Here is a 57671-nt window from a genome sequence, read left to right as displayed (position 1 = left end):
GCGCGACCGTCGCAATCAGCACGGTGCCGGGGAGCCGTTGGAATTTGAGCATAGTCTTCACCTTTCTGGGTCTCTCTTATTGGGAGCCGGTTGGCCCTGTTGTTCTAAAAGATGACAGATCGTCGACGTTCAGCGATGTCGGGCGATTGGGGCGAGCATTGTGGAGGGGCCGCCTAGGGGGGACGACCTAACCCACCAGTGGCGTAACCACTGGTGGGCTTTGGCCGGGTTGATTTTGTTGCTCGGTCTCTTGGCTTTATTGGGCGGGAGTACCAGCCTGTGCCTTGATAACCGAGGTGGTTCTGAGCTTGACCGATAGTGCTCGGGGCCCCGAACCAGAGGAGTTTAGGCTCTCACACCTATTCTGTTTTAATCCTTTGCGTTGCTTCTAAACGTAATGGCTTCATTACTTATTACTTTGTTTACTCCTTTAATCACTCCTCTCTTGCTTTCTCCACTTGTCTCCCTCTTGCCTCTTTAGCGTCTTTTTGTAAGAGGCTCGAGCGCCCTTAAATGTCATTGTCGGGTTGCTCGATACCGCTGGCTCAGTGCCTCGGAAAGCCTGTGCCGATGCAGTGGTTTCATTCTGGTATGCCTCGATGGGAAAATCAAGCGTGAAGAACAATTTTTTTCCTGTAATCGAGCCTATATTAGTTCAGGGGTTTCGGTTTTGTGTGTGTAACCGGTTTCATATAATTTTGTTTCTTTGAGTAATCCATTACATTTTGCGCAAATTTCGTTTTTGTTTCGGTACGGGAGTAAAAACACGGAAAAAACTGCATTTTTTTACAAGATGACCTTTCTCCTACCGTACCGGGAATGACAGCGGTGTCATTTGCGGCGCAGGGGAGTTTGTTTGAAATGACACCGCTGTCATTGCAAACTTGAGCAAAGTCGCTGGAGTTTGCTTTGAAATTGGCGCATTTAAATGGTTGCGGCAGGGGCGGTGACGGTGCTAAATTTGATCCCGGTATTGACCGAATACCATTGCCGATTTTTCAGGCGCCGCAAGGCGCCTGTTTTTTTTCTACCCCAGAAAAAGTGGCCCTGATAAAAACGACGGCCAGGGGACTTCGGCGAGCCGGCAAGCAGACGAGGCTGACGGTTTTTCCTCCGAAACAATTTTCCAGTGGTTAGGTGTCTACGGGTCGGGTGCTCGTGGGGCAAGTGCCCCGGTTCAGGTGTGCCTGGCTCAGGCGAGAGTAACTTGGAAAGCTCCAATCTTGGGTGATTATTATTGTGGCAACCATCATTCATCTTCACGCACGTGACAACGTCGGCGTTTGTAAGGCCGCTCTGCCCGCGAATACCGCGTTGCTTCAGCCAGAGCTGACTCTGATTGACGATATTCCCGCCATGCACAAGGTGGCGTTGACGGATATACCGCAAGGGCAGCCCATTCTCAAATATGGCCAGATCATCGGCTTCGCCTCTCGGGCGATTCGCCCCGGCGAACATGTGCACAGCCACAACTGTAAAATGGGCGCGGCGGAGAAAGACTACGGGTTTTGCCGAAACGCTCGCCCTACCGACTATGTGCCCGAAGGCGAACGCGCTACCTTTCAGGGGTATCGGCGGGCCAACGGCAAAGTGGGCACCCGCAATTATATTGGTATTTTGACCACGGTGAACTGTTCGGCCACGGTGGCGAAAGCCATTGCTCAGCACTTTACGTTCTCCGGCGAACTGGACGACTACCCCCATATTGACGGCGTGGTGGCATTTACCCACGAGACCGGTTGCGGTATGCGCGCCGATGGCGAGGGCTATGACACCTTGCGCCGAACCTTCGACGGTTACGCCCGCCACCCCAACTTCGGGGGCGTACTCATGGTTGGCCTGGGTTGTGAAACCATGCAGGTTCGCCGGGTGATGGCGGAGAGCGGTTTGGGGGACACCGACACCTTTCAGGCCTACACCATTCAGGAGGTGGGCGGTACCCGTAAAGCCATTGAGCGAGGCATAGAAGTGCTGCGCGGTATGCTAACCGGGGTAAATCGGCATACCCGGGAAACCGTTCCGGCCAGCGAGCTGACCCTGGCGGTTCAGTGCGGCGGCTCCGATGCCTTTTCGGGGATTACCGCCAATCCGGCACTGGGCGCGGCGGGCGATATCCTGATTCGCCATGGCGGCACCGTGATCTATTCGGAAACTCCCGAAATTTTTGGTGCTGAGCACCTGTTGACCCAGCGCTCAAAAACTCCTGAAATTGCTCGGAAGTTGCTCGATCGGATCGAATGGTGGCAGGATTACACCGCGCGCAACGATTTTGAGCTGGACAACAATCCCTCTCCGGGTAACAAAGCCGGCGGCTTGACCACTATTATGGAGAAGTCCCTCGGGGCGCAAGCGAAAAGCGGCTCCACCGAAATGGTGGGAGTTTATCTCTATGGTGAAGAGGTGAAAGAGAAAGGGTTGGTGTTTATGGACAGTCCCGGGTTCGATCCGGTGTCGGTGACCGGCCAGGTGGCTTCCGGCGCGAATGTGGTATGTTTTACCACCGGGCGCGGCTCGGCCTTCGGGTTCAAACCAGCCCCCAGCCTGAAGCTGGCAAGCAGTTCCGATCTCTTCAGCCGTATGGAAGAAGATATTGATATAAACTGTGGCGGTATTCTGGATGGGGAGATGACTCAGCAGGAATCCGCCCAAGCCATTTTTGAGCAAATACTGGCTACCGCCTCCGGAGAGCCGACCAAGAGCGAACAGCTCGGCTACGGAGATAATGAGTTCAACCCCTGGAAGATCGGAGCGGTTGTCTAGTCTCGCGCGCCTTGCCTGGAGCGCTTGTGTGGCGGCTGAGTGTTGCGACATTATCCTCGCGGCCCACGAGCCGACGGTGAAATGAAACGCTAAGAACCAAAACCGAAAAATGCAGTAATAAGGGAGCTGAGCCCCACGCTGGGGCGACGGCCCCTATCAGTGGACCAATGGGCGGCACGGCGCCGGGAGGTGAGAGACCCGGCAACGCGCCCGCTGTGAATCAGTTCAAAAAAACGCTGATCACGGCACCCCATTGACTCCATACAACAAGAAGTGAGGTGCCGGTAACCCCGGATGCCTCACCTGTTAGGACATCCTGCCTCGCTGATTCCGCCAAAGTCGGAAATAGCGACTATGGTTAATGGTGTCCATCACTTGAGGGAGACAATTCATGAAAATTGCGATACCCAAAGAGCGTCGCGAGCACGAGCGGCGCGTGGCCGCAACGCCCGAGACGGTCAAGAAACTAATCGCCCTCGGGGCCGAGGTGGCGGTAGAGGCGGGCGCCGGCCTGTCTAGCCGCATTACCGATGAGGCCTATGAGGTCGCTGGTGCCACTGTCGTTAATGATTTAAACGCCTTGCTCGGCGATGCCGACGTGGTGCTCAAAGTCCAGCGCCCGCTGTTGGGCGAAGACAACCAGCCCGATGAGCTTGCCCCCATGAAGAAGGGCGCGCTTCTGATTGCCGGGCTTTCCCCCTATGCCGAACCCGACGCGATCAAACGCTATGCCCAAGCCGGTGTAACGGCCGTGGCCATGGAGTTTGTACCCCGCATTACCCGTGCCCAAAGCATGGATATCCTCAGCTCCCAGAGCAACTTGGCCGGCTACCGGTCAGTGTTGGAAGCGGCTTACATCTACGATCGGGTCATGCCCATGATGATGACCGCCGCCGGCACGGTTGCCCCCGCCCGGGTGATGGTTCTGGGGGCGGGCGTGGCCGGCTTGCAAGCCATTGCCACCGCCAAACGCCTGGGGGCCATTGTCTCGGCCACGGACGTTCGCCCCGCCGCCAAAGAGCAGGTGGAGAGCCTGGGCGGCAAGTTCGTAATGGTCGAAAGCGAAGAGACCAAAGAGGCCGAAACCGCCGGTGGCTACGCCAAGGAAATGAGCGAAGACTACAAGCGCAAACAGGCCGAGCTAGTGGCGGAAACCGTGAAGAAGCAGGACATCGTCATCTGTACCGCCCTGATTCCAGGCCGCAAAGCCCCCACCCTGATCAACGATGAGATGGTGCACAGCATGCGCCAGGGTTCGGTGATCGTGGACCTGGCGGCGGAGCAGGGGGGCAACTGCACCCTGTCCCGGCCCGGCGAAGTGGTGGATGTAAACGGAGTGTCCATTATTGGCCACTACAACATCCCCAGCCGGTTGTCCGCCGATGCCAGTGCGTTGTTCGCCAAGAACCTGCTCAATTACCTGACTCCGTTGGTCGATGCCGAGAGCAAAGCGCTCAAGGTCGACTGGGAGGACGAAATTGTCGCCGCCTCGGTACTTACGCGCGACGGCCAGGTAGTTCATTCCGCTTTCCAGACCGAACAATAAGGGGGCCGTCATGGAAGCCAATTTCATTCAGCAGTTATCCATTTTTGTGCTGGCGATTTTCGTCGGCTACTACGTCGTTTGGAGTGTCACCCCGGCGCTTCACACACCGCTGATGGCCGTTACCAACGCCATCTCCAGTGTGATTATCGTGGGCGCGTTGATCGCCGCCGGCCCCGAGAGCATGAGCCTGTCCAAAGCCCTGGGCTTTGTGGCCATGACGCTGGCCGCGATCAATATCTTCGGTGGCTTTACCGTCACCCAACGCATGCTCGCCATGTACAAGAAGAAAAAATAACCGGGGGAACTTATGACTGAACTACACGCGAATCTGACCTCGCTGGCCTATTTGGTGGCGGCGGTTCTGTTTATCATGGCCCTGCGCGGGCTGTCCTCACCCGAAACCTCCCGCACCGGCAATATCTGCGGGATGCTCGGTATGCTCATCGCCGTGGTCACCACCGTCTTTAGTCCGGAAGTACAATCCTACGGGTGGATTATCGCCGCTCTGATCCTGGGCGCCGTGATCGGCATAACCATCGCCAAACGCATTGCCATGACCGCCATGCCGCAATTGGTGGCCGCCTTCCACAGTCTGGTGGGCATGGCGGCGGTGCTGGTCGCCGGCGCGGCCTTTACCAACCCGGGGGCCTTCGGCCTGGTCGGCCCGGCGGGGGATATCTTTGTCGCCAGCCGCATTGAAATGGCTCTGGGTGCGGTGATCGGCGCCATCACTTTCTCCGGCTCGATCATTGCCTTCACCAAGCTGCAAGGGCTGGTCTCCGGTGCGCCGGTTTCCTTCGGTGGGCAACATTACCTCAATGCCCTGTTCGGCTTGGTAATCCTTGGTTTGCTGGTGTACTTTTGCATCGACCAGCAGCCCTGGATCTTCTGGAGCATGACCGCCCTGGCGTTCATCATCGGGGTGCTGATCATCATCCCCATTGGCGGCGCCGACATGCCGGTGGTGGTTTCGATGCTCAACTCCTACTCCGGTTGGGCCGCGGCGGGCATCGGCTTCACACTGAAGAACGATGCATTGATCGTGACCGGTGCACTGGTGGGTTCTTCCGGTGCCATCCTGTCGTACATCATGTGCAAGGGCATGAACCGCTCCTTCTTCAGCGTGATCCTGGGTGGCTTTGGCGGCGACACTTCCGCGGGCCCAGCCGGCGCGGCGGACGACCGGCCGGTGAAGCAGGGCAGCGCGGAAGATGCGGCCTTTATTATGAAGAACGCCGGTTCGGTCATCATCATTCCCGGTTACGGAATGGCGGTGGCTCAGGCTCAGCACGCTTTACGTGAAATGTGCGATGAACTGAAGCAGGCGGGCGTCACCGTAAAGTATGCGATTCATCCGGTGGCGGGCCGCATGCCCGGCCATATGAATGTGCTGTTGGCGGAGGCAAACGTGCCTTACGATGAGGTGTTTGAGCTGGAGGATATTAACAGTGAGTTCCAGACGACGGATGTGGCGTTTGTCATCGGCGCGAACGATGTAACCAACCCGTCGGCGAAGAGTGACCCGGCGAGCCCGATTTACGGTATGCCGATTTTGGATGTGGAGAAGGCCAAGACGGTGTTGTTTGTGAAGCGTGGTATGTCTCCGGGTTATGCGGGCGTGCAAAATGAGTTGTTCTACCGGGACAATACGATGATGCTTTTCGGGGACGCCAAGAAAATGGTTGAGACGATTCTTCGTAACCTCGATTAGCGATTGGTGGTCTCTCCGCTTCGGGAGCGGGTGCGGGGCATACCGGTTCAAGACACGCCGTAAAACCATGACGTGAAGGGATTCACTAATGCCGCGATGGCATGGATGCCAAGGAGCGGCCCCTGGGGGCTCGAATCGCGAGTCCCTCGCTCCACGGTCGTGAACCGGTATGCCCCGCACCCTCTGGCCGTATGGTAGAGGTAACACGAGATGCGCTAGCGTTGGCCTTTAGAGAGGCTGAACGCTTTTTGCCAAGCGTAGGATGGATAAGGGACACAGTCCCGCATCCACCAATTGTACTTTTACAGGGCGCAGAGACGTATGTGGCAAAGAAAGATGTCTGCGGAAATCCAGGACTTTGGTTTTCATAGAACCTGCGGGTTGAATTAGCGTGAAGCTTGCACCGAACTAGGGGCGGCACGGGGTATAGGGTGGCTGGACCGTGGAGCGCGGGATTCGCGATTCGAGCCCCCAGGGACGGGTTAACGGCGTGTCCAGCCACCCTATACCCCGTGCCGACCCGGAGCTTACGGAGCTCCAACAAAAAACCTTCCGTTGAGAGAGCGAAAGGCAAGCTGTAGGATAGTCAACACGACAATAAGTGAGACAGTTCTTATGTATAAGATACGACATAATAAACCGTACAGCGGGAAAGTTTGGCAACGACTACTCGCCGGAGCGGCGGTTGTGGCCCTGCTTGTGGGTTGTGACGCCGTCGTCGACGACACCGTCTACATGAAAATGGGGCACGACCTCGACCGCACTACACCGGTACACAAAGCCATGGTCCACATGGCCGAGCGGCTCGACGAACTCTCCGACGGCACCGTCCAGCTCGACGTCTACTCCAACGGCCAACTCGGCTCCGAACGAGAGCTCATCGAACTACTCCAAATCGGCAGCCTGGCCATGACCAAAGTCTCCGCCAGCCCCATGGAAAGCTTCGTGCCGGAAATGAAAATCTTCAGCATTCCCTACGTCTTCCGTGATCACGAGCACTTCTGGGAGTTTCTCAATAGCGAGGCTGGCACCGGCATGCTCCAGTCCGGCGCCAGTGTCGGGCTACGCGGGTTGGGGTACTACGACGCCGGGAGCCGCAGCTTTTACACCGTCAACCGGCAAGTCGAAACCCCCGAAGACCTAAAAGGAATGAAAATTCGCGTGCAGCAGAGCCAAACCTCCATGAAAATGGTGCGCGCGCTGGGGGGCTCACCCACCCCCGTCTCCTGGGGCGAACTGTACACCGCCCTCTCTCAAGGGGTGGTCGACGGTGCCGAGAATAACCCGCCCAGCTTCTTTATCTCCAAGCACTACGAAGTGGCCAAGTTCTACTCACTCAACGAACACACCTACGTGCCCGACGTGGTACTGATCAGCAACTACGTGTGGAACAGCTTGAATGAGCAGCAGCAGGCCTGGCTGCAACAGGCCATGGATGAGTCCGTCACGTACCAGAAAAAACTCTGGGCCGAAGCGACCGAGCACGCCCTGGAAGAAGTGCAAAAGGCCGGTGTCGAAGTGGTTTATCCGGACAAAGAGCCGTTTATGAAACGAGTAGAACCCATGCACGAAGAGCTGCGCGGTGACCCCGTGTACGAGCTTCTGCAACAGATTAAATCCATGTGAGCGTGGGAGTTGACCGATGACGACTGTAATGAGAATAATTGATCGCGCCCTCGCCCGGGTGCTGATGGTTCTGATGGCGCTAATGGTGATCGACGTCACCTGGCAGGTGATTACCCGTTTTATTTTATCCGAGCCCAGTTCCCTAACCGAAGAGCTTGCCCGCTTCCTGCTGGTGTGGATCGGGCTTCTGGGCGCGGCCTACGCCTTTCGGGTACGGGCGCACTTGGGGCTGGACATTGTGACCTCTAACCTGTCGCGTAAAGCGCAGGTCAAAACCGAAATACTGATTAACCTTCTGTGTTTTGCCTTCGCCGCCAGTGTCATGGTCGTGGGTGGTTTTAAGCTCATGATGCTGACGCTTGAGCTGAATCAACTCTCCCCGGCATTGCAAATCCCCATGGGCTACATCTACAGCGTGGTCCCCATCAGTGGGGTTCTGATTTGCCTCTTCGCCATTGATCATATTCGATTGCGCGAAATTCCGGGCGCCAACGAAGACCTCCCCGTCGATTAACGCTGAAATAGAGAACAAATAAGAGAGGCAAAACCCCTATGGAACTGTCTATTGTCGTGTTGGTGCTCAGCTTCGTTGTGTTGCTGTTTCTCAATGTGCCCATCGCCATCAGCATTGGTATAGCCACCTTGCTGACCATGCTATTTACCATTGACTTTATGCCCGCGGTCATGACCTTGGCGCAACGCATGGCGGGGGGCATTAACAGCTTTGCGCTGCTGGCCATCCCCTTCTTTATCTTATCCGGCATTCTTATGGGGCAGGGGGGGATCGCCCACCGCTTGATAGAGTTTGCCAAGGTCTTCTTCGGCATGTTGCCGGGGGGGCTGGCGTTTGTGAACGTCATCAGTTGTACCCTGTTCGGCGCCATTTCCGGCTCAGCGGTGGCGGCTACCTCAGCGGTCGGCGGTTTTATGGTGCCGGCCATGACCAAAGAGGGCTACGACCGGGGTTTCAGCGGCGCGGTCACCGTGACCGCTTCCACCACCGGCCTGCTCATTCCACCGAGCAACGTATTGATTGTTTATTCCCTGGCCAGTGGCGGCGTCTCCATTGCGGCCTTGTTTATTGCCGGGTACATTCCCGGTCTGCTGCTTATGGCCGGGTTAATGACCGTCTGCGCAGTCTGGGCGAAGTTGAAGGGTTACCCGGTGGGCGACCGAATTCCGCTGCGCGATGCCGTGCGCAAAACCATTGATGCCATTCCCAGCTTGCTGCTGATTATTATCGTCATTGGCGGGATTGTAGCGGGCTTCTTTACCGCCACCGAGGCGAGCGTTATTGCGGTGCTCTATGCTCTGGTTTTGTCGATGCTTGTCTATAGGGAGGTTAAGGTCAAAGAGCTTCCCGCTATACTGGTGAAGTCGGTGGAAACCACGGCGATTGTGATGTTGCTTATCGGCACCTCCACCGCTATGTCTTGGGTAATGTCCTATGAGAATATCCCCCAGACCATTAGCGATGCGTTGATTGCGTTGAGCGACAACCCGTATGTGATACTTCTGACTATTAACTTCATTCTGCTGGTGGTCGGTATCTTTATGGATATGACACCGGCGGTGCTGATCTTTACCCCGATTTTCCTGCCGGTGGTGACTGAGCTGGGCATGTCACCGCTTCACTTCGGGATTATGATTGTACTGAACTTGTGTATTGGCCTCTGTACCCCTCCGGTGGGCAGCGTGCTATTTGTCGGTTGTGGTATCGCGAAAACCACGATCTCCAAGATGTTCAAGCCATTGCTGCCCCTTTATGCAGCGATGTTTGTGGTCTTGCTGCTGGTCACTTATGTGCCGGCGCTGAGTGAGGCTCTGCCGCGCTTCTTTGGGTTGTATGAATGAGGGGGAATGAATAAAAAGGCGGCCTAAAGGCCGCCTTTTGAGTAGCAAGAGCAAGTAGCAGTCTAGGTGGGCTCGCAGCCAAGCAAGGTGTTAGCGGTCGAGGTGTTGTTCAAACAGCGCTTTTTCAATAACGCCGCCGCGATGCTGAATGACGATACGCGCACAGCGGGTACCGTTCGCCGCGGAGTCTTCCGGGGATGCCCCTTCCAAGCGGGCGGCCAGGTAGCCGGCGTTAAAGGTGTCACCCGCGCCGGTGGTATCGACGACGTTGTCCACCTTGGGAACCGGAACGCGACTCTCGTGGCCGTCGACAATCAGTATGGTTTCTTCGGCGCCGCGCTTAAGCACCAGTTCTGGCACTTCGGCGCAGCGCTTCTTGCAACCTTCGACGGAGCCATCGCCCCACAGTAGCTGCTCGTCGTCCAGCGTCAACAAGGCGATGTCGGTCAGCGTCAACATGGTGCGCATGGCTTTCTGAGCTTGTTTTGCTTCGCTCCAGAGGCGGGGGCGATAATTGCTGTCGAAAACGATCTTAACGCCCTTTTGGCGTAGGTTCTTTAAGGCATCGAACAGGCTGGAGCGGGCGGCCTCGCTCATAATCGCCAAGGTGATACCGCTCAGGTACACCGCATCGAAGGCTTGCAGCTGCTGATACAATTGCACGCTGTCATTGGGGTCGGAGAAGAGCTCCCGTGCGGGCGCTTCCCCGCGCCAGTAAAAAAATTCGCGCTCGCCATCCGGTGTGTTGCGAATAATATAGAGCCCGGGGGCACGGCCGGGGACGCGGGTGATCATTCCGGTGCCGATGCTTTCTTCCTGCATCCGCTGAATGATCTGATCGCTGTAGGGGTCGTCACCCAGGCGGGTAACGTAGTCGGTCTGCAGACCCAGACGAGCCATGTAAACCGAGGTGTTGTAGGTATCGCCGGCAAAGGAGAGCGCCTTGATTTCGCGAGTCTCTTCCTGAGCCGTGGGGTAGGGCGACAGTTCCACCATCACTTCGCCGACTGCTGCTATACGTGCCATAAGAACGTGCCTGTGGGTCGATATCGAGTGTTAGAAACGAGAAAGCCGCGCTGGGCTCGTATAATGGTTATTAGGCGGCTTATAAAAGTAGTGAACAGAAAATATACCACCGTGAGGGAGTGATTGCCAATTGAGAGTCCGCCGTCCAAAGCCGGCAAGTCGACCGGTGGTGGGCGTGAAACCTGTGAGTATCAACCGAGAAAAAAAGAGTGATGTTATGAAACGTTTAAGCAATGAAACCCTGAGTCAGCTGCCGAGCAAGGTGCAAACGCCGCGTTACGATCGGTCGACCTTGAAAGCTGGCATTGTGCACCTGGGTATTGGTGCCTTCCATCGCGCCCACCAAGCCTTCTATACCGAGGCCGTGCTCAATCAGTTCGGTGGGGATTGGGGTATTGTCGGCTGTAGCCTGCGTTCTGCCGGCGTGCGCGATCAGTTGGCTCCCCAGGACGGCCTCTACACTCTGGTGGAGCGCTCCAGTGACAGCGAAAAATTTCAGGTTATTGGGGCCGTGCGCAATGTAATGGTCGGGCCCGAAGACCCGGCCGCGTTGGTAGCGACCATGGCCGATCCGGACATCAAGATAGTCTCCCTGACCGTGACCGAAAAGGGCTACTGCCATGACCCGGCGACGGGGGATTTGAACCTGGACAACCCGGACATCCGCCACGACTTGGAGAACCTGCACGCGCCCAAGTCCGCCATTGGCTACTTGGCGGCCGCCTTGAAGGCGAGAATGGACGCCGGTGTGCCCAGCTTCACGGCGTTAAGCTGTGACAACCTGCCGAATAACGGCCAGGTACTGGAGAAAGCGCTGCACCAGTTTGCCGAAAAGGTCGCCCCCGACTTTGCCCAGTGGGTGAAAACCAACACGACCTTTCCCTGCACCATGATCGATCGCATTGTGCCGGCGACCACCGATGAAGATCGCGCTCATGTGGAGAGCGTTCTGGGCGTGAGGGACGAGGGCACGGTGCTCACCGAGCCGTTTACCCAATGGGTGATCGAAGACAAGTTTGCCAACGGCCGGCCCCAGTGGGAAGAGGTGGGAGCCCAGTTGGTGGATGAGGTGGAAGTGTTTGAGAAAATCAAACTTCGCCTTCTCAACGGAGCGCACTCCACCATTGCTTATGCGGGTTACCTGGCGGGCTTCGAGTACGTGAGCGAAGTGATGGCCGAGCCGGCGTTCGTTAAGATGGTGGAAACCTACCACGCCAGGGAAGCGGGGGAAACCGTTGCGGCTCCAGAAGGCTTTGATATCGAGTTCTATAAAGAGCAGCTGCGCGACCGCTTTCGCAACAAGTCGCTAAAACATCGCACGTGGCAGATTGCCATGGACGGTTCTCAGAAGCTGCCTCAGCGGCTGTTGCATACCTTGCGTGAACAGCTGGATGGCCCCGGGCACATTGATATTATTACTTTAGGCGTTGCGGCGTGGATTCGTTATGTTTCTGGCGTGGATGAAAAGGGCCAGCCGATTGATGTATCGGACCCCCTGGCACAAACCCTGCGCGAAGCCTGCGACTCTGCTAAGGGCAATCCCGCGGCCATGGTCAAGGCAGTGGTCGGTATCAAAGAAGTGTTTGGCTATGATCTCTTCTCTGAGCCTCGCTTTGTCGAGTCCACTGTTGCCTGGCTTGAAGCCTTTTATGAGAAGGGCGTGCTGGCCACAATTCGGGAGCACTTTGGGGCGTAGCGGGCATGGCCGGAGCGAACCTGTCGCTCGTTCCGGCCAACGACAACCGCAAGGCGCTCTCCTTAGAAGGCCGGGCCTGAGTAAGCCCGGCCCACTAGCCGGCTGCTTTTAGAGACCCGCTAGGCGATGGTGATATCCCGGTTCAAGTACACATCCTGAACGGCATGCAGCAGCTCAACTCCCTCCTTCATCGGTCGCTGGAAGGCTTTGCGCCCGGATATTAACCCCATGCCCCCGGCGCGCTTGTTAATCACCGCGGCTCGCACCGCTTGCGAAAGGTCATCCGAGCCGTTGGAGGGGCCTCCCGAGTTGATTAAACCGATGCGGCCCATGTAACAGTTGGCGACTTGGTAGCGCACTAGGTCAATAGGGTGGGCGCTGCAAAGGTCACTGTAGACTTTTGAGTGAGTCTTGCCCACCTTGATAGCGTTAAAGCCGCCGTTATTTTCCGCCACCTTTTGTTTGATAATGTCTGCCTTGATCGTCACGCCCAAATGGTTCGCCTGGCCAGTTAGGTCCGCAGCGGTGTGGTAATCCACCCCCTCCTGTTTGAAGTCACTGTTGCGCAAGTAGGTCCACAAGATGGTGGTCATCCCCAGCTCGTGAGCTTGCTCAAAGGCGACGCTGATTTCCCGCAGTTGGCGGCGCGATTCCTCCGAGCCGAAATAGATGGTAGCGCCAATGGCGACGGCGCCCATGTCGTGAGCCTGTTTAACCTGCCCGAACAATGTTTGGTCGTGGCGGGAAGGGAAGACCAGCGCGTCGTTGTGATTGAGCTTTACCACGAACGGAATCCTGTGGGCGTACTGTCGGGCGATTGAGCTTAAGGCCCCCATGGTCGACACAATGGCATTGCAGCCGCCCTCCATTGCGAGCTGGACAATGTTTTCGGGGTCGAAGTAAGCGGGATTGTGGGCAAATGACGCTCCCGCTGAATGCTCGATGCCTTGATCCACTGGCAGAATGGACAGGTAGCCAGTGTGTCCAAGGCGGCCATGATTGAGTAGCTGTTGATAACTTCGCAGGACCGGGATGGGACGATCGGTTTGGCCCAGGGTGGTGCTGACGTAGTCGGCTCCGGGTAGCGTGAGTTGTTCGGTGGTTATTTTTTCGCAACGATGAGTTAGCAGACTGTCCGCTTCCTCACCGAGCAGTTGGGCGATATCTTTCATACTTCTGGTCTCTCGGTTGGTTGATGATGCGCATTGAAATGCGTCTATCGTGTTGGCCGCCTTCGGTTGGGATGCTCTCACCCACCCCGTTTAAAACTGAATGCGGCCAGCATGGCTGGAAATTACAGGTGGTTGAACTCAGGACACTTTTTGGGAATGATGGCCTTCTCCAGCAATCGGTATTCTGGAAGGCCATCGCGGTAGGGGGGATACGCCTCCCCCTTGATTAGGGGCAACAGGTAGCGGCGCGCGCTGTCGGTAATTTCAAAACCGTTGTCACTGATGTAGTGTCGAGGCAGGGTACGCTCAATGTTGGCAACCTGGGCGAGCGGCGTCCGGCCTATGTGCCAGCGGTAAGGGTTATCGGATTCGCGTACGATCACCGGCATTACCGCATTTTCCCCGTTTACGGCCAGGCGAACGGCCGCCCGGCCGAGTTCGAAGGCTTGGTCAACATCGGTTTTCGAGGCGATATGACGGGCCGAGCGCTGCAGGTAATCACATACCGCCCAGTGGCACTTATAGCCCCTGTATTCTCTAATTTTGCGGGCGATGATGGGGGCTACGCCGCCCAATTGGGCATGACCGAACGCGTCGGTGCTTCCTGTAACGGAGAGAAACTTGCCCTCCGCATCCTTGGCCCCTTCGGAAACGGCAATCATACAGAAACCTCGCTCCTTAACGGTGTGCTCGACTTCGGCCAGAAAGCGGGTTTCGTCCAGAGGGATTTCGGGAAAGAGAATAATGTCAGGCCCGAGCCCACGCTCATCGCGAGCGAGGCCCGCCGAAGCCGCCACCCAACCGGCGTGCCGCCCCATCACCTCCATGACAAACACCTTGGTGGAAGTCCGATGCATTGAGGCCACATCGAAGGAGGCCTCCAGCATGGAGACGGCGGTGTACTTGGCCACGGAGCCAAAACCGGGGCAGCAGTCGGTGACCGGGAGGTCGTTGTCCATGGTTTTGGGTACACCGATGCAGGTGATGGGAAAGCCCAGCTCTGCGGACAGTTGGGAGACTTTGTGTGCGGTGTCCTGGGAGTCGCCCCCACCGTTGTAAAAAAAGTAACGAATGTCATGAGCCCTGAATACTTCGACAAGTCGCTCGTACTGCCGGCGGTGCTCCTTCAGGGATTTAAGTTTGTAACGGCAGGACCCAAACGCGCCGGCAGGCGTGTACCGCAAGGCCTTGAGGTTCTCTGGCGACTCTGCGCTGATATCAATCAGCTCTTCGGTGAGGGCCCCCAGAATGCCGTCGCGTCCGGCATAGAGCCTGCCGATGGTTTTGGGGTGGGCGTTGGCTTCGGCAATCACACCGGCCGCCGAGGCGTTGATCACGGCGGTGACGCCGCCGGACTGAGCATAGAATGCGTTGTGTGGCATGGTTTATTCCTTTGGTTGATAAACGGCCGGATAGGGGCCGTGGTCTCTCGTCTCTCATTTCTTTAATCGGGCTCGGTTCTTTGGTGCGTTTCTAAACGCATTGGTATGACAGAATGTCGCGGCGTCTTTATGCGCCTTGAGGCATTCTTAAGCAGCCCTGATCGCTGGTATTGAACCCGCTTTGGTTGGGTTTGAATCACATTGCCGATGAGGTGATCGTTTTTTGAAGGGAGAGTTTTTGTTGTTAGGGAAAGAAATCTTAGCACAGGCCAGCGTCCTTGCAATGGCTGTTTTAAGCGTAACCGTTACCATGGTTTGGCACGAAATCGGTGGCTTGGATGAGTACCGTTTACAGTTGTACGATAATATCTAGGCGCATTACTCCGCCTCTTCGACACCGTTCATGTCGAGCTCTTTGAGTTTGCGCGTTAAGGTGTTGCGCCCCCAGCCGAGTAGGTTGGCCGCATCGCGTTTGCGACCGGCGGTGTATTTCAAGGCGGTTTCGATGAGTGCGCGTTCGAAGGTGGGCACCGCTTCGCTCAGCAACTGGTGGTGGCCTCGGGCGAGCGCCTGGTCCGCCCAGTGGCGCAGGGCTTTTTCCCAGTCATCGGCCGGAGCGCGGTCTTCTTTGTCGCTGAGCAGCTCCGGCGGTAAATCTTCAATGTGAACCTCCCTTCCAGAGGCCATAACGGTAATCCAGCGGCAGGTGTTTTCCAACTGGCGAACATTGCCGGGCCAGGACATCGAGCAGAAAAACTCTTCGGTTTCCGGCAGCAGGATCTTGGTGTCTACATCGAGTTCGCCCGCCGCTTTTTGCAGAAAAAATTTCGCCAGTTTGGGAATATCTTCACGGCGGTCCGCCAGTTTCGGGATGTGAATTCGGATCACGTTCAGTCGGTGAAATAAGTCTTCACGGAAACGGCCGTCGGTCACTAGGGATTCCAGGTTTTGATGGGTGGCGGCGATAATACGCACGTCTACCTTAACGGGGGTGTGGCCGCCGACCCGGTAGAATTCTCCGTCCGCCAGCACCCGCAGCAGCCGGGTTTGGGTTTCGGCGGGCATGTCCCCGATTTCATCCAGGAACAGAGTGCCGCCATTGGCTTGTTCAAACCGGCCGTGACGCTGGGCGGCCGCTCCGGTAAAGGCCCCCTTTTCGTGCCCGAACAGCTCGGACTCCATTAAATCTTTCGGAATGGCGGCCATGTTCAGGGCGATAAAAGGCTCCTCCCGCCGGGGGCTGTGCCGGTGCAGGGCATGGGCCACCAGTTCCTTACCGGTACCGGACTGGCCGTTAATCAGTACCGTGATGTTGGATTGCGAGAGTCGGCCAATGGCCCGGAAAACCTCCTGCATCGCCGGGGCTTCACCAATAATTTCGGTGTTGACCTCTACCTTTTCCGCGGCATCGCCCTCGCTTCTTTGTTCCTGGGCGTGAGCCAGGGCCCGCTGTGTGACCGCGACGGCCTCATCTACGTCGAAGGGTTTGGGTAGATACTCAAAGGCCCCGCCCTGGTAAGCGGCCACGGCGCTGTCGAGATCGGAGTGGGCGGTCATGATGATAATGGGAATGTCCGGGTACTGCGCGTGCAGGTCTTTAAGCAGAGCCAGTCCGTCGATACCGGGCATCCGAATATCGCTGATAATGGCATCCGGGGTTTCGCGCCCGAGTTGGCTGACGGCACTGTCGCCGGACTCAAACGTGCGGGCTTCGATACCGGCCCCTTGCAAGGCTTTCTCAAGCACCCAACGGATGGATCGGTCGTCGTCGATTATCCAGACTCGGTTAGGCTTGTGCATGTTGTGCTTCCATTGGTAGATAAAGTGAAAAGCGGGTTTGCCCCGACTCACTGTCGCATTCGATCAGCCCCTGATGTTGATGGATCAGGTGCTGGGAGATGGTCAGACCGAGGCCAGTGCCATCGGCTCGACCGGAAATCATGGGGTAGAAAATATTTTGGACAATGTCCTCGGGAATGCCCGGGCCGTTGTCGATGATGTCGATTCGGCACACCAAAGGGTGATGTCGCCGCCCGATGGTGTAGCGGCGTTGAATCCGCGTGATCAGACGAAGCTCCGGATCGGCGGTGTTGTGCTCCAGGAGCGCCTGCATGGCATTGCGGGCGATGTTCAGGAACGCCTGAATCAGTTGCTCCTTGTCGGCCTCCAGGTCCGGAATGCTTGGGTCGTAGTCCCGGCATATTCGAATGCTGCCGCGGCTTTCCGCCTTAATAATGGTCGCGACGCGTTCCAGCACTTCGTGAATATTCAATGCTTGGCGCTGGGGCAGCTGGTTGGGCCCCAGCATCCGATCGACCAGATTGCGCAGGCGGTCCGCCTCGTCAATGATCACCCCGGTGTACTCTTGCAGGTCGCTGCCCGGGAGCTCCCGCGCCAGCAACTGGGCGGCACCCCGAATGCCACCGAGGGGGTTTTTAATTTCGTGAGCCATGCCGCGGACCAGGTTGCGGGTGGTTTCCTGGGAGGAGGTCAGCATTTCCTCGCGGCTGATTTTAAGCAGGCGGTCGATGGGTTGGATTTCAATGACCAGACCGCCCTCGTCCCCAAAGGGGGTGACGGTGTAGTCCACCGTAATCTGCCCCCCGGTCAATAGCTGCCACTCGGCGTGGCGCTTGGTGTAATGGTTGGCCTGCTCGGCGGCGGTCCGTAGTTGCTCGGGCGTATCGGTGGATTCATAGAAAAACTGCGTGAAGGGCTCTCCCATGGTGCGCTCGGAACTGACCGCCAACAGCGCCTCGGCAGCGGGGTTCATGTGCCGCAACCGCAGTTCACTGTCCACCAGTATGATGGCGGTGCTCAGGCTGTCGAGCAGCGGTTTGTGGAGTTCTCCGTTGTTCACTCAGTGGGGCTCCCAATTCAACGTGAATGAAGGGGGGCAGCGATCCGCCATGGTGCACTGCCTTGAAATACGCCCTTACAGGTTTGGTTTATGCAAAAAGCAATCCAACTAGAGAAGGCGCGGAACGCCCATTATTGGGCGCTTTCAGAGGGGAGTGTAGGGGAGATAGTCCGGCAACGCACCAAAATGGTGCTTATGGCGTCATCCGCCGCGTCCGGCGCCTTCTATCGGTGCGCCATGGTGGGATTTGCCGCCGGTCAATTCAGGATGGAAGGGCGGTGCACATAAATGGTGATGGTTTCGGTTTCCCGCAGCACATCGCCATTCTGATCGACAATTTCTGCGCGAATTTGGTGGGCTCCGCGAAATATCTCCTCCACCACGTATTCGTTGGATTGGGTTTCTGCCAGCAGTTCACCGTCCATATAGAACGCAAAGGCGTGGCCTGCCGCGAGGCCCGGGCTGGCATTGAGCACAATGGGAAGGTCCCGCTGACCGGGTGGGACGCTGGCTTCCGGGGCCGGACTGGCCAGGCTCAGCGAGTACTCGATGGTCTCCCTATCCTCTTGCCCGCTAGCGCGCCTCTGGTTGGCGGTGCGATTGCTGGGGCGCTGTTCGGGGAGGGTATTCACCGGTGGCAGGGTTTCGGCCTCCTCCGAGCGAGCGTCTTCGGGGGGCTGGTCCGAGTAGGATACGTTGCCCTCTTCATCCACGCTCTTGTAGATGGCCTGCCCCAGCGCTGGTGAGGCAAGCGACAACAGCAGGGTACCGATAGCAATAGGGTTCATAGTCGCTTCTCAAAAGGGTTCACCCAAAGTGTAATCCCTACATTGGATAAAACAAAAGCCCGCTCGGTTCCCCGAGCGGGCTTTTGGTCGGTGGCCGGTCAAGACCGGCCACCTCTAGCGCTTAAAGTGCCTACCGCGTTCATAACGCTAGCGACTACGGTACAGCGGCCTTTAGCCGCTAGCGCCTGCGGCGGTTTTTAGCAACTAGCGCCCGCGGCGATGTTAACAACTATAGTACAGCTCAAACTCGACCGGGTGCGGGGTCATGTTCAGACGCTCGATCTCTTCGCGCTTCAACTCGATGAAGGCGTCGATCACATCGTCAGTGAACACACCACCGGCTTTCAAGAAGTCGCGGTCTTCGTCCAGGGCGTCCAGAGCCTGCTCCAGGCTGGAAGCCACGGTCGGGATCGCCTTGCCTTCTTCCGGCGGCAGGTCGTACAGGTTCTTATCGGCGGGGTCGCCGGGGTGAATCTTGTTCTGTACACCGTCCAGGCCGGCCATCAGCAGGGCGGCAAACGACAGGTAGGGGTTGGCGGTCGGATCGGGGAAGCGAGTCTCGATACGACGGGCCTTATCGCTGTTCACGTACGGAATACGGATAGAGGCGGAGCGGTTGCGGGCCGAGTAAGCCAGCATGACCGGCGCTTCAAAACCCGGCACCAAACGCTTGTAAGAGTTGGTGGAGGAGTTGCAGAAGGCGTTCAGGGCACGGGCGTGCTTGATGATGCCGCCGATGTAGTACAGAGCGGTTTCGCTCATGCCGGCATAACCGTCACCGGCGAACTGGTTCTTGCCGTCTTTGGAGAAAGACTGGTGTACGTGCATGCCGGAACCGTTGTCCCCGATGAGCGGCTTGGGCATGAAAGTGGCGGTTTGGCCGAAGGCGTGAGCCACGTTGTGAACACAGTACTTCAGAATCTGAACTTCGTCCGCTTTCTTCACCAGGGTGTTGGCGCCGACGCCGATTTCACACTGGCCGGCCGTGGCCACTTCGTGGTGGTGAACTTCAATGGTCAGGCCCATGGCTTCCATGGCGTCGCACATGGCGCCGCGCAGGTCGTTCAGGGAGTCGACCGGAGGTACCGGGAAGTAGCCGCCCTTCACGCCCGGACGGTGACCGGTGTTGCTGCCTTCGTAGCTCTCGCTGGAAGACCAGGCCGCTTCTTCGGAGTTGATCTTGTAGAAGGCGCCGCCCATGGTGGCGTTCCACTGTACGCTGTCAAAAACGAAGAACTCGGGCTCCGGGCCAAACAGCGCGGTGTCGCCCAGACCGGTGGACTTCAGATATTCTTCGGCGCGCAGCCCGATGGAGCGCGGGTCGCGGTCGTAGCCCTGCATGGTGGTGGGCTCGACGATGTTACAGCGAATGATCACGGTGGGGCTGTCGGAGAACGGGTCCATAATCGCGGTTTCGTCATCCGGCATCAAAATCATGTCGGAATCGTTGATGCCTTTCCAGCCATTGATGGATGAGCCGTCAAACATCTTGCCTTCTTCAAAGAAGTCTTCGTCCAGGTCGTGAGCCGGGATGGTAACGTGCTGCTCTTTACCGCGAGTGTCGGTGAAGCGCATGTCGACCCAGCGTGCTTCGTGCTCTTTGATCAGGTCCAGTGTTTTTTTAGACATTGAATGCCTCCAATTGGTAATAGCCCGAGGGCTACGGATAAGAAAACCGGTGCATTAAACCTTGTTTTAACGCCGTCGGCTACATCGGCATCGGCTTATGCGCGTGTCGCCAGCGTTTGTGTGCAAAAAGAGGGCAAGATGTATGCCATTTTGTGCAGAAGCCGCCAGCCGCTGCTCTAAAGGGCGCCAAGGTGAGGGAGGTGCACCAAGTTGGCCATGTCCTCGCTCTAAAGTGGTGCATGTAAAGTGGGGTTTGCACTGATTTGGTGCATCCCTGTTTTTGTTTGCGACCGCCGCTTGTTTTATACTGCGCGCCTTTTCTCGCAAGCCGAACCCGTTAACAGTAGGCGCTCATGCATTTTATCGTCAAGGTCTTTCCCGAAATCATCATCAAAAGCCCGCCGGTGCGCAAACGCTTTATCAAGCAGTTGCGCGATAATCTGCGTCGGCTTCTGCAACCCCTCTCCGACGAGATTCACGTCAAGCGCGACTGGGAAAAGGTCGAAGTGCAGGCTCCTCCGGGCGATGAGGCGCTGAGCCGGCAGGTGGCGGACGTGCTGGCACGAACCCCCGGCATCGACGCCTATGCGCTGGTTCAGGCCTACCCGCTGGGCGATCTCGATGACATATTGGCCAAGGCCAGGGCGCACTGGGCCGAGGCGCTGGCCGGCAAGACGTTCTGTGTTCGGGTCAAGCGAAGCGGCAATCACGACTTCAGCTCCACGGAAGTGGAGCGCTATGTCGGTGGTGGCCTGCTAAAGCAAACCGAGGCGGCCGGCGTGAACCTGCACACACCGGATATTACCGTGAAGCTGGAGGTCAAGCGCAAGTGGCTGTACGTGGTGACTCACCAGGAACGAGGGCTGGGAGGTTACCCCCTGGGCGCCCAGAGCGATGCGGTGCTCTCGCTGGTTTCCGGTGGCTTTGACTCCATTGTGGCAAGTTACCTGACCATGAAGCGGGGCATGCGCACTCATTTCTGCTTCTTCAGTCTGGGTGGGCGCGCCCATGAGATGGCGGTGAAAGAGGTGTCCTACTACCTATGGCAAAAGTACGGGGCCTCCCATAACGTCCAGTTCGTGACGGTGCCCTTCGAGGGCGTGGTGGCCGAGATTCTGGAGAAGGTGAACAACGCCTACATGGGGGTAATCCTCAAGCGGATGATGCTGAGAGCGGCGAGCCGTGTGGCCGAGGAGCTCAACCTGCACGCGCTGGTGACCGGGGAGAGCGTGGCTCAGGTCTCCAGTCAGACCATTCCCAACCTCAGTGCCATCGACCGGGCCACGGACACCCTGGTGCTTCGGCCGCTGGTGACCATGGACAAGCGGGACATCATCCAGCTTTCCCGCCAAATTGGCACTGAAACCTACTCCGCCAATGTCCCCGAGTACTGTGGGGTGATTTCGGTCAAGCCCACTACGGCCGCCAGGCTGTACCGGGTGGAAGCCGAAGAGGAACGGTTTGATTCGAGCGTCCTTGAGCAGGCGATCGCCGAACGACAAGTGACGCCCATCCACCAGCTGGTGGATGCCGGCGAGGAAGAGCCAGAGGTGCCGATAGAAGCCGAGGTAGGGGAAGGCGCGGTGGTGATTGATATCCGCCACCCGGACGAAATCGCGCTCAAGCCGCTGGCGTTGCCTGAGGAAAGTCTGCTACAAATACCCTTTTTCCGGTTGAATGCCCAGTACCCGAGCCTTGATGACTCCCGGCGCTATTTGCTGTACTGCGAAAAGGGTGTGATGAGCCAGCTGCACGCGGCTCACCTGAGCGATGCCGGGTACCGTAATGTTGGTGTCTACCGACCGGCTTGATGCCGATGTGAAGGAGAAGGTCATGTCCCGCGAACCCTCCTCTGGCCAGAAATGGGGGCTGGTTGGTATCTCTTTATTGGTGGTGCTGTTGTCGGTCGGCTCCACCTTGTACCTTACGGGTACGCCCAAGGGGTTCTGGGGCGACGACGGCCCGCCGCGGGAGGCGCGCTACAAGCACATCACCCTGACTGATGCCGAAATGGCCTGTACCAAGCACGCTCGGGAGGTGTTCGGAGAACGATTGACCCACCTGCGGGTGGACCGCTTCTCCAGCCGGTTTGATAAAGCCGAGGGCCTGTTCAAGGTATTTATGGAGGCGGATATCTACCCCAGCGAGGCTCGAGAGCGCGTGGCTCGCGATACCTTCATTAACTGCTTCACCGCCACTGACGCGCCCGAGATCAAGCTCTTTCAATATGCCAAGGATGGGGGTCAATTCATCGCCCCGGGAGAGGAGGAAAAGGGCATGTTCGGGTTGTAATACCGGCCAGGCGAATGCTCGAAAGTGGGGCGTTACCACCTGAAAAGCCAACCCTGGGCATTTCGTTGCGTTTTTTTGCACTTTATTTGCGGTTTTGCGGTTATTTCCCGCATTTATCATTTCTGTGTAGCCCTTAGGCGGGTATAATGCCCGCCTTTTTCCAGAGTCCTCCCCCCTGAGAGTTTTCATGACAGACCAATCCGCTATTCAGAATTTGCGTAACATCGCTATTATCGCCCACGTCGACCACGGCAAGACCACGCTGGTCGACAAACTGCTGTCCCAATCCGGCACTTTGGACCGACGCAGTGAGGGTGCCGAGCGCGTTATGGACTCCAACGACCAGGAGAAAGAGCGCGGCATTACCATTTTGGCAAAAAATACCGCGATCAAGTGGGGGGAATACCGCATCAACATCGTGGACACCCCCGGACACGCCGACTTCGGTGGTGAAGTAGAGCGGGTCCTGTCCATGGTGGACTCGGTGCTGCTGCTGGTGGATGCCGTGGACGGCCCCATGCCCCAGACCCGCTTTGTGACCAGCAAGGCTTTCGAGAAAGGCCTGCACCCGATTGTGGTGATCAATAAGGTTGACCGCCCCGGTGCCCGTCCGGACTGGGTGGTGGACCAGGTGTTTGACCTGTTTGACACCCTGGGTGCCACCGACGAGCAGCTCGACTTCCCGATAATTTACGCCTCGGCCCTGAATGGGGTTTCCGGGATGGAGGCGGACGATCTGGCGGAGGACATGACCCCGCTGTTCCAGATGATCGTGGATAACGTTAAGGCGCCGGATGTGGACATCGAGGGCGACTTCCAGATGCAGGTTTCCGCTCTGGACTTCAACAGCTATGTGGGGGTGATCGGTATCGGCCGCATCACTCGCGGTAGCCTTTCCCCCAACCAGCAAGTCATAGTGGCTCGGCCCGACGGGAAAACCCGCAAGGCTAAAGTCCTACAGGTGATGGGTTATCACGGCCTGGACCGGGTGGACACCAATCGTGCCACCGCCGGCGACATTGTTTGTATTACCGGTATCGACGGCCTGGATATCTCCGACACCCTGTGCAGCCCGGAAAATGTTGACCCGCTGCCCGCGCTGAGCGTGGACGAGCCCACCGTGAGCATGACCTTCCAGGTCAATGATTCGCCCTTCGCCGGTAAGGAAGGCAAGTACGTCACCTCGCGCAACATCCGCGAGCGCCTGGACCAGGAGCTGATTCACAACGTGGCCCTGCGGGTGCGCCAGGGCGACAGCCCGGACAAGTTCGTGGTCTCCGGTCGCGGCGAGCTGCACTTGTCGGTTTTGATTGAGAACATGCGTCGCGAGGGCTTTGAGCTGGGCGTCTCCCGCCCGGAGGTCATCCAGCGCGAAGTGGACGGCAAGATTGAAGAGCCGTACGAGCAGGTGGTGATTGATGTGGAAGAGCAGCACCAGGGCTCGGTGATGGAAGAGTTGGGTCTGCGCAAGGCGGAAATGACGAATATGGAGCCGGACGGCAAGGGTCGGGTGAAGTTGGAGTTCATGGTGCCTTCGCGCGGTCTGATCGGTTTCCGGGGGCAGTTTCTGACGCTCACGTCCGGTTCGGGCATCATGACGAGTGTTTTTGATCACTACGGTCCGGTGAAGGCTGGCGAGGATCACAAGCGCCAGAATGGTGTGCTGGTGTCGATGGTCAAGGGGAAGACCTTGGCTTATGGCTTGTTCCCGTTGCAGGACCGTGGCCGTCTGTTTGTCGATTCGGGTGTTGAGGTCTATGAAGGCCAGATCGTGGGTTTGCATTCGCGCAATAATGACTTGGTGGTAAACCCGACCAAGGCGAAGCAGCTGACGAACGTGCGGGCTTCGGGTACGGATGAGAATTTGAATCTGTCTCCACCCGTTCGTCACACGCTGGAGCAGGCGCTGGAGTTTATTGAGGATGATGAGCTGGTGGAAGTCACCCCCCAGAGCATCCGCCTGCGCAAAAAGCACCTAACCGAAAACGAGCGTAAGCGGGCTAAAAAGTAAGGTCCGTTGCTGGTTTAAGTTCGGCGCGAGCAGGGCTTACCGGTTGGGGACCCGTCGTGAACCCGTCCCTGGGGGCTTCTCATCGGCATCCATGCCTCAGAGAGTCCCCAACCGGTAAGCCCTGCTCACGTCTACGTGCCAGCGAATCAACTGTCCCTCTTTCGTAGGGTACGGTAAGGCGCTAGCCGCCACCTACCAAAAATACCCGTGAATTTCCCGCATCGTCATCCGCCGCCATGGTGGGTGCGCTTCGCTTACCGCACCCTACGTTCATAGATACAAAAGGCGCTTCGCTGGCACTTAGGGCGGGAGTGGGGTATAGCCATGGGAGACTCTCTGACGCCTACATGGATGTAGGTGTTAGGGCGGCGACGCAGGATGCCAAAGCCGAGGCATGGATGCCGATGAGAAGCCTACAGGGATGTATTTACGGCGGGTCTCCCATGGATACATTCACTCCCGGCCGGACCTTCCAAAGAACGAACACCCAGCGCCCACCTTTGAATCTCCCCCTACACCCGATATAGTTCCCGCACAGAGGCCATCTTTCGTGGTCAACCGTATATGAACCCTACCGGAGCAATAGACGAATGGACCTGTGGTGGCTATCGGCATTTGTTTTACTGGGCGCCGTGACCGGCCTGGTCGCTGGCCTATTCGGCATCGGTGGGGGCGGGCTCATGGTGCCGGTGCTGACCCTACTGTTCGCCGCCAACACCTTCCCCGACAACCACCTCGTCCACCTCGCCCTGGGCACCTCCATGGCAGCCATCGTACCCACCGCCATCGCCAGCTTGCGGGCCCACCACGGCCACAAAGCCGTACTCTGGCCCGTGGTGGCACGGCTCGCCCCCGGCGTCCTCCTCGGCACCTTTGCGGCGACCTTCCTGGCCTCCTCCCTATCCTCCGAACCCCTGGCCATCTTCTTCTCAGTCTTTATGGCCTACGTCGCTCTGCAAATGATCCTGAACCGAAAACCCAAACCCTCCCGGCAATTGCCGAGCACCCCCGCACTGATCGCCACCGGCACGGGTATCGGCGGCGTCTCTGCTTTGGTGGCCATTGGGGGCGGCACGCTCACCGTGCCGTTTCTGACCTGGTGTAACGTGCGCCTCCCCGTCGCCATCGGTACCTCGGCGGCGGTGGGGCTGCCCATCGCTCTGGCCGGGGCAGTGGGCTACGTGGTTAACGGTTGGGGCGCGCCCGGCCTGCCCGGCTATACGCTCGGTTATGTCTACTGGCCGGCGGTGTTGGCGATTGCCAGTACGAGTTACTTCACCGCGCCGGTGGGGGCACGCTTGGCGCACCGCCTTCCGGTGGCGTGGCTCAAGCGCTTGTTCGCAGTGCTATTGGTGGGCTTGTCGCTGGAGATGCTTCGCACGGTGTTGTGAATGCGGAGGGGTTAAGCGTTCCCTACTTGGGGCTGCGATAGCGTGGGTCGGCGGGCGGAATCATATCGCCATCGTCGTCCATATCCGGAAACGGTAGTTTGTGTTTCTCGCAGTAGCGCACCATTTGGGGGTGCATCCAGCGGAACAGGATCTCTCTGATCTCGGGGTCGTTCTCGTCGATTTCCCGGTCATACTGGCCATTCTGCTGCCGTTGATGCAACGCTTCCTGCAGAATAATCGCCGCCGCCACACTGACGTTGTAGCTCTCCACCATACCAATAATCGGAATGGTGACATGAGCGTCGGCGTGCTCGGCGGCGTAGTCACTCAGCCCTTCTTTCTCGGCCCCCATGATTAGCGCAAACGGCTGGGTGTAATCCACGTCGCGGTAGTGAACGGCCCGCTCGGACCAGTGGGCGGCCACAAGTTTCAAACCGCGCTGGCGCAATACGTTCATGCCGGTCTGGATATCGGGGTGTACGGCTGTACCGGTGAACCGGCCGCTGCCGCCGGCGGTGTGGTGGTAGACGAGCCGACCGCGATGAGGCTGGACCATGTGGATTTCGGGCATGCCCACGGCGTCGGCGGTGCGCAACATGGCGGAGATATTTTGCGCTTTGTGTACTTCGTCGGTCAGCAGGGTCATGTCGTGCTGACGCTGACGAAGCACTTGTTTGAATTTTTCGAATCGGGCGCGAGACATAATTAAAAATAGGCATCGGTTAACGGCCGGGCATTATAGCAGCACGCTTAAACCCAGGGGCCGATTCTGCGGTGCTACAAATCCGATGCGGCCGCTTCGAGAGTCTTAACCGCTTGACCGAAGCGGGGGTGCTCCGGGGCCAGGGCCTGGGCCTCGGCACTGGCTCGCCGGGCCTGTTCAATTTCACCGAGGTGTAGCAGCGCCCAGGCGAGGTTGTAGTGGGCGGCGGGTAGTTGGGGAGCCACCTTCACCGCTTGGCGAAACTGGGCCGCGGCCTCAATGTAATCTTCAGTTTGGAAGGCGATATTGCCCAGCCCCAAGTAGCTGGCGGGGTTGTCGGGCCAGCGTTTCGCGGCGGTCCTATACCCCTTGGCGGCGGGGTGCCAGCGCTCTTGTTGCTCCAGGGGGACGACGGCTTGCAGGTAGCGGGGGGCCGTGGCGGTAGCGGGGGTTTCCCCCGGGGGCGTTACCACTAGGGCCCAGTAGTCGCCCATTTGCCAAGTGCGCTCAAACCGGTGCCAGGAGAGTGTCTGCCGCTGCTCTTTGCCCGAACGCAGAAAAATGTTTTTGTTATGGGTATCGAAACCAATGACCACTGCGTAATGCCATTGGGGCCAGCGCGGCAGTTTTAGGTTTTGCAGTACCAGCACCGGGTTGCCAGCCCGAAGCTCGCGAAACAAGTGCTCCATTCGGGGTTCGAGCACATAGGGGACTCGACCGGCGCGGCGCGTGGCGGCCACTAACTCGGTTTGCAAGCTACCCCGTCGACCGGGGAGGTAAATTTGTTCAGCCAACCTGTCGGGCGTGGCCTGGGCCACGCCGCTGGTTTGCAGCACGGTGGCTAACGCCGCAGGACCGCACTGGTAGGCGGTTTGAGGGTAGAAGGGCGTGTCGGAGAGGACCACTTGGCGAGCTTCGCCGTCCTTGGGGGGCTCCAGCTCGGGGTACTGGAGCGGCGCTGTGGCGCAACCGGTGCCCAGTAGCACCGTCAGCGCCAGCAGCCAAAGCCAGCGGCAACTCCGAGCGGGCATTAGGTCAGAAGAATGATAATAATCAGAACCAGCAGCAGAGTCGTTACGCCGCCGTCACCCCCGGCAATGGCTTGGTCCAGGCCGGTCTGCAGCTCCAGCACTTCCGCATCGGTCATGGCGGCGACTCGTTCTTGGGCCTGCTCGGCATCCACTCCGTAGTGTTCCAGTTGAGCTCGCACCTCTTTCCGGTCCAGCGTTTCGAGCAGCTGTTCACGTTCGGCGGCCAGCGTTTGTTCAGAGACCACCTCCTCGGTGCTGACGATGCCCGCCTGCGCATGGAGCGGGGCCACCACGCAGAGAAGCAATGCGAACAGTGAAACAAAGACAGTGCGACGGGGTGAAAAAACGGTGTCCATCAGTAACTCCTTGCAAAGCGTGACAGTCAAATCGTGGTGGTGCGCTGCCGCACCGAAAGCTCAGGCGAAAGCCTATCACGCTTGCCGACTGAGCGGACACTTTGACTGCCAAAAGTGAGAATTGTTTCGGGTTTTATCCCGGTGGTCTCCGTCGCCGTTGGCTGTTTCTTGGGGCCGTGATTACAACTCCCGGCGAAGCACATCCACAATCGCCGCAATATGATCATCCCGGTCATTCAAAGCGGGAATATAGTGATAGTGCTCCCCACCGGCCTCCATAAAGTAATCCCGGTTCTCCACCTCCAGCTCTTCCAATGTCTCCAGACAATCCGCGCTAAAGGCGGGCGAGAGAATGGCGATGTGTTTGACTCCGTCCTTGGGCAGTTGCTTGAGGGTTTCATCGGTGTAGGGCTTGAGCCATTCCTCCCGACCGAAGCGGGACTGAAAAGTCGTCATACACTGGGACTCCTCCAGCCCCAGCTTCTCTCGCACCAGCCGTGTGGTTTTGTGGCAGAGGCAGTGGTACGGGTCCCCGTTGTCGAGGTAACGTTTCGGGGTGCCGTGGTAGGAGAACAAAAACTTCTCCGGCATGCCATGCTGGTTGATATGATCCTGCACACTTTGGGCCAGGGCGCTGATGTACAGTGGGTTGTCCACGTAGCCGTTGATAAAGCTAAGTGATGGCACCCAGCGCCAGGTTTTCAGCTCGTCGGCCAGGGCATCGAAGGTAGAGGCGGTAGTGGGGGCGGCGTACTGCGGGTAGAGGGGCAGCACTACAATGCGCCGCGTGCCCAGCTCCTGAAACTCGCGCATCACCTCGGCGATGGACGGGCTGCCGTAGCGCATGGCCAGTTTTACGACCACCTCATTCCCCAGGGCTTGCTGCACCGCCTCGCGTTGACGCTTACTGATCACCATCAAGGGCGAGCCGTCGTCGGTCCACACCGACGCGTAGGCTTCGGCCGACTTTTTGGGCCGAACCCGCAAAATAACCCCATGCAGGATAAGCTTCCATAGCAAGCGCGGAACTTCGATCACTCGGGGGTCGGAGAGAAACTCTGCCAAATAGCGACGCAGGGCGGGTGGGGTCGGAGCATCCGGTGTGCCCAGGTTGGTCAGCAGCACACCGGTTTTGCGTTGCACCGCGCGGGTCTCTTCCGTGGGGTTGTGGAATCGCTCCTCTACGCGGTCGTTGACGGCTCTATAGCCCTGGCTCATGGGGTCTCCTGATTCATTGACGTCGCTGGTCTTTCAACATACCCACTCAGTACGGATAAATCCACCGGGTGGATGCCTTGATCCAGCCCTTTCTCCGCAGCGTATTGTATTCGGTAGCGAAAGAGGTGTAACCGTGTTTGAACCCAAGACTGCGAATGGCCTCGGGGAGCAACCCGTTGTGGAACTGACTCGACAGCCGGCGATGACCACGCTGTATTACGACGGGCTCTGCCCCCTGTGCCGGAAAGAAATGAAACTGTTGGCTCTCTACAAGAACGAGGGTTTGCGGTTGCTGGATATCCACCGTCAGTGGCAGCGGCCCGCCAGCCAGCGGGAGGCCATGCTTCGCCAGCTGCACTTGAGGCTGCCCGATGGCACCTGGCTCAAGGGTGTGGAGGCCAGTGTTGAGGCGTGGCGTCATACTCGTTTTGGCCGCTGGCTGAGGCTGTTGCGCTGGCGGCCCGTGGCGCCGATGGTGGACAAACTGTATCAACGGTGGGCCGAACGTCGGTTCGAGCGGTTGTACGGCCGAGGTAAGTATCTGTGTCGACTGCCTGAGGAGGCGGACAATGACCCCTGACGGCTCGCTGTGGTATTGAGTTTCGTGGGCAAGGGATGGAGGCGGGAGCAGACCCGCCCGCATCGCCATTGCCGGTTCTACTCGGTCGTCTCCTCGGCCGGCTCCACCTTGAGGATGGCACCGTTGCTGTCGTCGGTGAGCAGATAGAGATTGCCATCCGGCCCCTGAACGATATCGCGAAGGCGTTTGCCGATAGTCTCATCGAACATTCGCTCCTCATGGGTGACCTTGTCGCCATCCAGCTCCAGCCGGGCCACCAGCTCAAACTTCAAGGCCGTGACCAACAAGTTGCCTTTCCACTGGGGAAACTGGTCGCCGGTATAAAATGTCATGCCGGCGTTGGCAATGGAGGGGACCCAATAGTGGATGGGTTGTTCCATGCCTTCCTTGTGAGTCCCGATGCCGATCTCTCCGCCGCCGTACTGCTCCCCGTAGGTGATGACGGGCCAGCCGTAGTTTTTACCGGCGAGGGTAATGTTGATCTCATCGCCCCCCTGGGGGCCGTGTTCGCCGGTCCATAGTTCGCGGGTTTGGGGGTGCAGGTCGGCACCCTGAATGTTGCGGTGGCCATAGGACCATATTTCCGGCAGGGCCCCTTTGGTATCCACGAACGGGTTGTCTTCCGGCACGCTGCCATCGGGATGGATACGGGCCACGGTACCGATATGGCTGTCGAGCTTTTGCGGGTAGTTATCATCAAAGTCCTGCTGGCGATCACCCATGGTAATAAACAGGGTGCCATCGTCCCTAAATACCAGCCGTGACCCGAAGTGGCCGTTACTCTTTACCTTCGGCTTCTGGCTGAAAATAACCTCCACCTCTGACAACTGCTCCATGGCATCCGCCAGCAGCTTGCCGCGGGCGACGGCGGTACTGGTTTTCCCGCCCTTGCCGGGCTCGGAAAAGGCAAAATACACCCAGCGGTTCTCGGAAAAGTTCGGGTCCAGCTTAACGTCCAGCAGCCCACCTTGGCCGCGGCTGATAATCTCCGGCAGGCCTTTTAGGGCGGGCCCTTTTTCGCCTTCCGGGGTAACCACCCGCATTTGGCCGGCGCGCTCGGTGACCAGCATGTCGCCGTTGGGGAGAAAGTCGAGGCCCCAAGGGTTTTTTAGCCCGTCGGTCACGGTGGTGACTTTAAGGTCGGCCTTTTCTGTTTCCACCGAGGTCACGGACTCGTCCGCGAGGCAGGCGCTGGCCGTTAGGCCCAGAGCGGCCGAGGCCAGGAGGGGAGCAAACCGTTTAAGCAGCGAAGCCATTGAGGATCTCCTTCGTTAGCGTGAAGTCATGACCGGTATACGTCACCTGCCCGGCGCGGAACCACCGGGACGGGCGCGTGGTGCTAAAGCGGTCGTGGGATTGTGGCGTAAGCCTAGCACACCCTGTGTGAAGAAAAGTTAAGCGGGGGCCGTTGGCCCCCGGCGGGCCTTAGCGCTTTAAATCGGAAACCGCGAAGTAGGCGGGCTTGGGCTGTAGCTCTCGGTCGAACAGCAAGGGGTAGTTGGTGCGGCCGCCGACCGGGAAATTGTTTTTCCAGGATTCGCCGTCGTGGGTACCCCACAGGGTGATGCGGTCAATCTTGTCCCGATGTTTAAGGAATAGTTTGAACATCTCCACATACCGCTCGGTGAGCTGCTCCTGGACGTCCCCCGGCAAGCCACCGGGATAGGGGTTGAGCTCGTCCGAGTACTCGAAACTGTCGGAAATTTCCGCGCCGGTGTGCTCCCAGGCCACCGGCAGCACGTCCACTTCCAGCTCGGTGCAGTGAATGCGCATGCCTTCGGCGGCGTAGGCTTCGATGCTGGCCTCGAACTCGTCCAGGTCGGGATAGTCGAGCCCCACGTGGCTTTGCAAGCCCACGCCGTGGATGGGTACGCCGCGCTCTTTATAGTCGCGAAGCACCTCGACGAGAAATTTCCGCTTGCCGGGATTGTGCATGTTGTAGTCGTTATACAGAAGCTGAGCGTCCGGCTCCATTTCATGAGCCAGGCGGAAAGCCCGTTCGATGTAGTCGGCGTTGCCCATGGTTTTGTACCACGCGCTTTGCCGCCAGCCCTTGTCTTCATCAATGGCTTCGTTGACCACGTCCCAGATTTTGATCTTGCCCTGGTAGCGGCTCATCAGAGTGCGGATGTGGGTGTCCATGCGCTCAATCAGCTCGGCGCGGTCGATAGGGCTGCCGTCGGGGTAAGTAAAGAAGTCCTTGGGGGTTTGGGAATGCCAGACCAGGGCGTGGCCGACAATGGTCATGTCGTTCTCCACCCCGAAGTTGACGAAGCGGTCCGCCAGCTCCCAGTCCCACTCGCCCTGCTGGGGTTGAACCAGGCCGGACTTCATGCAGTTTTCCGCGGTAATGGCGTTGAACTCGCGCTTGATCAGGGCTTTTAGGTGCTGGTTGTCGTTCTCCAGCGTGGCATTGCTGATGGCCGTGCCCACCAGGAAGTCATCTTGGTATTGCTGGGCCAGACCCGTGCGCTTGGCGGCGGTTTGGATGGCGCAGGCCTTGATGTTAGCCAGGGCGGCCAGTGAGGCGCTGCCCAGTAGGAAGTTACGGCGGGAAATAGAAGTCATAACAACGGCCTTTTTCTGATAGTTGGAGCCCGAAGGGTGCCGGGCTTGTCTTATATTCGTGAGGACCATTAAAGCATGCTTGCCCCCAGTGGAAAAGAGGGATTAGCCGCCTTGGGTCTGCCGAGCGGGGACGCAGACGCGCCTCACCCCCGTGGCGGTAAGAGGGTTTTGACCCTGCTTATGGTGTGTTAGAAAGCATAGCAAACGTGGAGCCCAGCCTCTAAAAATTAGGTTATTTGAAGGTTATTAGGGGCATGGTTCACGCTCCCGGGAAGTCGCCATATGCGATTGGATGCGTTGCGGCGGTAACTCCACTACACTAGGTTATAACGAAGATTCGGCGGGCGAGAATTCGGGGCCGGTTCGCGACCGTTTATTGTCCGCTGACCATTAACTGCACGATGTACGGCGGTGCCACAGCAGCAAAAGGCGATTATGCACATTTACTATCCGGAAATTAAACCGTTTCAGCGCCACCAAGTGCCCGTTGGGGGCGGCCATGAGCTCTACGTGGATGAATCGGGCAGCCCCGACGGTATTCCCATTTTGTTCGTCCATGGCGGCCCCGGAGCTGGGTGCGGCAAGTATGACCGGCGGTATTTTGATCCCGACTCTTACCGCATCATTTTGTTTGACCAGCGTGGTTGTGGCCGCTCGACCCCTCACGCCAGTTTGGAGCAAAACCACACCCAGGCTCTGGTGGAGGATATGGAAGTGATTCGCCAGTACCTGGGGGTGGAAAAGTGGGCCCTGTTCGGGGGCTCCTGGGGCTCGACCCTAAGTTTGGTCTATGCCGAGACCCACCCGGAGCGGGTGTTGGGGATGATTTTGCGGGGGATTTTTCTGGTTCGTCCGCAGGATTTGGAATGGTTTTACCAGGGCGGCGCGGCCCATGTGTTCCCCGATTACTGGCAAGATTTCCTGCACCCCATCGACTCTTCCCGGCGGGATGATTTGCTCAGTGCCTACCACGAGATTTTGACCGGGGATAATGACCTGCTGAAAATGTCCGCCGCCAAAGCCTGGTCCATGTGGGAGGGCCGGTGCGCCACTCTGCGCCCCAGTCACGAGGTGGTGGAATCCTTCTCCAAACCCCATCGGGCGCTGTCGTTGGCCTGCATCGAGGCGCACTATTTTATTAACCAAGCGTTTCTGGAACCGGACCAGATCGTACGCGACGCCCACCGCTTGTCGGGAATTCCGGGCACTATTGTGCACGGGCGCTACGATATGGTCTGCCCGCTGGATAATGCCTTCGCCCTGCAAAAAGCGTGGCCCGAGGCGGAGCTGCAGATTGTTCGGGAGGCCGGGCACTCCGCCTCGGAGCCCGGCACGGTGGATGCGCTGATCCGAGCCACCGACGCGCTGGCCCGCGAGATTCTGCACGAAGAAGACAACCTGGCCTAGGCGCGCGGCATGTTGGGATTGATTCAGCGCGTTACCCAAGCTAGCGTCGTGGTGGATGAACGGGAGGTGGGGGCCATTGGTTCCGGCCTGCTGGTGTTGCTCGGGGTGGAGAAGGACGACACTCCAGCCAAGGCCGATGCCTTGCTGAAAAAGCTTCTGGGGTATCGGGTCTTTGCTGATGAGGCGGGGAAAATGAACCTCAACCTACAGCAGACCGGGGGTGGCTTGCTCATTGTTTCCCAGTTCACCTTGGCGGCGGATACCCGCAAAGGCCTGCGACCGAGTTTTTCCAGTGCCGGGTCACCCGCGTTGGCGGAGGAGCTCTACAACCGCTTCGTGGCGCACGCTCGGGAAAAACATGACCCCGTGGCTACCGGAATTTTCGCCGCCGATATGCAGGTCAATCTGCAAAATGACGGCCCCGTGACCTTTATGTTAAGCGCCTAAAGTGGAGCGAATAGTCGGTAACCCCACCGTTTCGTGAAACGCGGCGCCACCATCTGTTTAGAGTGTGACGCCTGTCATTTTAAACTCCCTTGCGAGCGCAATAATCTCTTCTACACTCTGATGGCCCGCCTAACAACCTGTGAGTAGAGCTGGGCGCCAAACCATTGATTCCCTACGTAAACGGAGGTTGTTATGACTCGATTATCGGTGATTGGGTGTAGTCTGTTGCTGAGTCTTTCTTTTAGCAGTGCTTGGGCTGGCGGCAGCTGCGGCAAGCTGTCCGTGGAGACCTTAACCTCTGGCTTCTACAACCAGTATGTGACGGAGAAGCGGTATGTTCCGGCCCGTACCGAGGCCGAAGTGGAGGAGCTGGAAAAACTGGTGGGCACCAGCTTTGATGTGGACCTCTCGGAGCAGATGGTGCTCGGTGCTTTTATGGGGCAGCGCAACTCCGGGGGTTACTCGATCGAAGTGACCAAAGCCTGGGAGTCTGACGAGGCGCTTCATGTGAAAGTGCTCCTGACTTCCCCCGGGCCGACCTGCCCGGTCACTCTGGCGATTACCTCTCCCTACGAGGTGGTGGCGCTTCCCGCCGTGGATAAAGAGCTCGAAGTACACGAGCGTACCGAAGTGCGTCGCTGTCGCTAGCCCTCCTATTTGTCACTAAGCTCGGCTCTGGCGGGGTGGCGGCGAGCGCCCCCCGCTCAGGGCAGCGTGGTTATTGCTTAGCCAGCGCCGGGCTCTCTCCCAGGTGTTGTTTCAAAAACCGCTCCAGCGCGCGGAGCGTCGCCAGCCGGTCCTCGTTTTGGGTCAAGTAGTGGTTGGCTCCTTCCAGTTCAATATACTCAAACGAGCCGTCCGCGTCCTCAAGGGCTTTGGCCATGTCCTGGCTGTGGCTTACCCGCACTTGTTCGTCCTGCGTGCCGTGCACCAGCATCACGGGCACTTTAATGTCTGAAGCCAGATTCACCGGCGATACGGCTTTGAGCTGCTTGCGGTCGTCGCCGATCTGCAAGTCCACGACATCGGTTTTAGAGTAACGGTTGCTGTACCGCTGCGTTAAAGCCAAAACGTCGCTCACGCCCGCGAAGCTAAAGGCGCAGCGGTAAAAGTCCGGTGTTTTGGCCACACCCATCAGGGCGGCATAACCGCCGTAACTGCCGCCGACGATACAGATTTTTTCCGGGTCGGCGATGCCGTCCTTAATCATTTTCAACGCCCCGTCCTGCACGTCATCCTGCATTTCCTTACCCCAGTTTTTTAAACCGGCCTGCATAAAAGCGGCGCCTTTGCCGGAAGAGCCGCGAAAGTTCATTTGCAAGACGGCGTAGCCGCGGTTGGCCATTAACTGTGTCCAGTAATTGAATCCGTGGGTGGTCTGAGAGATAGGCCCGCCGTGGGGGAACACCACCGTGGGAACGGGCTTGTCGGTATAGCCCTCGGGTAGTGTCAGAAACGCTTCAATTTCCAGCCCGTCGCGCGCTTTGTAATGGTAGGGCTTTTGGGGCTGCATTTTCTCGGGGGGAAGCTGCTGGTAGCGGTAAGCGATCGCATCCAGTGAGCCGGCCTCCCGGTCGCCCAGGAAGTAGGTGCCCGAATCCGTATCGCTGGAGGCCAGCACCAGGTACTTCTGCTCGTCATCACTAAAGTTGATAATGTAGTTCTTGGTATCGGGCAGCACCTTGTTGATGGCAGCTTGAAATTGAGTGTACTCGTCTTTCCAGAAAGTGAAGCCTTGGCCATGGGTGTGAGAAATGCCGATAACCTCACCGGTTTTTGGGGAGTAAAGCAGTCTGCCGTTTACATCGCTTTCAGGGTCCGCGTAGACCAGTTCACGGGTTAAGGGCTCTTCGTCGAGGTCCACTTTGAAAACGGCACGCAACCCCTCATGGTAAGCGGAAATGTATAGAATGTTCGGGTCTTGGCCGAAACCGAGCGGGGAAACGGTTTCCTCGGAGAATACCTGGTACTCCCACAAGGTGCGCCAATCATCCTCTTCGGTATCGCGCACGCGCACACCGACTTGGGTTTCATCATAGGTTTGCGACAGACGCACGCGCTGTTGCTGGTCGGTCATCCAGCTGTAGACATTGTTCTCTGGGGGATGAAACCGGGTGACTTTGCGGTCGTCGAGGTTGACTTTGTAGATCAGTGGGTCGATTGAACGACGGGTGCCCCTGATGCCGGAAACATGACCGGTCATTTGCATGAGGATGTGGTCTTCGTCATTGTGGAGCATGTCGATCACGTGATCTTTGCGAAAGGGCGGGACATCGAACTGACTCAGGAAACGCCCCGACAATGCCGGCTGCACCTTGCCGGTTTTGACGTTGATGGTCATCAACGTGGTTTCCCGGCTGCTGGACCTGAAGCCCGCCTGGGGGCGGTAGCGCACCTCGGGGTACATGGCGCCCACCAATAGGTGCTCGTTGCTCGCCCAGTGCAGCCAGGTAATGGCGTACTTTTCGTTTTTTGCGCTAAGGGGGAAGGTTCTTTCGCCCGTCTCCAGGTCCACAATGTTAACGCTTCGCCCGCTCATTTCTTCCGTTTCCACCCGCACGGTAGACGCCAAGTGGCGCCCGTCGGGAGAGAGCTTCATGTGTTGCACATCGGGAAGGCTGCCAAAGGCTTCCAGGGGCAGGCGCTCGGCGTGGGTGCTTAGGGAGAAGAAACAGAAAAACAGAAGGGTGTAATAAAATGGGCGCACAGAATCGCTCCTTGTCTGTTGATATTAGTATTCAGTTGGTATTAGTCAGATGGCATTAGAAAGTACCGACTTCTTGTCCCTTATTTGGATCCAGCACTTATGGTTAGGCTAACTTTAAGGTTTTAACTTGTCAATCTTTACAAACCGCGGGCCCTGCTCCTGTGGGAAGTGTCGGACGCAATGCATGCCATTCCCTCACCGGCGCAAAATCAGAACCGCTAGCCCCAGAGACAGCAGCGCCCAGCTCTCCGCGGGAATGAGGATACTTCTCCAGCCACTCCGGGGCGTAGCGCTGGAGCTTCGTGCAGAGGGGGTTGGCACAAAAATAGTCATGAGGGGTACGCAAAGTAACTTTCAAGCCGTGGATGCCAGTTATTCGGTATGGCAGGGAAAAATAGAGATGCCCTAGAGTGTCCTTCTTAAAGCAGCTTGCTAGACACTCCCTCCCCTGAAAAGGTAACGTACAAAAAATAAGTCAATGGCATAAAACTTTCAAAGAAGGAAGTTGCTCCGATGAGGAGAACAATAATAGCAATCGCGGCCGCAGCTTTGACTGCGGGTGCAGTCTACTACCATGTCGATGGCAATCAAGAGCGAGCGAGGGAAGAATCCAAGCCGACTCGGCCTGCATATAACGATACCCAAAAGCGTCGGTTTTCTAAGACTTCTGATGAGCAAGCAGGCTCGAGCGAGCAAAAATCGACACCTGAACAAAATCAAACTCCTAAAGAAACCCCTTCCCTCCCCCACTGGAAGAAGATTTTTAGCGACTATAAAGTTCCCCAAAAAAACTTTTCTGGTGAAGTGGATAGAATCCTGGAAACCATTAAAGACGATCCTTCTGGTAAACCAGAAAGAGGGCTTTTTAGAATCCTGGATTACTGTAGCCTCGCGGCGAAAAACAAGCAACAACTCCAGGAGTTAAAAGCGCTGCATGAAAAGACGTCATTAATGGAAGGTCGCGGTAATGGTGCTACCTTATACAATATTAATCGTGCTGTCAGTCGTTATAATGAGTGTAAAAGCCTTGAAGATAAAGATCTACAGGAGGCGTACGATTACCTGGAAGCGTCAGCTGCAAAAGGCGACCCCAAAGCCAAAACTGTCCTAGCCACTCTTTACGAGCCTAACGATTTTTCAAGCTGGACGAAGAAAGAAAAAGAAGCGTATCGGCACAAGATGACAAAAAATCTAGATGAGGCAAGAGCGAGCTGTGAGCCGCGAGCATTTCATGCCTACGCCCACGGATTAGGAGAGGGACACCTCTGGCAAGATGACAGCGACATTCCAAAAAATATAAGAACTTACTCAAATTTGCTCGTTCGTGGAATGATTTACGCCAATAAGAGTGAGGGCGCGGAAGGGATACTGGCGTCTGATCGAAATCAACTGAAATCCATAGCTTCAGAAATGACAAAAAACGAGGTTGCTGAATCAGAAAAATACGGCAGGGACCTATACGGCCAATCCTGTGAATAACAGTGTTGGCCACCTCGTATGCAAAGAACTTCGCAGCTTTTTTCTAAACGGAAAAGGGCCTATGAAGGGTGACCATAAAGAAATCGAAGGAAAAGAACGTAAATGATTTATAAAAGTACCTCTTGGCAGCAGTAAGCACCCTTGGTTTCGGATAGAAGCGGCGGTGGACCCGGAGCGAGTTTGGCCTCTTACTTATCGGCGCAGTATCAGAATAGCCAATCCCAGAGACAGCAGCGCCCAGCTTTCCGCGGGAATTTGGCCCCAGTCGAGTCGGTGTGCCCATTCCGCGAGCGAGCCGCCCAGGTGCGGCCAGGCGGTGAGGCCGGCACCGATCAGCGCCAGAGCGCCTATGACACTCCGGCGTCGAGAGTGGCGCTGAAGCTGCTGTTGGCGTTCCATTTCTTCGGTTTGAGCTTTCAACTGAATGGCTACCTGGCCCAGGTTCTGCATTTGTTGCAGGCTTCCGAATGCCAGGTCTGGGACTTGAGGAAACTTCTCCAGCCACTCCGGGGCGTAGCGCTGGAGCTCTGTCCAGAGCGACTTGGGGTTGAAACGGTTCTTGAGCCAGCGTTCCAAAAACGGATGGGCCGTGACCCACAGGTCCAGGTCCGGGTAAAGCTGGCGGCCCAGCCCCTCGATATTGAGCAGGGTTTTCTGTAGCAGTACCAGCTGTGGTTGTACTTCCATATCGAACCGACGGGCGGTGCGAAACAGGCTCATCAACAGATGGCCGAAGGAGATTTCCTTCAGGGGCTTTTCAAAAATCGGCTCGCACACGGTGCGTACCGCCGCTTCCAGTTCTTCCACGCGGGTGCCTTCCGGTACCCAACTACTCTGCACGTGCAGCTCGGCCACCTGGCGATAGTCCCGCCGGAACATGGCGAGCAGGTTGCGGGCCAGGTAGTACTGGTCTTCCCGGGTCAGGGAGCCGACAATCGCCATGTCCACCGCGATGTATTTCGGGTATATGGGGTTTTCCGTGGCGACGAAGATATTCCCCGGGTGCATGTCGGCGTGAAAGAAGTTGTGCTCGAACACCTGCTTAAAGAAAATTTCCACGCCGCGTTCGGCCAGGGCTTTCATGTCCGTGCCCTGGGCCTTCAGCTCATCAATGTGCGTTACGGGGATGCCGTGAATGCGCTCCATGACCAGGACATTATTGCGGGTATAATCCCAGTAGATTTCCGGCACGTAAAGCAGCGGCGAATCTATGAAATTGCGGCGCAACTGGGAGGCGTTGGCCGCTTCCCGCTGCAAGTCGAGTTCGTCAAAAATCGTGTTGCGGTAGTCGTGCACCACGTCCACCGGGTGCAGGCGCTTGCCGTCGATACTGTAACGCTCCACCCCCTGGGCTATCATCATTAACAGGCGAACGTCCTGCTCGATGACCCGCTCAATACCCGGGCGAACAATTTTGATCACCACCGGCGTGCCATCGTGCAGCGTGGCGCCGTGAACCTGAGCGACCGACGCCGAGGCCAGTGGCTCCTGTTCGTAGCTGGCAAAAATATCTTCTACTTTCTCCCCCAGCCCGCGCTCCAGCAGTTGGCGAAAGTGGTCTTTATCGAAAGGGGGTACCTTGTCCTGAAGCCGGTTCAGGTCGTCCATCATATCCACCGGCACCAGATCCGGCCGGGTCGATAGCAACTGACCGAACTTGATAAAAATCGGGCCGAGGTCTTCCAGTGCCCGGCGCAACCGCTCGCCGCGGCTCATCTTGCCGGCCGGTCGGAGCTTGCACGGCAGCAATAACAGGCGCACGTAAAAGGGCAGTTCGCCCCGGGGGATCAGCAAGTCGAGGCGGTAGCGCCAGATAACAAAACCGATGGTAATCAGACGACGCAGAACGACAAGCACGGTTATTCCTTAGGGTGACGGTGGGCGGTGAGCCGGGTGCGCAAATGCTCGAGACGCGCTTGGGCGCGGTCCACATCCAGCGCCAGCTCATCCACGGCTTGGTGAAAGTGATTCAGTTCTTCCGGCCCGACCAGTATGGCCGCCTCTTGGGTGAGGAATTCGCCCAGCAGGCGACGGGCTTCGGCTTCCCGGGCCGTCAGCCATTGCCCGCCGGTACGCAGCCATTCGGCGCCCTGGTGGCCGGCCACATCCCCGAGCCGCTCGCTCAGGGCTTCTTCCCAATCAATGTCCAGCTCACGGGTAATACGCTGCAACTCCTGAACCAGATGGGTGCTGCCTTCAAGTTGAATACCGGAGCCGGCCAGGGTGGTCTGTGCGCCGCGGGCCAAGCCCACAAAATCCTGCGCTCGGCCGGTGAGGCGGCTTTGAACCTCGCCCTCCCAGTGGCGGGTCAGCCGCAGGCCTTCGGCGCAGGGGTGAACGTACAGGGTCCACTCCGGTTGAGTGAACTGTAAAGCCAGCACTTGACCCTCAAGCCTTGCCAGGGCCTGGCGACTCGCCGGGTCATATTGCAAGGCTTTTTGGATCGCGGCTTCGGCGGCGCTCAGGGCCGCCATGGTCGCAGTCGTGGTCATATCAGGGTTTGATACCTTTGTGCAGCGCCACCACACCGCCGGTCATGTTGTGGTATTCGGTGTTTACAAATCCGGCCTTTTCCATCATGGCCTTTAAGGTCTCCTGGTCCGGGTGCATACGGATGGACTCGGCCAGGTAGCGGTAGCTGTCCGCGTCATTGGCGACTACTTTGCCCATAAAGGGCAGCAGCTTGAAGGAGTAGGCGTCATAGGCCTTTTCCAGCAGCGGGTTATCGGGCTTGGAGAACTCGAGCACCAGCAGTCGGCCGCCGGGTTTGAGCACCCGCAGCATGGAGGCCAGCGCCAGGTCCTTATCCGTGACGTTGCGCAGGCCAAAAGCGATGGTAATGCAGTCAAAGGTGTTATCGGGGAAGGGCAGGTACTGGGCGTCCGCCTGGGTATATTGCAGGTTACCGGCCACGCCCCGGTCGGTCAGCCGGTCCCGGCCGACGTTGAGCATGGACTCGTTGATATCCGCCAGCACCACCAGCCCCTCATCGCCCACGCGGCGGGCGAAGGCGTAACTCAAATCGCCCGTGCCTCCGGCAATATCCAGCACTTTCTGGCCCGCGCGCACGCCGGCCAGTTCGATGGTGAAACGCTTCCAGAGTCTATGGATACCGCCGGACATCAAATCATTCATGACGTCGTAACGGGCCGCCACCGAGTGGAACACATCGGCCACGCGCCCGGCTTTCTCCTCCACGGCCACTCGTTCGTAGCCAAAATCGGTGGTTTTTTTCTCACTCATGGGGATGTCCGCCCAGGGTCCGTTTTCGAAAACGCTCATTGTACACGCTAAGCCGGGGCCGGGTGATGGTTCTGCTTACGGGCGGGGCTGCAGCTTGAGCACATGCTGGTCCTGATCCACTTCGAACCGGAAGTTGCGCAATACGTTCATCCCCAGGAGGCCGTCGATGTCTCCCGGCAGGTTGAAGTCGAGCACGGCGATGGGGACATCCTCTAGCCGGTGTTCGCCGATTTGCAGACGCTCCACGCGATAGACCATGCCGCTGGAGGTGCCGCCAGCGGTGTTGAACAGCTGAGGCCCCAATTCGGTAAAGCGGGCCGAGGCGCTAACCCGGTCAAAGGCTTGTTGCGAGAGGGTAGTCAGACTGGCGCCGGTGTCGATCACCAAGCGAACCTGCGGCCCTCCGTCCAGGGTCAGGGGCAGGGCGTAGTGGTTGCCGATTGCTTCCAGGGCGATGCTGCCCACCGGAGGCGGCGGTGGGCGCCGAGCTTGAGAAGCGTCGGAGGAATTGTTCAGCAGCGCGGAGGCGTGGGAGCCCACCGTCGGATGGTCGGTCAAAGGCTTGAGCAGACGCTGCCCCGCCGCCGGTTCACCGTGGGCCAGATACAGTTGACCGAGACGTAATTGCTCCGCCGCCCGGCTCAGGTCGAGCTGCTCCAGCGTCTCGTAGAAGCTGATCAGCTCCTGCCAACGTTGTTCGGCCGCCAGTGGTTGGTCTACGGCGTGAACGAACCGATCGAACGCTTGGGTTACCTGGGAGCGCTGGGTGGGTTGGGCTTCGCTGTAGGAGTAAGCCAGTTGAAAAGTGCGGGCCGCCTCCGCCCAGTAGCCGGACTGTTGTTGGTGGCGAGATAGCAGCGTCAGCACGGCAACGTCGTCGTAGTGGACGGATAAAAAGCCCTCGGCCAGGCGGGTGAGGGCGACATCGTCTCCGGTACGCAGGTAACCCTCCAGGTATTCCAGAATTATTTGCCGCAGACGAGCCGCCGACTCAGCGCTTCGCCGCTCTACGCTCTGGTACAGATCCATGGCGGCGCCAAAGGCTCGGCTATCAAGGTGCTCGCGAAGAACGGCTTTCGAGTCTGGGGCCTCTTTATTCCGTGTTTTGCGTTCGAGAGCTTCTCCGCCGTCGCGGGTAGGCGCCACGGCGCCTTGTGTAGCCTTTTTTATGGACGTTGCATCGCGGGAGGTGGGGGCGATGCGTCGCTCGGGCAGTAAAGACTGGCCTGTGGCGTTGGGTGCGCGTTCTAGCGTCAGCGCCTGGGGGGCCTCGGAGCCGCCCGCCTCTGAAGCACCGCGCAGCCACCAGCCCGCGCCCAGACCGAGCGCGAGGAACAGTGCCGCAAACATAAAGGAGCGAGAGGCGTTTGAGAGCATGCCGGGGCCTGTCAGTGAATGTTTGCAGAGGTTACCGCAAAAATGTGAGTCGCGGCTATTGTGATTTTTATAATAATGAGTATGATTATCATTAAGGATCTCAAATGACAATCGGAGGTGACATGGAACCAACTCCCGAAGGGTTGCCCGTGGCGAGGGCACTGTGGGTAGGACGTGACGATGATCTGCACGCGGTGGTGCGGGCCCGCTTCCGAACGGAAGGCTGGGCTATTGCCAGCTGCCGGGCTGGGCAAGAAGCGTGTGATTGCGTCCTGCGAGCCGATGTGGATGTTTTGATTGTGGATGCTGACGCACCGAAGCTAAACCCCTGGAGCCTGCTGGCCGAGCTGAGGCAGTGGCAGAGCACGCCGGTAATTATGTTGGCGAACAACAGCAGTGTATGTGTAGACGCGCTTCGCAGAGGGGCGGATGACTTTCTGGCCAAGCCGGTGAATCCGGTAGAGCTGCTGGTGCGCAGCGAAGCGCTGTTGCGCCGGCTCAACGGCGCCACGGCTATGGATGCCTCTGAGCACGCCCTGACCCTGGGGCCATTGGTGCTCAGCCGGCGCGACCGGACGGTTCGGTACGACGAACGCTCGCTGCAACTGACGGCGATTCAGTTTAAGCTGTTGTGGAGCCTGGCGCGTCATCATAACAGCCTATTGCACAAAGCCGACCTTCACCGCTGGGTGCTCAATAAATCCTACTGCCGTGATGACCGGAGCATCGATATGCACTTGAGCCGAATCCGGAAAAAGCTGGTGGTCGCCGGAATGCCCGCCGATGCGATTCAAACCGTCCGGGGGCACGGCTATCGGTTGTCGCTTTTGCCTCCGGCGGGGGAACTGGCCCCCCGGGCCGAGCGGCGCGCCACGTTTACTTGATACCCGATAGCAATCTCAAGGAGCTTGTTTTGAATACCGACATTCTGACGTCCCGGGCACAGGTGCCGCTCGACTCGCCCGCCCGAACGCTGCATCGCCTGTGCAAACACTTCAGCCATAAAGTCAGTGCGCGCTGGGATGAAGCCCGGGGCGAGGTGGACTTCGGTATCGGTCAGTGTGAATTGCGGGCCGAAGGCCCTCTGCTTCACTGCCTCTGCCGTTCGCAGGCGCCTGTCGATCTGCGCGATATTGAAGACACCATTGAGCGCCACCTCGGCCCCATGAGCGGTCAAGCAAAGAACCCGCCCGCGGTTCGCTGGGAGCGGTGACTCGCTCTCCCAACGCGGCGGTGGAGGCGCCCGCTCTACCCACCTTTCTTCGCTATGTCGGGGCCTCGGTGACGGGGCTGCTGGCATTGACCGGTGCGGCACTGGTCGATGGCATCATGGTGGGGAAGTGGTTGGGGGCCGATGCGCTGGCCGCCGTGAACCTGTTGATTCCCCTCTGGACGTTGCTCTTTGGCCTGGTGCTAATGCTGGCCATTGGGGGCAGCGTGGTGGCGGGGCGGTACCTGGGCGCCCGCCGTCGGCGCGCGGCCAGCCGGGTGTTCTCCGGTTGCCTTTGGGGGGCGGGGGTTGGCGGGCTCGCGCTGAGCCTGCTCGCTACGGTATGGCATGAGCCGATCCTGCAACTGCTGGCCGTGCCGGAGAGTCTGCGCCCGCTGATTCAACCCTACTTCCACATTGTGCTGCTCGGCCTGGCGCCCCAGTATCTGGCGGTGGTGCTCTACTATTTCTTGCGCACGGGCGGGCAGCCCCAGCGGGCCAGCCGAGCGCTGGTGGCCGGGGCGATGGTCAATATCATTCTGGATGTCTGGCTCTTGGCGGTGTTGCGCTGGGATATTCGCGCCGCCGCCCTCGCCACCGTGGCCGCCCAGCTGACTCAGTGCCTGCTGTTGCTCTACCTCTTCCGGCGTTCATCCACGCCGCTTCAATGGACGCGGGTTCGGCCCAGCCTCCGGCGGTTGCGACAGTTCTGCGGCAACGGCCTGTCCGAATTCGTTAACGAAGTCTCCGCCGGGCTGGTGTTGTTGGTCATTCATTGGTTGTTGAGTCGCCAATACGGTATTGCCGGAGTCGCCGGTTTTGCCCTGATTCACTACGGGCTGTTGCTCAACATTATGCTGGCCTTTGCCATTGCCGAAGTGGTGCACGTGCTTGTTAGCCAGAATCGCGGCGCGGGGCAGTGGCACAGAGCGCATCGCTTTTTCCGCTTCGGGATGGTGATGGCGTTGAGTTCGGGCATCGTGCTTTGGGGTGCCATTCAATGGGGGAGCGAGCCTTTAAGCCGGTGGTTCTTTGCCGACGCCCAAGCCGCGGTAGCGCAGTACGCGCAAGCGTTCTGGGCGGTCATTGGCTTGGTGTTCTGGCTGACCGGTGCCAACTTGGTGTTGTCGGCTTGGTTCACCGGGTTGCAGCAGCCCGGACGCTCGGCCTTGATTGCGCTGTCTCGCAGCCTTTTGCTGCCGCTGCTGTTTTTGATGTTGCTGAGCGTCCAGCCGGGGGTCTCTTTTCTGTGGTCGTTGCCGCTGGCGGAAGCGTTTACTCTCGTTCTGGCGTTGGGCATGAAGGTGCGTCAATCTTCAACCGGGCGCCTGGAGTTGGCTGCTAAATGATTGTTGTGCCAAAAAGTGTAACAATCGTAAAACTAAATGACATTGAGAACCATTCTCATATAATCGGTCACACATCCTCCTCACAGGAATCGTTACGAGGAACTTTCTATGGCCGATTTCGCTCGACATCTCGCTGAGTACACCACGTTTCAGGCGTTTGTAAATTGTTACTTGCGCGAAGTGGACCCCGGGCAGTGGCTTTGTTCGGACGCGCCCCAAACCCGAGCGCTCTTACCCCAGACCTTGCTTACGGGGAAGTCTCTACTGCAACTGCATTTGCCTCGCCAGGACGCCACTCTCTGGTTCTTGGTCAGCTACCGTTCGCTGGCCGGTCGCCATCGCATTGAAGCGGTGTTTTGTCGGCACTCGGGCGGATACCCAAGCGCGCAGCTAAAGCAGGAAGGGTTCTGGAGTACCTTGCTGTTGTTGGTCAAAGAGCTGTTCCATGAGCGGGGAGGGCACGCCGGCGCGGGCTTGAAACATCGCCAGCTGGAGTTGACCCACCGGCTGACCGACAGCCTGCAAAACACCATCCGCTACCTGGAAGCGCGTTGGCAAACGCCGTACCAGGAGCCGGACCACTTCAACAGCGCCGAGCAGAGCTTGCTGCTCGGCCACTGGCTGCACCCCACGCCCAAAAGCCGGCAAGGCATTCTCGACTGGCAGCACGAAATGGTGACGCCGGAGCTGCAGGGGCAGTTTCAGCTTCACTACTTTGCCGCCCACCGGGACCGGGTGGAGCAGCAGTCGCTGCTGGGATCGGAAGCGGAAGTCCTGCTGCGCGAGGCGCTTCAGATTAGCGACCATTCGGTGGGGGTGGAGCCTCACGAAGTGTTGATTCCCGTGCATCCGCTACAGGCCCACTGGCTGATGGCCAGGCCCCATATAAAAGCCTGGTTGAAGGCGGGGGAGCTGCGTTATCTGGGGCCGCTCGGTCATAGTTTTTCCGCCACCTCCTCGGTTCGCACGGTCTACCACCGGGATGCGCCCTGGATGTACAAAGTGTCGCTGCCGGTGAAAATCACTAACTCGCTTCGCCAAAATAAGGTGCACGAGCTGCGCGCGGGCGTCTTGATGGCGGGCTTGATGCAGCGCTTGCGCTTTTCCGAGCGTTTTCCCCGCTTTCAGGTCATCAGTGATCCGGCCTATTTGACTCTTCGCCACCCCGACGGGCTGGAAAGTGGCTTCGAAACCGTGCTTCGCGACAACCCCTTTGACGGGGAGTCCGGCCGGCACGTGTACTGCCTGGCGGCGCTGCTGCAGGATGTATGGCATCCAGAGCAAGAGCGCTCGGTATTGTCCGAGCTTTTGCACCAGCAGGCCGCGGAGGAAAAACGGCCGGTGCGGGCTGTGGGCGAGGATTGGTTCGAGGCCTATTGGCAATGCGCCGTTGAACCTTGCCTAGTGTTGTTCGATCACCACGGCATTGCGCTTGAGGCGCATCAGCAAAACAGTTTGTTGAAGCTCAACGAAGGTGGCTACCCGGAGACGTACTACTATCGGGACAATCAAGGTTTTTACCTGGACGAGCAACAGCGGGAGAAACTGCTGAAGTGGCAGCCGCTACTGAGCCCGGACAGCGAACTGTTTTACCCCTCCGCCAGCATTATGGACCGCTTTGGTTACTATCTGCTGGTGAACCAAGTGTTTGCGGTCATCTACCGTCTTGGCGCGGACGGCATCCTCACTGAGGATGCCTTGCTCGAGCGCTTGCGGCACCGGTTGGATAGCCTGCGGCTGACGCTCTCCGGCAGCGGCCGGGCATTGATCGAGCGCTGGCTGACCCAAACCCAGCTACCGGCGAAGGCCAACCTGCTGACTCGCGTGGAAGACATTGATGAGCTGGAGGCCGAGCTGGAACTGGCTGCCTATACCACCATCGACAATCCGCTTTGTTCCGCTAGCCAGGCCGCCGCGGCGCTCAAGGAGGCGGCTTATGTCTGAAGCACTGACCGCCCCCACCTCAGAGGCCGAACCGGGCCTGCCGGCGCAGGGCGAAACGCCGGCTGAGCGCGTACTTCGCCAGGCCCTGGAAGCGGCATTGTTCGAAGGCCTGGTCGATTACGTTCTGGTACCCGTGGAAAAGGGGCTGTGGGACACGCTGTACTTCAGCTTGGGCCGGCAGGACTACCGCTGCGCCGGCCGGGTGCGTGAGTTCGGAAGGGTGCGTTTACATATCGCCGCGCTGTCCCGGGTTCACTCGGTGCCCTCCGTGATCCTCCCCGAAGAGGTGTTGTCGCGGTTGCTGGACGCCTTGCCGGGAGAGGAACAAACTCGCCGGCGTTTTGAACGCGAACTGACTCAAACCCGCCACTGGTGCGAGTGGAACGAGCGGCATCTGCCGCCGCTGCGCGATCGCCGTGCTCTGTCATTGCCCGAATTGGAAATGGCCATGCGTGAAGGCCACCCTTACCACCCTTGTTTTAAAGCCCGGGTCGGGTTCAGTGAACGGGATCATCAGCGCTATAGCCCCGAGTCGGGGTCGCCCTTGCGCCCTCATTGGATTGCCCTGCCGCGCGAGCAAGTGGTGGCCGCTGGTTTGGCCTCCGATCAGGAGCGTTTTTGGCGTCGCGAGCTCGGTGAAGCGGGCTATCAAAACCTTCGAGAAAGAGCCCGGGTTCGCGGGCTTGATCCGGAGTCAGTTACCTTTGTGCCCGTCCACCCCTGGCAGTGGCAAAAGTATTTGGCGGCGCGGTGTCAGAAAGCAGCGCTTAAGGCGGTGGACTTGGGGCAACCGGGCGATGAGTACTGGGTCAGTCAGTCGGTGCGCACGCTGATGAATCGCACCCACCCCAAAAAAGCCGACCTTAAATTACCGCTGAGCATCGTTAGCACCTCCGCACCGCGTCACCTGCTCAGTCACGGAATTGAATCCGGCCCCCGCTTATCTCTATGGATCGCGGAGACTGTTGAGCGTGACCACTTTTTCCAACGCTATCCGCTGGTCATCTTGCGAGAGTACGCGGGGTTGCGAGTGAAAGAGGCCGGAGCGTTCGCGGACGGTGATCCGGAAATTTGCGAATTCGGCGCCCTGTGGCGCGAGAGCTTGGCCGCCCATCAAAAAACCACCGAAACTGCCGCGCCGCTGATGGCGTTGGCCTTGATCGAGCCCGACGGCCGGCCCTTTATCGACCCTTGGGTGCGGCGCTACGGCCTGGAAACCTGGTTGGGGCAACTGTTCCAGACCTTGATTCTTCCGGTGTGGCATTTGGTCGCCCGGCACGGCATCGGTTTGGAAGCGCACGGCCAGAATACTGTTTTGCTTCATGAGAACGGTTGGCCCACGCGCCTGGCGGCCCGGGATTTTCACGAGAGTGTGGAATACGTTGAAGCGTTTCTCGCCGAGCCTGAAAGGGCCCCCGCCTTTTCTCGCGAGCCGCGCTACGCCCACGCCCAACCCAACGAGTACTACTGGATGACCTCGGTGGAGGCGTTACGGGAACTGGTGATGGACACGCTTTTTGTGTTTCACCTCTCCGAGCTCGCCCTCGTGTGTGAAGAGCATTACCGGTTGCCCGAAGGGCGATTCTGGTCGCTGGTGGGGGAGTGTCTCGAGGGTTACCGCCACGCCGGGCACTGTCGTTCGGACCGGCTCGACGCGCTGGGTTACCAGTCCCCCATGATTCAGGTGGAGTCCCTGCTGCGAAAGAAACTCTGCCCCGAAGAGAGTGAGTACCACCACCGGGTTTTCAATCCTTTTAGACACTCTCATCAACAACATTTTTCTTCCCAACACTTTTATGGAAAAGAGGTGCCTCATGCTGTTCTACCTCGATGATCACGCTTATGCACAACGCGACCTGGAGGCTCGCTGGCAAGCCTTGAGCTCCCAGCCCGAACTGGCTGCGGCCCGCCGCATTGCGGTCTGTACGCACGATCGGTTCGAATGGCTGGCAATCGCGCTTTACGCCCGGCGCCATGGCCTGTCGGTTGCGCCTCTGCACTCGGATACGCCCCAAACGTCGGCGCTGGCGAAAGCCCGTCAGCTTGAGTGCGACACGCTGGTCTGGCAGAGCGCGAGCAACGTTCACCCGCTTGAGCCGACACAAGCCCCCTCCGGTACGCTGATTCAGTTCAGCTCCGGCACCACCGGCGAGCCTAAGCGCATTGAGCGAACCTGGTCGGAAATCGCCACAGAGATTGAACACTACAACCGCGCGTTGGACCTTTCCCCGGAAGTGGTGCCCGTGGTGGCCTGCTCCGTCACCCACTCCTACGGTTTGATTTGCGGGGTCATGGCTACCATGGAGCGCGGTGCCGTGCCGCACATTGTGACCGGCTGGAACCCGAAGCATTTGCTCAGAACCTTGCGCCAGTATTCCAAGCCGATGCTCTACAGTTCGCCGTCGTTTATCAAAACGTTATTGATGTTGTGGCCGGGTGACCAGCCGCTGTACGGCGTGATGACCTCCGGCAGCGTTATGCCGCGCGCCTGGTTCGAGACGCTGACCAAGAAAACCATCAATGTCTGGCAGCAGTACGGTTGCTCCGAGGCCGGTTGCGTTGCCATCGCCCGGCAGCCGGCGGAGGCGGACGTTATGGGCTCCGCCCTCGGCCACTGTGAATTGCAGGCCGGGGACGACCCGAACGCGCCGCAAGAGGTGGTGATTCAGGTGGGCGGGCGAGCCGTCCACACCGGTGATGCCGGCTACCTGGACGCTTCCGGCGCGCTGCACTTCTGCGGCCGCCTGGACGATACCATTATTTCCGCCGGGCTGAATGTGTACCCACAGGAAGTCGAAGAGGCGCTAATGGCCCACTCGGGCATTCAGGATGTCGTGGTCTTTAAGCTGCCGGATGCTCTGGCCGGCGAACGGGTCGCGGCGGTGTACACGGGCGATGCTTCCTTGACCGATCGGGATCTGCGCTCATTCTACCGCGAACGCTTGGCCACCTATCAGTGGCCTACTTGGGTTCGCCACCTGGAGCAAATTCCGCGCATGCCCAATGGCAAAGTCAGTCGCCGCGAACTGGCTTCGCGCTTTGCGGTGGAAGGCAGAAATGAACCGCGTCAGGGAGTGGCTTGATATGACGGCCGTTGTAAAAAGTAAGTTTGTGGACCAAGTGCGCCAGTTACTGGAGGTTCATCTACCCCGCCTGCCACTTGATGCGTTGGCGCCCGAGGCGCACCTGACGTTCGACCTGGGGATGGACTCGGTGGAACTGATGCAGCTGTTGGTGTTGCTGGAAACCGAAGCCGGCTACGCCATTCCCGAGCACGCCCTGGACCCCGAGCAGCTGCAAACGCTCGCCGATCTGGAGCGGCTAATGGCCTGCGCTCCGGAACCGGAAGATACCGTGGGCGAGCCCGAGCTCGATGTGAAAGTCCACTGTGTGGTCAGTTGCTTGTGCCACCCCGTCAAGCGGGCCGGGTTCGATCATCGTCCCTTTTATTTTGGTGTGTGGGATGCCGAAGTCTTTGTGGATGAGCGGGCGCGCTTGCGGTATCACGCAGACGATGTCGATCACGGCTTTTTCTTTTCATGGTTCGAGCGGCTTTACGGAACAACGGTGACCCCGTGGTACGACCACAGCCTGAGTAAGGCCCGAAATATTGAGAACCTCGAAGCACTCATGAGCGGCCGAGCCGAGTGGGAGTACCTGATGGTAATGCTCGACCTGTACCGCCTGCCCGAACGGGAAAACCGATTCAAGCTAAACCCCTTTCCGCATTACGTACTTCTGGAAGACAGCGTGCGAAAGGACCAGGTCTGGATGTGGGACCCGGACTTCCGCTGGGAGGGAACGCTGGATCGCCGCCGGGTGATGCACGCGGTGGAGTCGCCCGCCGTCGCCGGGGGCTACACCCTCAATGTGCGCCACCTCCACGAACCCAACCCCGAGGCCGTGGCGGCCTATTTCGAGGTGTGCTTTCAGCCCACCACCAACGGTTTGACCCAAGCGGTGGAGCAGATTATTCAGCAGCACCTGCCCGGAGAGGGAGTACGGGAGCCTTCGGCCCTGGGCGCCGCGCTGGCGGAGCTGCCCGTTTTGGCGATTCGCAAATACGCCTACGAACATGGGCTGGCCTATTTCTGGCGGGCGCTCGGGCGTTCCGCCGATGAGTTTGAACAGTGGTGTGATGTGATTGAAGCACTGGTTAAAGGTTATGAGCAATTGTTGTATCAGGCCAACAAATGGGCCATGACGCAAAAAGCCGAGGACCTGGCCGCGCTGGCCAACGCCGTGGCCTGGCAAAACGAGCGGGAACACCGCATTAAGCGCGCTCTGTTTCTGGCCTACAACGAATGGCGTCAGCGCTATTTAGCCTCAAGCCCAGTACCGGAGGTGGCCAACCTATGATGCATTTGTCTTTGTGTACCATCAGCTTTCGTCATCACTTGGTCTCTTTGCCGGAGCTGGCGACCTTCGCCGCTCGCTCCGGCCTGGATGGCATTGAACTGTGGGCCGCCCACGCCCGCAGCCTGCGCTCCCAACCGGCACTCAGTGGCCGCTGGCTGGATGCCATGAACCTCGATGTATCCATGCTCAGTGATTACTTGCCCTTTACGGGCCCGGCCCGAAAAGGCGAAGAAAAGTTGGGCGAGCTGTGTGAAATGGCCGAGCACTGGAATACCACCAAGCTGAGAATCTTCGCCGGGAAAAAAGCCAGCGCCGACAACACCGAACTGGAGGTTCAGTCCCTGGTCTCGCGCCTGCGGGACTACTGCCAGCAGGCCCAGGAATCGGGCCGCGAGCTGTTAATCGAAACCCATCCGCACACTCAGGCCGATACCATCGCCTCCACGCTGGAGTTGCTAAGCGCGGTGGATCACCCCGCCCTGAAAATCAACCTGGATGTGCTCCATATTTGGGAGGCCCGCGAGGACCCCATCAAGGCCTGGCACCTGCTCTCGCCTCATGTTCATCATTTGCATTTTAAAAACATCAGCCAGCGAGAGCACTTACCGGTGTTCGCTCCGGAGAACGTCTATTCCGCCGCGGGCAGTCGCGAGGGAATGGTGCCTTTGTTTAACGGCGCCTACGACTTTGCCGACTTTATCGAAATGCTGCCCCGCGACCGGGTTCACAGCGCCTCACTGGAATGGTTCGGCCACGACCCCTGTGGCGTAATCGCCGAAGACAGCCAGCAAATCCGACGCGTCAGAGCGGGCCGTCTATGCGAAGCCTAACGCACCACTGCTCAACCGAATCAATCTATCCGTAGGTTAGGTAAGGGCGTGAGCCCGCCACCTGACAAATGGATACAATCTTTCGTGCAGGTTCAGGCCTGTCAGATGTCGAGCTCAAAACGAAGCACCACCTGACAGCCAAACCTTGCGGGTCGTTTTGTTGTGAACCACCTCACAAAACCCATATTTTTTGCTTGTTGGCGCGCAAGTCTACCTACAAACTGAAAAGGACTCGATAGACTTCACTCCGTTGAGTGATTTCGCGCCGCCGTGGCGCCGAATCACTTGGAGATTGACGGACGCCAAGGACAGTCATACGGACCTATGAAACATATTCTTCGCCTCCCCAAGACCGGGCAGCAATACACACTCGTTAGCACCCGGCGCAAGCCTTCCCAAGCCGCCACCCAGCCGCCGTTGCAACTGAGCGAGCCACAGCAGCAGTCGCTGTTGGCCGAGGTGGACGTCATGCCCCCCAGCAACTGGGCCCAGTTGTGGGAGGCGGTCAAACCCCCGGGCAAGCCCCCCTTGGCGGACGCCACCCGCGTCAAAGCGGCCCTGGCCGAGCTGTTGAAGGCCAACCAACTACGCTGGCAGTCCCACAACCCCACCTCGGAACTGAAAAAGGCCAAGGGCACGCGGGGTAGCCAGCCCATTCAGGGAAAGCTTGAGAAAGCCGCTTATGGTGGCACCCACACCGGCCAGTCGCTGGACTCCGCCTCCCCGGATACGGGCGAGGTGGGCGGAGACGAGGCCGCCCCCGTCGGGAAAGCCCCGGCAAAAGACGGCAGCCCGCCGGCCAAGGAATGCGCCACCGAAGGTGAACCCATCAGCATGGTCTCCGGGGAGGAGCTGCTTCAACTGACCGACGGCCGCCTGCCGGGCCCCATGCCCCTGGAGTGGACCCGCACCTACCGCAGCTCCCACGCTCGGGATATCGGCCTGGGGGCGGGTTGGACGCATACCTGTAGCGAAACCCTCACCCTCGAAGATGAACAGGTCCTCTACCGGGATGCCGAGGGCCGGGATATCGCCCTGCCGCTACCGGAGGTCAAACACAGCAGCCGCCACTGGTCCGAAGGGCTGCGACTCGAACGCCAATCCGAGAATGCCTTTCTCCTGCACCAGGAAGGCCAGTGGACCAAACGGTTTGCCTCCCGCGGCGCCATCGGAGACACGCTGTTACTGGTCCAGCTCCAACACCCCGCCTACCGCCCTGAAAAAACCGTGCTGGGCGAACGGGAGCCCGAGCGGGGCTACGCCATCAACCTGCACTACAGCGCCGGCGGCTGGCTGCAGCGCCTGGAAAGCAACTGGGGCAAACGCCTGGAACTGCGCCGGGACCAACACCACCGCCTTACCCAGCTGGCGCTGGTGGATGGCCCCAGCGACCGGGAAAAAGTCCTCGCCGAATATGACTACAGCCCGGAAGGCGACCTGATTACCCACCGCAACGCGGCGGGGGCCGAAGAGCGCTATCAGTACACCAACCACCTGATTCGCGAGCGTCAGCTCAAAACCGGCTTTCGCTTCTTCTTCGAGTGGGACGGTGACGCCCCCGGCGCGCGCTGCACCCGCCAGTGGGGCGAGCGGGGCATTTACGACTATCGCTTCGAGTGGGACCCGGACAACAAGCGCAGCCGGGCCACCGACAGCCGTGGTTACACCCGCGAATACCGGTACAACGACTACGGTCAGGTCCTCACGGAAACCGACCCCGAAGGCGGTCGCCACCAGTACGCCTATGACCAGGGTCGTAAAACCGCTTACACCGACCCGGAAGGTCACACCACCCGTTACTTTTACGACGAAGACAAACGCCCCGCGGGCCTGGAAGACGCTCTGGGTCAACGGCTCAGCCTCGGGTACTTCAACCAGCGCCCCACGCGCTTTAAAGATAAAAACGGCCACCTCTGGACCCGCCGCTATGACCGCCGGGGCCTGCTCACCGAACTGACCGACCCCTTCGGCCTGAGCACCCACTACCGCTACAACCGCATGGGGCTGTTGAACGAGGTTCGCGACCCCTCGGGTAACCGAACCCAGTACCAATGGTCCCCCGCGGGCGAGCTACTCAGCGTGACCGACCCGGACGGCCACCAGCGGCGCCTGCACCACAACGAATGGGGCCAACTCATTCAGGTGGACATCCGCCTGAAGGGCCGCATCAAGGCCGGCTCCATCCGCTTTGCCTACACCGAGACCGGGCAGCTGAGCCAAGTCGTTACCGCCAGTGGCGATACCCACACCTACCAATACAACGACAACGACCAGCTGACCCGCTACAGTGACCCGCGCGGGCGCGTGACCGAATTCAAGTACGACGGCCTGAGCCAAGTCATCGAGCGCATCGACCCCGAAGGCCATCGCCTACGGTACGAATACGACAACGAGCGCAACCTTACCGCCCTGATCAACGAAAACGGCGAAAAATACCAATTCTTCTACGACGGCAACGAACGCCTGATCAAGGAAATCGGCTTCGACGGTCGGGTGCAACACTACCAATACAACGCCGCCGGCCACCTGATCCAGCACCTGGACGCCGGCGAAGTGCTCACCCAGTTCGAGCGCGACGCCCTGGGCCAACTGCGCACGCAAAGCCGCCGCCGCATAGGCGTGAACGAGATTGAAGAGCACACCCGCTTTGCCTACGACCCGGCCGGCCAGCTCACCGAAGCCTATAACGAACACCAGTACCTCAAGTTCGATTACAACCCCTACGGCAAAGTCACCCGCGAGCACCAGTGCGACCTGAACGCCCAGCGCGAGCGGCTGCTCTCCACCGCCCAGGAGATCGACTACCGCTACATCTGGCCGGGCCTGCGCAGCGGCATGACCCTCCCCGGCGGGGATGTGATCGACTACCGCTTCGACCAGCAACTGCGCTGGACCGGTGCCACATTCAACAAGGCGACCCTCGCGGACATCGACCGCGACCCCCTGGGCCGGGAACAGGCCCGCCACCAGGGCGGGCTGACCACCTACAGCGACTACGACCCCGCCGGCCGCCTGCTGCGCCAACACAGCGAGCGGCGCGACCACAAACACCCGGGCCCGATTCAGCGCGAATACGACTACGACGCCTTCGGCAACCTTAGCCAACTGACCGACGGCCCTGACCAGCAGCGTTTTGTCTACGACCTGCTGGACCGGCTCAAGCGAGTGGAAGGCACCTTCGAAGAACGCTTCCACTTCGATCCGGCCGGCAATCTGCTGGGCAAACACGGCAAGGCCGACGGCAACCGACTCACCCTACAAGGCGACCGCAAGTTCCGCTACGACGCCCGCGGCAACCTGATCGAAGAGCGCCGGGGCAAAGGCGGCAAGCTCCTCACAAAATACCACTACAACCTGGCCAACCAGCTGGTCAAAGTGGAACGGGACGGCCAAAGCACCGAATACCGCTACGACCCCCTGGGCCGGCGCATCGCCAAACGCGCTGGCGAGCAGGAAACCCGCTTCCTCTGGGCTGCCGACCAAATGGTGCGCGAAAGCTCGGGCGAGCAAACCAAAACCTACATTTACGAACCCGAAAGCTTCCGCCCCCTGGCCCTGGTCCAGAACGGCGAGATTTACCACTACCACCTCGACCACCTGGGCACCCCGAGGGAGCTGACCAGCGAAACCGGCGACCTCGTCTGGAAAGCCCGCTACAAAACCTACGGCAACGCCGCCATCCAGGCCGTGGACGAGGTGGACAACCCCATCCGCTTCCAGGGCCAATACTTTGATGAAGAAACCGGGCTACACTACAACCGGCACCGGTACTACAATCCAGAAACGGGGCAGTTTACGACGCAGGACCCGATAGGGTTGTTGGGGGGCATTAACAACTATCAGTATGCGCCGAATCCCACTGGGTGGGTGGATCCGTTGGGGTTGACATGTAAGGAAAGGAAATACACCAATCTGAAAGAAATGGAGCCAGAATACCGCGCTGAAGAGTTAGGATTCGCAAAAGCGTGGGATGGTTTAGGTGTAGAGGTGGAATACTTAGAGAGTGAAGAGGAGCGTGCGCCTTTTAAAATTTTCGTCAAAGACGGCCTGATAGTTGATGCATACGGGAAGCCATTGGATACGGGGGGTGGCCCGTATATATTTGTTATGGATCCACAGGGACGTATTTTTGCCGGAGCACCAAGGATATTTGAATTTCATCACTCCTCATTTTTAGGTGGTGGTGATGTTGCATCTGCCGGTGAAATGGAAGTTGCGTCTGGCTATTTGTTGCGAAATAACTCTGAAAGCGGGCACTATAAGCCAACTGAAGCGCACAATGACCAGTTTGTTCGGGAAATGAAGGAAAGGGGAGTTGATGCAGAGCAGACAAGAGAATATAGAGATAAGGATTAGGTGGACATGTCAAACTTTGAAGCACTCAAATCAATTGGGGCAGAAGTAAAGCGAGATAAAAATAACCAGCTTATCATTGGGTTTACTTCACAAAAAATTACTAATGAGCAGCTTAACTTGCTAAGCGGCGTAAACGAGGATTGTCTTCTAGCATTTTATAGTTGTGACTTCTCGAGTTGCGATTTATGTCTTTTAAAGACATCTAGCTTTAGAAAAATTGCCGTAATATATTGCCGATTTGATAATGATCAACTGTGCGATATATGTGAAATACCAAGCTTGAATTGGTTAAAGATTTTCGATACAAAAGTAACGAATGAAGCCGTAGAAAAAATTCTCATGAAAAAAAATAACTTACAGATTAAGTTGAATTAAAAAACACGTGGTGTAGCGCACCTTTTTGCCATCATACTTTTTGCCAAATTATTCATCATACGATGTGTTAAAAATGCACAGGTTTAGCGAGCGGAGGTCGTACGCATTTTAGTGCTTGCCAAGTTGCCGTCGCGCTTCGTACCGAATTGCTGTCGAATGCGCTGTGGGTAAGTTGTTTTGAAGAATTTTAGATGTAAAAAAGGGCTAATCATACGGCTAGAATTTGAGGGGGACCTCTATTTTCTACCGCAATACCGGATGACGGGCATCCATTGTTTGAGATTTACTTTGCGGTAAGCGTTCATTCTACAGCGTTCTACCTAGTCTGAATATCGCGCGATAGCATGGCCTCTCATTCATTGAGGAGGCAGATTATGACCACTACCTA

47 protein-coding genes (1 of these 47 running past the window's edge) are annotated in these 57671 nt (G+C 58.4%); 28 read left to right on the top strand and 19 right to left on the bottom strand.

What is annotated here, in order from left to right; translation table 11 throughout:
• A protein-coding gene (locus AAE514_RS10960) for a DUF4861 family protein (protein ID WP_347331580.1) crosses the window boundary here: on the bottom strand, window positions 1-52 show its start. The gene continues 2477 nt to the left of window position 1, outside the view; the window shows 52 of its 2529 coding nt (coding positions 1-52); it begins with the start codon at window positions 50-52; the stop codon falls past the left edge of the window.
• 857 nt (window positions 53-909) lie between these two features.
• Here AAE514_RS10960 and AAE514_RS10955 point away from each other — a divergent pair.
• The 8 genes from AAE514_RS10955 to AAE514_RS10920 all read left to right on the top strand — a co-directional run bounded on the left by AAE514_RS10955 (window position 910) and on the right by AAE514_RS10920 (window position 9497).
• On the top strand, window positions 910-1137 hold the full coding sequence (locus tag AAE514_RS10955) for a hypothetical protein (RefSeq protein WP_347331579.1): 228 nt from the start codon (window positions 910-912) through the stop codon (window positions 1135-1137).
• Window positions 1138-1239: 102 nt separating this feature from the next.
• Window positions 1240-2760, top strand: coding sequence for a UxaA family hydrolase (locus AAE514_RS10950; protein WP_347331578.1), 1521 nt, complete (start codon window positions 1240-1242; stop codon window positions 2758-2760).
• A 391-nt stretch (window positions 2761-3151) separates the two neighbouring features.
• On the top strand, window positions 3152-4306 hold the full coding sequence (locus tag AAE514_RS10945; protein WP_347331577.1) for a Re/Si-specific NAD(P)(+) transhydrogenase subunit alpha: 1155 nt from the start codon (window positions 3152-3154) through the stop codon (window positions 4304-4306).
• 10 nt (window positions 4307-4316) lie between these two features.
• The gene (locus AAE514_RS10940) at window positions 4317-4601 is read left to right on the top strand and encodes an NAD(P) transhydrogenase subunit alpha part 2 (protein ID WP_024462101.1); all 285 of its coding nucleotides are present in this window, start codon (window positions 4317-4319) and stop codon (window positions 4599-4601) included.
• A 12-nt stretch (window positions 4602-4613) separates the two neighbouring features.
• The gene (locus AAE514_RS10935) at window positions 4614-6017 is read left to right on the top strand and encodes an NAD(P)(+) transhydrogenase (Re/Si-specific) subunit beta (RefSeq protein ID WP_347331576.1); all 1404 of its coding nucleotides are present in this window, start codon (window positions 4614-4616) and stop codon (window positions 6015-6017) included.
• A 735-nt stretch (window positions 6018-6752) separates the two neighbouring features.
• Entirely contained in the window at window positions 6753-7643 is an 891-nt protein-coding gene (locus AAE514_RS10930) for a TRAP transporter substrate-binding protein (protein ID WP_347331631.1), read from the top strand.
• 16 nt (window positions 7644-7659) lie between these two features.
• Window positions 7660-8157, top strand: coding sequence for a TRAP transporter small permease (locus AAE514_RS10925; protein WP_430623896.1), 498 nt, complete (start codon window positions 7660-7662; stop codon window positions 8155-8157).
• A gap of 38 nt (window positions 8158-8195) precedes the next feature.
• The gene (locus AAE514_RS10920) at window positions 8196-9497 is read left to right on the top strand and encodes a TRAP transporter large permease (protein WP_347331575.1); all 1302 of its coding nucleotides are present in this window, start codon (window positions 8196-8198) and stop codon (window positions 9495-9497) included.
• A 90-nt stretch (window positions 9498-9587) separates the two neighbouring features.
• On the opposite strand, the gene AAE514_RS10915 is transcribed toward AAE514_RS10920, so the two are convergent.
• The gene (locus tag AAE514_RS10915; RefSeq protein WP_347331574.1) at window positions 9588-10523 is read right to left on the bottom strand and encodes a sugar kinase; all 936 of its coding nucleotides are present in this window, start codon (window positions 10521-10523) and stop codon (window positions 9588-9590) included.
• Between the two features lie 217 nt (window positions 10524-10740).
• Between AAE514_RS10915 and AAE514_RS10910 the strand changes: the two genes are divergently transcribed.
• Complete coding sequence (locus AAE514_RS10910; protein WP_347331573.1) at window positions 10741-12219, top strand: mannitol dehydrogenase family protein; 1479 nt, start codon at window positions 10741-10743, stop codon at window positions 12217-12219.
• 119 nt (window positions 12220-12338) lie between these two features.
• Here AAE514_RS10910 and AAE514_RS10905 read toward each other — a convergent pair whose 3' ends face one another.
• From AAE514_RS10905 to glnA, 6 genes are all read right to left on the bottom strand, one after another.
• Window positions 12339-13391, bottom strand: coding sequence for a class I fructose-bisphosphate aldolase (locus AAE514_RS10905; protein ID WP_347331572.1), 1053 nt, complete (start codon window positions 13389-13391; stop codon window positions 12339-12341).
• A 122-nt stretch (window positions 13392-13513) separates the two neighbouring features.
• Window positions 13514-14773, bottom strand: a complete 1260-nt coding sequence (locus tag AAE514_RS10900) for a 6-phosphofructokinase (RefSeq protein WP_347331571.1) — start codon at window positions 14771-14773, stop codon at window positions 13514-13516.
• A 378-nt stretch (window positions 14774-15151) separates the two neighbouring features.
• Window positions 15152-16573 carry a nitrogen regulation protein NR(I) gene (glnG, locus tag AAE514_RS10895; RefSeq protein ID WP_347331570.1) on the bottom strand — a complete coding sequence of 474 codons (1422 nt, stop codon included), beginning with the start codon at window positions 16571-16573 and terminating at the stop codon, window positions 15152-15154.
• Window positions 16560-17633: a nitrogen regulation protein NR(II) gene (gene glnL, locus AAE514_RS10890; protein ID WP_347331569.1), complete on the bottom strand. Its 1074-nt coding sequence runs from the start codon at window positions 17631-17633 to the stop codon at window positions 16560-16562. Before glnL ends, glnG begins: the two co-directional genes overlap by 14 nt.
• 257 nt (window positions 17634-17890) lie before the next feature.
• The gene (locus AAE514_RS10885) at window positions 17891-18421 is read right to left on the bottom strand and encodes a DUF4124 domain-containing protein (RefSeq protein ID WP_347331568.1); all 531 of its coding nucleotides are present in this window, start codon (window positions 18419-18421) and stop codon (window positions 17891-17893) included.
• Window positions 18422-18643: 222 nt separating this feature from the next.
• Window positions 18644-20050, bottom strand: coding sequence for a glutamate--ammonia ligase (gene glnA, locus AAE514_RS10880; protein WP_347331567.1), 1407 nt, complete (start codon window positions 20048-20050; stop codon window positions 18644-18646).
• Window positions 20051-20403: 353 nt separating this feature from the next.
• On the opposite strand from glnA, the gene thiI reads away from it, so the two are divergent.
• The 4 genes from thiI (at window position 20404) to AAE514_RS10860 (ending at window position 25744) form a co-directional block, all read left to right on the top strand.
• Complete coding sequence (gene thiI / locus AAE514_RS10875) at window positions 20404-21861, top strand: tRNA uracil 4-sulfurtransferase ThiI (RefSeq protein WP_347331566.1); 1458 nt, start codon at window positions 20404-20406, stop codon at window positions 21859-21861.
• Entirely contained in the window at window positions 21836-22342 is a 507-nt protein-coding gene (locus tag AAE514_RS10870; protein ID WP_347331565.1) for a hypothetical protein, read from the top strand. The genes thiI and AAE514_RS10870 overlap by 26 nt, the downstream gene beginning before the upstream one ends.
• Window positions 22343-22529: 187 nt before the next feature.
• Window positions 22530-24353 (top strand): translational GTPase TypA, encoded by a 1824-nt coding sequence (typA, locus tag AAE514_RS10865; protein WP_347331564.1) that lies wholly within the window; start codon window positions 22530-22532, stop codon window positions 24351-24353.
• Window positions 24354-24943: 590 nt separating this feature from the next.
• Window positions 24944-25744 carry a sulfite exporter TauE/SafE family protein gene (locus AAE514_RS10860; protein ID WP_347331563.1) on the top strand — a complete coding sequence of 267 codons (801 nt, stop codon included), beginning with the start codon at window positions 24944-24946 and terminating at the stop codon, window positions 25742-25744.
• A gap of 22 nt (window positions 25745-25766) precedes the next feature.
• On the opposite strand, the gene AAE514_RS10855 is transcribed toward AAE514_RS10860, so the two are convergent.
• The 4 genes from AAE514_RS10855 to hemH all read right to left on the bottom strand — a co-directional run bounded on the left by AAE514_RS10855 (window position 25767) and on the right by hemH (window position 29052).
• Window positions 25767-26447 carry a TrmH family RNA methyltransferase gene (locus AAE514_RS10855; protein WP_347331562.1) on the bottom strand — a complete coding sequence of 227 codons (681 nt, stop codon included), beginning with the start codon at window positions 26445-26447 and terminating at the stop codon, window positions 25767-25769.
• Window positions 26448-26521: 74 nt separating this feature from the next.
• Entirely contained in the window at window positions 26522-27478 is a 957-nt protein-coding gene (locus AAE514_RS10850) for a PA2778 family cysteine peptidase (protein ID WP_347331561.1), read from the bottom strand.
• Window positions 27478-27834, bottom strand: a complete 357-nt coding sequence (locus AAE514_RS10845; protein WP_347331560.1) for a PA2779 family protein — start codon at window positions 27832-27834, stop codon at window positions 27478-27480. The genes AAE514_RS10850 and AAE514_RS10845 overlap by 1 nt, the downstream gene beginning before the upstream one ends.
• A gap of 180 nt (window positions 27835-28014) precedes the next feature.
• Window positions 28015-29052, bottom strand: coding sequence for a ferrochelatase (gene hemH / locus AAE514_RS10840; RefSeq protein WP_347331559.1), 1038 nt, complete (start codon window positions 29050-29052; stop codon window positions 28015-28017).
• A 133-nt stretch (window positions 29053-29185) separates the two neighbouring features.
• Between hemH and AAE514_RS10835 the strand changes: the two genes are divergently transcribed.
• Window positions 29186-29632, top strand: coding sequence for a thiol-disulfide oxidoreductase DCC family protein (locus tag AAE514_RS10835; RefSeq protein WP_347331558.1), 447 nt, complete (start codon window positions 29186-29188; stop codon window positions 29630-29632).
• 77 nt (window positions 29633-29709) lie between these two features.
• Here AAE514_RS10835 and AAE514_RS10830 read toward each other — a convergent pair whose 3' ends face one another.
• On the bottom strand, window positions 29710-30888 hold the full coding sequence (locus tag AAE514_RS10830) for a PQQ-dependent sugar dehydrogenase (protein WP_347331557.1): 1179 nt from the start codon (window positions 30886-30888) through the stop codon (window positions 29710-29712).
• A 169-nt stretch (window positions 30889-31057) separates the two neighbouring features.
• Window positions 31058-32200 carry an endo-1,4-beta-xylanase gene (locus AAE514_RS10825; protein ID WP_347331556.1) on the bottom strand — a complete coding sequence of 381 codons (1143 nt, stop codon included), beginning with the start codon at window positions 32198-32200 and terminating at the stop codon, window positions 31058-31060.
• A gap of 435 nt (window positions 32201-32635) precedes the next feature.
• Between AAE514_RS10825 and pip the strand changes: the two genes are divergently transcribed.
• The 3 genes from pip to AAE514_RS10810 all read left to right on the top strand — a co-directional run bounded on the left by pip (window position 32636) and on the right by AAE514_RS10810 (window position 34702).
• Window positions 32636-33607: a prolyl aminopeptidase gene (gene pip, locus AAE514_RS10820; RefSeq protein WP_347331555.1), complete on the top strand. Its 972-nt coding sequence runs from the start codon at window positions 32636-32638 to the stop codon at window positions 33605-33607.
• Window positions 33608-33616: 9 nt separating this feature from the next.
• A complete protein-coding gene (dtd, locus tag AAE514_RS10815; RefSeq protein ID WP_347331554.1) occupies window positions 33617-34054 on the top strand; it encodes a D-aminoacyl-tRNA deacylase in 438 nt (145 codons plus the stop codon).
• A gap of 192 nt (window positions 34055-34246) precedes the next feature.
• The gene (locus AAE514_RS10810) at window positions 34247-34702 is read left to right on the top strand and encodes a protease complex subunit PrcB family protein (protein ID WP_347331553.1); all 456 of its coding nucleotides are present in this window, start codon (window positions 34247-34249) and stop codon (window positions 34700-34702) included.
• Between the two features lie 70 nt (window positions 34703-34772).
• Here the strand turns inward: AAE514_RS10810 and AAE514_RS10805 are convergent, their stop codons facing one another.
• Complete coding sequence (locus AAE514_RS10805; protein ID WP_347331552.1) at window positions 34773-36761, bottom strand: alpha/beta hydrolase family protein; 1989 nt, start codon at window positions 36759-36761, stop codon at window positions 34773-34775.
• Window positions 36762-37274: 513 nt separating this feature from the next.
• On the opposite strand from AAE514_RS10805, the gene AAE514_RS10800 reads away from it, so the two are divergent.
• Window positions 37275-38240: a hypothetical protein gene (locus AAE514_RS10800; RefSeq protein WP_347331551.1), complete on the top strand. Its 966-nt coding sequence runs from the start codon at window positions 37275-37277 to the stop codon at window positions 38238-38240.
• A 192-nt stretch (window positions 38241-38432) separates the two neighbouring features.
• Here AAE514_RS10800 and ubiB read toward each other — a convergent pair whose 3' ends face one another.
• From ubiB to AAE514_RS10780, 4 genes are all read right to left on the bottom strand, one after another.
• Complete coding sequence (gene ubiB, locus AAE514_RS10795) at window positions 38433-40097, bottom strand: ubiquinone biosynthesis regulatory protein kinase UbiB (protein WP_347331550.1); 1665 nt, start codon at window positions 40095-40097, stop codon at window positions 38433-38435.
• A gap of 2 nt (window positions 40098-40099) precedes the next feature.
• Window positions 40100-40732: a ubiquinone biosynthesis accessory factor UbiJ gene (locus tag AAE514_RS10790; RefSeq protein ID WP_347331549.1), complete on the bottom strand. Its 633-nt coding sequence runs from the start codon at window positions 40730-40732 to the stop codon at window positions 40100-40102.
• A gap of 1 nt (window position 40733) precedes the next feature.
• Window positions 40734-41483: a bifunctional demethylmenaquinone methyltransferase/2-methoxy-6-polyprenyl-1,4-benzoquinol methylase UbiE gene (ubiE, locus tag AAE514_RS10785; protein WP_347331548.1), complete on the bottom strand. Its 750-nt coding sequence runs from the start codon at window positions 41481-41483 to the stop codon at window positions 40734-40736.
• A 75-nt stretch (window positions 41484-41558) separates the two neighbouring features.
• Window positions 41559-42860 carry an aspartyl protease family protein gene (locus AAE514_RS10780; protein WP_347331547.1) on the bottom strand — a complete coding sequence of 434 codons (1302 nt, stop codon included), beginning with the start codon at window positions 42858-42860 and terminating at the stop codon, window positions 41559-41561.
• A gap of 122 nt (window positions 42861-42982) precedes the next feature.
• Between AAE514_RS10780 and AAE514_RS10775 the strand changes: the two genes are divergently transcribed.
• The 10 genes from AAE514_RS10775 (at window position 42983) to AAE514_RS10730 (ending at window position 57283) form a co-directional block, all read left to right on the top strand.
• Complete coding sequence (locus AAE514_RS10775) at window positions 42983-43744, top strand: response regulator transcription factor (protein WP_347331546.1); 762 nt, start codon at window positions 42983-42985, stop codon at window positions 43742-43744.
• Between the two features lie 29 nt (window positions 43745-43773).
• Window positions 43774-44073 (top strand): DUF2218 domain-containing protein, encoded by a 300-nt coding sequence (locus tag AAE514_RS10770; RefSeq protein WP_347331545.1) that lies wholly within the window; start codon window positions 43774-43776, stop codon window positions 44071-44073.
• A complete protein-coding gene (locus tag AAE514_RS10765) occupies window positions 44070-45419 on the top strand; it encodes an MATE family efflux transporter (protein WP_347331544.1) in 1350 nt (449 codons plus the stop codon). The genes AAE514_RS10770 and AAE514_RS10765 overlap by 4 nt, the downstream gene beginning before the upstream one ends.
• 108 nt (window positions 45420-45527) lie before the next feature.
• Complete coding sequence (locus AAE514_RS10760; protein WP_347331543.1) at window positions 45528-47363, top strand: IucA/IucC family protein; 1836 nt, start codon at window positions 45528-45530, stop codon at window positions 47361-47363.
• Window positions 47356-49197 carry an IucA/IucC family protein gene (locus tag AAE514_RS10755; RefSeq protein ID WP_347331542.1) on the top strand — a complete coding sequence of 614 codons (1842 nt, stop codon included), beginning with the start codon at window positions 47356-47358 and terminating at the stop codon, window positions 49195-49197. The genes AAE514_RS10760 and AAE514_RS10755 overlap by 8 nt, the downstream gene beginning before the upstream one ends.
• On the top strand, window positions 49178-50446 hold the full coding sequence (locus AAE514_RS10750) for an AMP-binding protein (RefSeq protein ID WP_347331541.1): 1269 nt from the start codon (window positions 49178-49180) through the stop codon (window positions 50444-50446). Before AAE514_RS10755 ends, AAE514_RS10750 begins: the two co-directional genes overlap by 20 nt.
• Before the next feature lies 1 nt (window position 50447).
• Window positions 50448-51722: a DUF6005 family protein gene (locus tag AAE514_RS10745; protein WP_347331540.1), complete on the top strand. Its 1275-nt coding sequence runs from the start codon at window positions 50448-50450 to the stop codon at window positions 51720-51722.
• Complete coding sequence (locus AAE514_RS10740; protein WP_347331539.1) at window positions 51719-52552, top strand: sugar phosphate isomerase/epimerase family protein; 834 nt, start codon at window positions 51719-51721, stop codon at window positions 52550-52552. Before AAE514_RS10745 ends, AAE514_RS10740 begins: the two co-directional genes overlap by 4 nt.
• A 324-nt stretch (window positions 52553-52876) precedes the next feature.
• The gene (locus tag AAE514_RS10735) at window positions 52877-56908 is read left to right on the top strand and encodes an RHS repeat-associated core domain-containing protein (RefSeq protein ID WP_347331538.1); all 4032 of its coding nucleotides are present in this window, start codon (window positions 52877-52879) and stop codon (window positions 56906-56908) included.
• Between the two features lie 6 nt (window positions 56909-56914).
• Window positions 56915-57283: a hypothetical protein gene (locus AAE514_RS10730; RefSeq protein WP_347331537.1), complete on the top strand. Its 369-nt coding sequence runs from the start codon at window positions 56915-56917 to the stop codon at window positions 57281-57283.
• The last annotated feature ends 388 nt before the right edge of the window (window positions 57284-57671 follow it).

The sequence above is a fragment of the Marinimicrobium locisalis genome (assembly GCF_039822625.1).
In the GTDB taxonomy this organism is placed as follows: domain Bacteria; phylum Pseudomonadota; class Gammaproteobacteria; order Pseudomonadales; family Cellvibrionaceae; genus Marinimicrobium; species Marinimicrobium locisalis.
Note: the sequence above shows the minus strand (reverse complement) of the source record. Positions and strands in the feature narration are given on the sequence as shown.

Excerpts from the sequence above, each read along its gene's own strand:
- AAE514_RS10945 (WP_347331577.1), top strand. The coding sequence starts at position 3,152 with ATGAAAATTGCGATACCCAAAGAGCGTCGCGAGCACGAGCGGCGCGTG.
- AAE514_RS10940 (WP_024462101.1), top strand. The coding sequence starts at position 4,317 with ATGGAAGCCAATTTCATTCAGCAGTTATCCATTTTTGTGCTGGCGATT.
- AAE514_RS10935 (WP_347331576.1), top strand. The coding sequence starts at position 4,614 with ATGACTGAACTACACGCGAATCTGACCTCGCTGGCCTATTTGGTGGCG.
- AAE514_RS10930 (WP_347331631.1), top strand. The coding sequence starts at position 6,753 with ATGAAAATGGGGCACGACCTCGACCGCACTACACCGGTACACAAAGCC.
- AAE514_RS10925 (WP_430623896.1), top strand. The coding sequence starts at position 7,660 with ATGACGACTGTAATGAGAATAATTGATCGCGCCCTCGCCCGGGTGCTG.
- AAE514_RS10920 (WP_347331575.1), top strand. The coding sequence starts at position 8,196 with ATGGAACTGTCTATTGTCGTGTTGGTGCTCAGCTTCGTTGTGTTGCTG.
- AAE514_RS10915 (WP_347331574.1), bottom strand. The coding sequence starts at position 10,523 with ATGGCACGTATAGCAGCAGTCGGCGAAGTGATGGTGGAACTGTCGCCC.
- AAE514_RS10910 (WP_347331573.1), top strand. The coding sequence starts at position 10,741 with ATGAAACGTTTAAGCAATGAAACCCTGAGTCAGCTGCCGAGCAAGGTG.
- AAE514_RS10905 (WP_347331572.1), bottom strand. The coding sequence starts at position 13,391 with ATGAAAGATATCGCCCAACTGCTCGGTGAGGAAGCGGACAGTCTGCTA.
- AAE514_RS10900 (WP_347331571.1), bottom strand. The coding sequence starts at position 14,773 with ATGCCACACAACGCATTCTATGCTCAGTCCGGCGGCGTCACCGCCGTG.
- glnG (WP_347331570.1), bottom strand. The coding sequence starts at position 16,573 with ATGCACAAGCCTAACCGAGTCTGGATAATCGACGACGACCGATCCATC.
- AAE514_RS10885 (WP_347331568.1), bottom strand. The coding sequence starts at position 18,421 with ATGAACCCTATTGCTATCGGTACCCTGCTGTTGTCGCTTGCCTCACCA.
- glnA (WP_347331567.1), bottom strand. The coding sequence starts at position 20,050 with ATGTCTAAAAAAACACTGGACCTGATCAAAGAGCACGAAGCACGCTGG.
- thiI (WP_347331566.1), top strand. The coding sequence starts at position 20,404 with ATGCATTTTATCGTCAAGGTCTTTCCCGAAATCATCATCAAAAGCCCG.
- AAE514_RS10870 (WP_347331565.1), top strand. The coding sequence starts at position 21,836 with ATGTTGGTGTCTACCGACCGGCTTGATGCCGATGTGAAGGAGAAGGTC.
- typA (WP_347331564.1), top strand. The coding sequence starts at position 22,530 with ATGACAGACCAATCCGCTATTCAGAATTTGCGTAACATCGCTATTATC.
- AAE514_RS10860 (WP_347331563.1), top strand. The coding sequence starts at position 24,944 with ATGGACCTGTGGTGGCTATCGGCATTTGTTTTACTGGGCGCCGTGACC.
- AAE514_RS10855 (WP_347331562.1), bottom strand. The coding sequence starts at position 26,447 with ATGTCTCGCGCCCGATTCGAAAAATTCAAACAAGTGCTTCGTCAGCGT.
- AAE514_RS10850 (WP_347331561.1), bottom strand. The coding sequence starts at position 27,478 with ATGCCCGCTCGGAGTTGCCGCTGGCTTTGGCTGCTGGCGCTGACGGTG.
- AAE514_RS10845 (WP_347331560.1), bottom strand. The coding sequence starts at position 27,834 with ATGGACACCGTTTTTTCACCCCGTCGCACTGTCTTTGTTTCACTGTTC.
- hemH (WP_347331559.1), bottom strand. The coding sequence starts at position 29,052 with ATGAGCCAGGGCTATAGAGCCGTCAACGACCGCGTAGAGGAGCGATTC.
- AAE514_RS10830 (WP_347331557.1), bottom strand. The coding sequence starts at position 30,888 with ATGGCTTCGCTGCTTAAACGGTTTGCTCCCCTCCTGGCCTCGGCCGCT.
- AAE514_RS10825 (WP_347331556.1), bottom strand. The coding sequence starts at position 32,200 with ATGACTTCTATTTCCCGCCGTAACTTCCTACTGGGCAGCGCCTCACTG.
- pip (WP_347331555.1), top strand. The coding sequence starts at position 32,636 with ATGCACATTTACTATCCGGAAATTAAACCGTTTCAGCGCCACCAAGTG.
- dtd (WP_347331554.1), top strand. The coding sequence starts at position 33,617 with ATGTTGGGATTGATTCAGCGCGTTACCCAAGCTAGCGTCGTGGTGGAT.
- AAE514_RS10810 (WP_347331553.1), top strand. The coding sequence starts at position 34,247 with ATGACTCGATTATCGGTGATTGGGTGTAGTCTGTTGCTGAGTCTTTCT.
- AAE514_RS10800 (WP_347331551.1), top strand. The coding sequence starts at position 37,275 with ATGAGGAGAACAATAATAGCAATCGCGGCCGCAGCTTTGACTGCGGGT.
- AAE514_RS10790 (WP_347331549.1), bottom strand. The coding sequence starts at position 40,732 with ATGACCACGACTGCGACCATGGCGGCCCTGAGCGCCGCCGAAGCCGCG.
- ubiE (WP_347331548.1), bottom strand. The coding sequence starts at position 41,483 with ATGAGTGAGAAAAAAACCACCGATTTTGGCTACGAACGAGTGGCCGTG.
- AAE514_RS10780 (WP_347331547.1), bottom strand. The coding sequence starts at position 42,860 with ATGCTCTCAAACGCCTCTCGCTCCTTTATGTTTGCGGCACTGTTCCTC.
- AAE514_RS10775 (WP_347331546.1), top strand. The coding sequence starts at position 42,983 with ATGGAACCAACTCCCGAAGGGTTGCCCGTGGCGAGGGCACTGTGGGTA.
- AAE514_RS10760 (WP_347331543.1), top strand. The coding sequence starts at position 45,528 with ATGGCCGATTTCGCTCGACATCTCGCTGAGTACACCACGTTTCAGGCG.
- AAE514_RS10755 (WP_347331542.1), top strand. The coding sequence starts at position 47,356 with ATGTCTGAAGCACTGACCGCCCCCACCTCAGAGGCCGAACCGGGCCTG.
- AAE514_RS10750 (WP_347331541.1), top strand. The coding sequence starts at position 49,178 with ATGCTGTTCTACCTCGATGATCACGCTTATGCACAACGCGACCTGGAG.
- AAE514_RS10745 (WP_347331540.1), top strand. The coding sequence starts at position 50,448 with ATGACGGCCGTTGTAAAAAGTAAGTTTGTGGACCAAGTGCGCCAGTTA.
- AAE514_RS10740 (WP_347331539.1), top strand. The coding sequence starts at position 51,719 with ATGATGCATTTGTCTTTGTGTACCATCAGCTTTCGTCATCACTTGGTC.
- AAE514_RS10735 (WP_347331538.1), top strand. The coding sequence starts at position 52,877 with ATGAAACATATTCTTCGCCTCCCCAAGACCGGGCAGCAATACACACTC.
- AAE514_RS10730 (WP_347331537.1), top strand. The coding sequence starts at position 56,915 with ATGTCAAACTTTGAAGCACTCAAATCAATTGGGGCAGAAGTAAAGCGA.